Genomic DNA, 56475 nt, shown 5'->3' on the forward strand with positions numbered 1-56475 from the left:
TAGTCAGCGGCGTAATAGGCACTGGCGCGATGGTTGCCCGACGCCCCGATACCGCCAAACGGTGCGCTGCTGGCCGCGCCGGTCAGCTGCTTGTTCCAGTTAACGATCCCGGCCCGGCTTTGCAGCCAGAACTGCTGATAACGCGCTTCGGAGTCCGACAGCAGCCCTGCTGCCAGGCCAAACGCGGTGTTGTTGGCCTCGGCAATCGCTTCGTCGAAACCGCTGTAGCGAATCACTTGCAGCAACGGTCCGAACAGCTCTTCGTCGGATCGTTCACTGACTTCAGTGACGTCGATAATGCCCGGAGTCAGCAACGCGGCATTGCTCTGCGGCTGAGTCATCTCCAGCAGAGCCACAGCCCCAGAGCCCAGCAATACTTCCTGAGCATCCATGAGGGCGCGCGCGGCACCCAACGAAATCACCGAGCCCATGAACGGTGGCGGCTGCTGATCAAAAGCCCCCACTTCGATGCTCTGGCTGACTTCGACCAGGCGCGTCAACAGACTGTCGCCCCACGCCCCTTGCGGCACCAGCAAGCGCCGGGCGCATGTGCAACGCTGCCCGGCCGAGATAAAGGCCGACTGAATGATGGTGTAGACCGCAGCGTCCAGATCGGCCACCTGATCGACCACCAGCGGGTTGTTGCCGCCCATTTCCAGGGCCAGGATTTTGTCCGGGCGACCGGCGAACTGCTGATGCAGCGCGTTACCGGTACGGCTCGAGCCAGTGAAGAACAAGCCGTCGATGCCCGTATGGGCCGCCAGTGCGATACCGGTTTCGCGCGCACCCTGCAGCAGGTTCAACACACCCGCCGGCAAGCCGGCTTCGATCCAGCACTTGACCGTCAGCTCGGCAACCCCGGGGGTCAGTTCGCTGGGTTTGAATACCACGCTGTTACCGGCCAGCAAAGCCGGGACGATATGCCCGTTGGGCAAATGGCCCGGAAAGTTATACGGACCAAACACCGCGACCACGCCGTGGGGCTTGTGGCGCAATACGGCAGTGGCATCGCCCAGCGGGCCGCTCTTCTCGCCCGTGCGCTCGCGATAGCTTTGTACCGAGATTGCCACCTTGTTGATCATGCTGGTGACTTCGGTGGCCGACTCCCACAGGGGTTTGCCGGTTTCTTCGCCGATGCAGCGCGCCAGCTCATCGGCGCGGCCCTTGAGACTGGCAGCGAACGCTTCGAGTACGCCCAGGCGCTCCTCGAAAGAACGTGTGGCCCAGCCCGGAAAAGCCTGACGCGCCGCCTGCACGGCAGCATCGACCTGGGCCGCATTGGCCCCGTTACCCGTCCACAGCACTTGCTGGGTGACCGGATTCAGCGACTCAAAGGCTTCGCCCTGCCCGTTCTGCCAGGCGCCTGCGATATACAACGTGCTCATTATTTCGACTCCCGTGGGGTCACTGGCTGGGCGGACAATGCCACTGCGCGGACTTGATCGCCGGCAGTCAGTTGCAGACGTCTGGCGGTCAATTGATCAACCACCAGCGTGCCTGCAGCAAGACGTGCCGGTGCCGCGGTAATACGGCAGTCTTCGCGCTTGCGGTTGTGGATCAGGTAAGGCGTGGCATCGTCACCCGGGGTGCCGATGGCCAGCACCAGCGCTTCACTGTCGCGCACAGCACGGATCTTGCTGGTTTCGCACTCCACTGCCGGGCCGGCGTCGAAAATATCGACATAGCCCTGGTAGCTGAAGCCTTCGCTTTTGAGCATGTTCAGCGCCGGCTCGGTGTGAACATGCACTTTGCCGATCACGGCGCGAGCGTCTTCAGACAGGAAGCAGGTGTATACCGGGAACTTGGGCATCAACTCGGCGATGAAGGCCTTGTTGCCGACGCCGGTCAGGTAATCGGCCTGACTGAACTCCATTTTGAAGAAGTGCCGGCCCAGGCTTTCCCAGAACGGCGAGCGGCCCGCTTCGTCGGACATACCGCGCATTTCGGCAATGATCTTGTTGCCGAACAGCTCGGGAAACTCGGCGATAAACAGCATCCGCGCCTTGGCCAGCATGCGGCCGTTGAAGCCGGTGCGATAATCGGCGCTGAGGAACAGGGAGCACAATTCAGAGTTGCCGGTCAGATCGTTGGCCAGAAACAGGGTCGGGATTTCCCGATAGATATTCAGCTCCTGGGAGGCGCTGACCGTCAGGCCCACCCGGAAGTTGTACCAGGGCTCGCGCAGGCCTACCGCGCCGGCAATGGCAGAAATGCCGACCACCTTGCCTTCGTCGTTTTCCAGCACAAACAGGTAGTCCGCGTCGCCGCGCCCGGCTTCGCCACGGAAGGTTTTTTCAGCCCAGGTGACACGGTGCAGCAGGCGTTCTTCATTGGCCGGCAAGGTCGTCAGGCCGGTGCCAGTGCTGCGGGCCAACTCAATCAGGGCCGGTAAATCGCTATTGCGTACAGGACGAACGATCATGCTATCTCCTCAAACGGGGCTCGCTGACGAACCCCGCGAAACTCGCTAAACGCGTTAAACCGCCACCACTCGTACGCTGGCGCCTTCGCCAACACCGAGTGCTTCGGCCGCTTCCAGATCCAGCATCACCGGTTTGCCCGGCGCCCAGTCGAGTTCCAGCAGTACCGCGCGGTAATCCTGCAACTGGGCGTTGGCCACCAGATACTGGCGACCGCCGCCTTTGCCTGGCTCCCCGATCTTGACCGGTACCACGCGGCTTTGAGCAATCGAACGGATACCCGAAACCCGTGCATGCAGGGTCGGGCCACCGTCGAAAATATCGATGTAGTGATCGGTTTCGAAGCCTTCGCGCATCAGGATGTCGAAGGTAATCTGCGCCCGCGGATGCACTTGCCCCATGGCCTCCTGGGCGGTGTCGGGCAGCAAGGGCACATAAATCGGGTAGTGCGGCATCAGTTCGGCGAGGAAAGTGCGGCTTTTAAGCCCGCACAGGCGCTCGGCGGCGGCGTAGTTCAGGTCGAAGAAGTTGCGGCCAATGGCGTCCCAGAACGGCGAGTCACCGTTTTCATCGCTGTAACCGACGATCTCGGTAACCACCGAATCGGCAAAGCGCTCCGGATGGTTGGCCACAAACAGCAGTCGCCCGCGGGAGTTGAGCTCGGACCAGGCCGAACCCACCAGTTCAGGCAGTACATAGAAGCTGGTCAGCAGACTGTTGCCAGTGAGGTCATGGCACTGCGACAACACGTGAATCTTGTTGTGAATCTTCAGCTCGCGGGAGGCATGTACAAAGGTCTCGTTACGAAAGCTGTAGAACGGTTCCGAGTAACCGGCCGATGCCACGATTGCCGAACAGCCCACCAGTTTGCCGGTGGCGGTATCTTCGAGAACGAAGAAATAACTCTCCTCGCCGTTGAAGCTGACTTCAGCGGCAAACGAGGTTTCAGAGGCTGCGATCTTGTCGCGCAGGCGCTCGATATCGTCCGGCAATGAAGTGACACCAATCGGGCTGTCCGCAGCCAGACGCTGTACTTCGCCCAGATCAGCCATTTGCGCGGGGCGCATCACCAGCATGGTGTCACTCCTTAATCCTTGAACAACACAGAAGAAAATACCGAACCTGCAACCCCTGCAGCAGCGAGCTTTATGGGATCGCGATGCATGGCTCGCGAGCAAGCTCGCTCCTGCAGGGGTTGCGGTTCAGCATATAAAAGGGTCAACGCCTGAAAAATCAGGCGTTGAAATCACGATCAGGCTGCGTCAGCTTTTGCACGGCACGCTCGAAGCGGTTCAGACCTTCTTCGATATCGGCCTCTTCAACCACCAGACTCGGGGCGAAACGCACCACGTCAGGACCGGCCTGCAAAATCATCAGGTTTTCTTTCTCACAGGCGTTGAAGATGTCTTTGGCCTTGCCTTTCCAGGCATCGCTCAATACACAACCAATCAACAGGCCCATGCCACGTACTTGCGTGAACAGGCCGTATTGCTGGCCAATTTTCTCAAGGCGGGTCTTGAACTGCTCGTGCCTGGTTTTCACACCGTTCAACACTTCAGGGGTGTTGATCACGTCGATCACCGCGTTGCCCACGGCGCACGCCAGCGGGTTGCCGCCATAGGTGGTGCCATGAGTGCCGACAACCAGGTGTTTGGCCAGTGCTTCAGTGGTCAACATGGCTGCGATCGGGAAACCGCCACCCAGGCTCTTGGCACTGGTGAGGATGTCCGGGGTCACGCCGTAATGCATATAGGCAAACAACTCGCCGGTGCGGCCCATGCCGGTTTGCACTTCGTCAAACACCAGCAATGCATTGTGTTGATCGCACAAATCGCGCGCGCCTTGCAGGTAAGCCTGTTCGGCCGGGAGCACACCGCCTTCGCCCTGGATCGGCTCCAGCACTACCGCGCAGGTCTTGTCCGAAATGGCCGCTTTCAAAGCGTCGAGATCGTTGAACGGGACATGGGTGATGCCGGTGATTTTCGGACCGAAGCCGTCGGAGTACTTCGACTGGCCACCCACGTTCACGGTGAACAGTGTGCGTCCGTGAAAGCTGTTGAGGGCGGCGATGATTTCGTACTTCTCAGGGCCAAAACGGTCATGGGCCACACGACGGGCCAGCTTGAACGCGGCCTCGTTGGCTTCTGCGCCCGAGTTGCAGAAGAACACCCGCTCAGCGAAGGTCGAGTCCACCAGCTTTTTGGCCAGGCGCAATGCCGGCTCGTTGGTGAACACGTTGGATACGTGCCACAGGGTGTTCGCCTGTTCAGTCAACGCGCCGACCAGTGCCGGATGTGCATGACCCAGAACGTTAACAGCGATGCCGCCTGCGAAGTCGATCAGTTCTCGACCTGCCTGATCCCAAACCCGGGAACCGGCACCGCGCACAGGAATGAAGGCGGCAGGTGCGTAGTTAGGAACCATGACCTGGTCGAAATCGGCGCGTTGCACCGGGGCTTGCTCAACGGACATCGGAGTCTCCTGAAGAGGAACGCCTGCCTGAACTGGCAAGCGATGGGGGGATTGTAAGGACACGCGGGGGGCAAGCCTTGTCGCCAAGCGACAACTTCTTACAGCGTCCTACCACGATTTTCCAAGGCTTGCGGCAATGCGACATATTCCGTCACAAAGGCGCAGTTTAAACGCTGGGCCGACTTTTCGGCAGCATCAACGCACTTTGATTGCTCATCCTGTTGCGGGGCGCACTCAGGCAAAACCAGGCCGCTGACTCTCAGCCGCGCTCGGCAGGCGCCGATGACAATTCGAACGGGCTGCTGCTGCGACGCTGATTGCGATCTTCACGAGGCGTTGCGCCAAAGAAGTTGCGATAGGCACTGGAAAAATGCGGCCCCGATGAAAAGCCGCACGACAGGCCGATTTGAATAATCGACTTGCTGGTTTGCATCAGCATCTGACGCGCCTTGTTCAGACGCAACTCCAGATAGTACTGGCTCGGAACACGATTCAAGTATTGCTTGAATATCCGCTCCAGTTGCCGGCGAGACACGCAGACATGCTGGGCAATTTCGTCGGTGGTCAGCGGCTCTTCAATGTTGGCTTCCATCAGCAGCACGGCCTGGGTCAGCTTGGGATGGCTCGAACCCAGACGGTTTTGCAGAGGAATACGCTGGCGCTCGCCGCCTTCACGAATGCGCTCCACCACCAGCTCTTCGGAGACCGCGCCCGCCAGCTCGGCACCATGATCCCGGGCCAGCACTGCAAGCAGCAGATCCAGTACCGACAGGCCGCCGCAAGCACTCAGGCGATCGCGGTCCCAGTCAAACAAGTGACTGGTGGCAATCACCTTAGGGAAGCGCTCGGCGAAATCATCCTGCCAGCGCCAGTGCACGGCAGCACGATAACCATCGAGCAAACCTATTTGCGCCAGCGGGTAAACCCCTGCCGACAGCCCGCCAATCACACAGCCCGCGCGCACCAATTGCTTGAGTGCGCTGCTCAGGGCCGGCGCGATGGTCGCCGGGGGTTCGTCAGCCAGCAAAAACAGTTTCTGGCAGCCTTCCAGCTTGCCCGTCCAGGGTTCACCGGGCAACTGCCAGGCGCCCTCTGCCGGCGGTTCGGCCTGTAAAAACAGCAACTCGTAAACGACTTCGGGGTGCACGCGCTGAGCAACACGCAACGCTTCCTCTGCCAGCGCCAGGGTCAAGGCTTTGGTGCTGGGCCAAATAAGGAAACCAATTCGATGGGCGGTCATAGCGTGCTATCCGGAACGAAAACAGAAGGAAAACCAAATGCGCCAACACTCAGCCTGGGCCAACTGCGCGAGACGCGGAGCATGACCTATTTTGGTGCACAGAGGCAGTCTTATAGCTGCAGTTATTTCAAGCTGCCTGACAGGAATTGCTGCAAACGCTCGCATTGCGGGTTTACCAGTACTTCACGCGGATCGCCGCTTTCTTCAACAATGCCTTTGTGCAAAAACACCAACTGGTTGGACACTTCACGGGCAAAGCCCATTTCGTGGGTCACCACAACCATGGTCCGGCCTTCGAGTGCCAGATCCTGCATCACTTTCAGCACATCACCCACCAGCTCCGGGTCGAGGGCTGAAGTCGGCTCGTCGAACAACATGACTTCAGGCTCCATCGCCAGCGCCCGGGCAATCGCCACACGCTGCTGTTCGCCACCGGACATATGCCCCGGGTAGGCGTCCTTGCGATGGGAAACACCCACTTTGTTCAGGTAATGCTCGGCCTTTTCCCGGGCCTCGGCCCTGGACATGCCCAGTACATGCACCGGTGCTTCCATGATGTTTTCCAGCGCAGTCATATGCGACCACAGATTGAAATGCTGGAACACCATCGACAGTCGCGAACGCATGCGCTGCAATTGCTTGGGATCAGCAGCCTTGAGCGCGCCGTCCTTGTTGGCAATCAGCTTGAGTTCTTCGCCATTGAGCAGGATTTTGCCGGCATGGGGCTGCTCAAGCAGGTTGATGCACCGCAAAAAGGTACTTTTGCCAGAGCCACTGGAACCGATGATGCTGATCACATCACCTGCTTTGGCGGCCAGCGAAACGCCTTTGAGCACTTCGTGACTGCCATAGCGTTTATGCAGATCTTGGACTTCAAGTTTGTACATGTTGTCGGTTCTCACAAAAACAGTCAGTCGTTGAGCAAGCGCCCGTGACGCAGAGGCTCACGCCCCGCCACTTTAGCCAGCCAGAAACCGGGTTGGGCATAACGCAGTCGCTCAACGGCAAATAATACGCCGGCCGTACCCGCGCATACCGTACTGACCCGGTCAGATAAAGGATCAATCACTTCAAACAGCGGCTCGCCGGCTTCAACCCAGGCGCCCGCCGGACGTAAAAAGCTCACCACACCGGGGTGCGGTGCGTACAACAGTTCGGTGCCTTCGAACGGCATGCCTTCGCACGCCGGGTGCTGCGCGGCCGGCCAGTCCCCGGTAATCAAACCTTGCTCGGCCAGAAACGCCAGAATGGCTTCGGCATACGCCTGGGCCTCTGGACGTCCGGTATCGGACTGCCCGCCCAGCTCCAGGGTGGTAGCCATGCACGCCAGGGGAATCTGTGCATCGGCGAACTGGCGCTGCAAGCGCAACCACGGCAACGAACAGGCTTCATCGAACGAGCTGCCGCCGGAGTCTTCGGCCAATAATCCAACCCGCATGTTCAGATGCGCGGCCAGGGAGCGCCACTGCGGCCAATGCTGGGGCAAGGCGTACATGTGCAACGCCGCTTCCGCATCGCAATGCAGGTCGAGCACGATGTCCGCATTACAGGCATGGCTCAACAGCACCCGCTGCAGGCCCTGCAACTGGCTCGCAGCAGGTGGCAATTGCTCCAGCACATCAAGCATCGCCTGACGGATCAGGCGGATATTGGCATGGGGATCATCCCCCAGACACCCTTGCAGCGCAGCTGCCACGGGGGCACTCAACTCAACGAAATCGCGGTTGAAGTTCTTGCCGCTGCCGGACTCGAAACGCCCCTGGTGGTTGCCTTGCAGCAACTGTCCCAACCCCAGCGGATTGGCCACAGGCACCAGTTCGATCACGCCGTTCAGGGCGCCCTGCAACTCAAGCTCGGTCAGGCGCTTTTTCAGTTCCCAGGCGCAACGCATGCCCGGCAGCTCATCAGCATGCAGGCTGGCCTGAATGTAGGCCTTGCGCTCGCCGGTACCGAAACGGAACACCGTCAGCTGGCGCTCGGTTCCCAGGCTGCTCCACGGCAGTACATGATCGATACGTTCCATGGTCAGGCCTTGCGCGGGGCCATGTAGCCCAGCCAGCGGCGCTCGGCCAGTTTGAACAGGCGCACCAGAATGAACGTCAGGCACAGGTAAAACACACCGGCGGTGATATAGGCCTCGAACGGCAGGTAGTACTGCGCGTTGACCGTGCGTGCCGCACCTGTGATGTCGATCAGCGTCACGATGGAAGCCAGGCTGGTGGTCTGCAACATCATGATCACTTCGTTGCTGTATTGCGGCAGTGCCCGGCGCATGGCCGACGGCAGCAAAATACGGCGATACATTTTGTAGCGCGACATGCCCATGGCCTTTGCTGCCTCGATCTCGCCATTGGGTGTGGCCTTGAGGCTACCGGCAATGATTTCGGCGGTGTAGGCACTGGTGTTGATGGCAAACGCCAGACAGGCACAGAAGGTCGCACTGGACAGTAGCGGCCACAGGAAGCTGTCACGCACGGCCTCGAACTGAGCCAGACCGTAGTAGATCAAAAACAGCTGGACCAGCATCGGCGTACCGCGAATCACATAGGTGTACAGCCAGGCCGGAAAGTTGACCCAGGACTTCTTGGAGACCCGCATCAAACCCAGCGGCACAGCCACCAGCAAACCGAAAAACAGCGAGATGCCCAGCAGTTTAAGGGTTTCCAGCAGCCCATCCAGGTACAGCGGCATGCTGTCCCAAATGACGTTGTAGTCGAAGATCATAGATCAGCCGCCTTTACGCCTACCGAGTAGCGTTTCTCAAGTTGTCGCAGCGCCAACAGCGAAACACTGGTCAGCACCAGGTACATCGCCGCCACGGCCAGAAAGAAAGTAAAGGGTTCGCGGGTGGCATCCGCCGCCTGCTTGGCCTTGAACATCATGTCTTGCAAGCCGACCACCGAAATCAGGGCCGTCGCCTTGGTCAGTACCAGCCAGTTATTGGTGAACCCCGGAATCGCCAGGCGAATCATCTGCGGTACCAATACCCGGAAAAACACCTGAAAGCTGCTCATGCCATAAGCCATGCCCGCCTCGGCCTGACCTTTGGGGATCGCCATGAAGGCCCCGCGAAAGGTTTCGGACAGGTATGCACCAAAAATAAAGCCCAGGGTGCCGATACCCGCAGCCAGAGGGTTCAAGTCAATGTAATCGTCATGGCCCAGCATCGGCGCAACGTTGTTCAGCAAATTCTGACCGCCATAGAAAATCAGCAGGATCAACACCAGATCGGGTATCCCGCGGATAACCGTTGAATACAGATCGCCCAACCAGGCCAGCCAGCGCACCGGCGACAGGCGCAAGGAAACACCGATCAGACCTAGAACAATGGCCAGGGCCATGGACGACAAGGCGAGCTGAAGCGTCAGCCAAGCGCCATCGAGGATGACAGCCCCGTAGCCTTTCAACATGATTCAGGTCCTCGAAAATTAGGATGAAAAAATGGCGCAAACTTCAGAGATCCTGTTGCTTGCGCCATTTCGGACTTACCGCTGCGACGGTTTACTTGGCTTCTGGGCCGTAAATATCGAAGTCGAAGTATTTGTCCTGGATTTGCTTGTATTTACCGTTGTCACGAAGAGCCGTGATCGCGGTGTCGATCTTGTCTTTGAGCTCTTTGTCGCCCTTGCGTACCGCGATACCCACGCCGTCACCGAAGTATTTGACGTCGGTGAATTGCGGGCCTACGAAGGCATAGCCTTTGCCAGCCGGGGTTTTCAGGAAACCGTCATTGAGCAGGGTGGCGTCGGCCACGGTGCCATCAAGGCGACCGGCTTCGATGTCCAGGTAGATTTCGTTTTGCGAGCTGTAAGGCACGACAGTTGCGCCTTTGGGTGCAAAGACTTCCTTGGCGAAACGGTCGTGAATCGAACCGCGCTGCACGCCGATTTTCTTGCCCTTGAGCTCGTCAAGGCTGTCGCTGACCACAGCACCGTCCTTCATCACCAGACGCGCCGGAGTGAGGTAGTACTTGTTGGTGAAGTCGACAGACTTTTTGCGGTCTTCGGTAATCGACATCGAGGACAGGATGGCGTCGATCTTGCGCACTTTAAGCGCCGGAATCAGGCCGTCGAATTCTTGTTCGACCCACACACACTTGACCTGCATCTGCTCGCACAGAGCATTACCGATGTCATAGTCAAAACCTACGATGCTGCCATCCGGCGCCTTGGAGGCAAACGGAGGATAAGCGGCTTCAATACCGATTTTCAGCGGTTTTTGATCAGCGAAAGCCTGCAGGGACAGCACGGACAGTGCCAGGGCGCCAAGAAGCACGAGTTTCTTCATCTTAGGACTCCATCGGTAAAGGGCAATAAATGCAGAATGAGCGTTAGCCCAAGATGCGGAGGTTAAACCGGGAATGCGGCGCCACGTCCTACTGGCGATGCACTGATATCAGCACAACGACGACGAGCGAGTGATCGGCATTCTAACGACAGGCTTCAAGCCGTTATTTCTCCAATGCGACAACAAATTACAGATGCATCGAGAAATGCGACTCCAGTCATTGACAGCTCTTGGAATTCATGCAAGAGCAAAAGACATAGAACCTATGTGAGTTGCAAATAGCGGGCCTATTATTCGCAAAGCCTTCTATTCCGGCAAGTGTAGCGTTTCATCTTATTTTTCAGGGGAGTCAAAACAGCTCTAAAACGGTGCTTTTGGTGTCGCAAGGCCCCGTTTTTGTGCGCCTGGTTACACCTGCGGTAACACTGCCCGAGGCACCCCCAACTCCGCCAGCCGCCAAATAAAAACCCCGCCGGGCAATGCCGGGCGGGGTTCGGGAGCGCAAAGAAGGTTTATGCCTGCTTCATGCTCTTGTGGGTTTCGATCAAATGCTGCACCACACCCGGGTCGGCCAGGGTGGAAATATCCCCCAGACCGTCATATTCACCGGTGGCGATCTTGCGCAGGATACGGCGCATGATTTTGCCGGATCGGGTTTTCGGCAAGCCTGGCGCCCACTGGATGACATCCGGCGAGGCAATCGGACCTATCTCTTTACGCACCCAGTTTTTCAACTCCAGACGCAGCTCTTCACTTGGCGCTTCACCGCCATTGAGGGTGACGTAGACATAAATGCCCTGCCCCTTGATGTCGTGGGGCACGCCTACAACAGCCGCCTCGGCGACTTTCGGGTGAGCCACCATCGCGCTTTCGATCTCGGCGGTCCCCATGCGATGGCCAGAAACGTTAAGCACATCGTCCACCCGGCCGGTGATCCAGTAGTAACCGTCTTCGTCGCGACGGGCCCCGTCACCCGTGAAGTACATGCCGCGGAAGGTCTTGAAGTAGGTATCGACAAAACGGTCGTGATCGCCATACAGGGTGCGTGCCTGACCCGGCCACGAATCCAGGATCACCAGGTTGCCTTCCGCCGCGCCTTCAATCAGGTTGCCCAGGTTGTCCACCAGCCCCGGCACCACACCGAAGAATGGACGCGCCGCAGAACCCGGCTTCAGCGCATGGGCTCCCGGCAGCGGGCTCATCATGCAAGCACCGGTTTCGGTCTGCCACCAGGTATCAACGATAGGGCAACGCTCTTTACCCACGGTTGTGTAGTACCAGTTCCAGGCTTCCGGGTTGATCGGCTCACCTACCGAACCCAGCAGACGCAGGCTTGAACCGTCAGCATCCTTAACCGCAGCCTGACCTTCGGCCATCATGGCGCGAATGGCCGTTGGCGCGGTGTAGAGGATGTTGACCTTGTGCTTGTCGACAATTTTCGACACCCGGGTGATGTCCGGATAGTTCGGTACGCCTTCGAACAGCACTGTGGTCGCGCCATTGGCCAGGGGGCCGTAGACGATATAGGTGTGACCGGTTACCCAGCCGACGTCAGCCGTGCACCAGTAGACCTCGCCGGGACGATAGTCGAATACGCGTTCATGGGTCAGCGCGGCATACAGCAGATAACCGCCCGTGGTGTGTTGCACCCCTTTGGGCTTGCCGGTGGAGCCGGAGGTATAAAGGATGAACAACGCTTCTTCGGCGCCCATCTCTTTTGGCGCGCAGTGGGTGGAAGCCACGGCCATCAAGTCGTGATACCAGATGTCTCGGTGCTTGTACCAGGCGATATCGCCGCCGGTACGCTTGAACACGATGATTTTCTGCACGCTCGAGGTATCAGGGTTGGTCAGTGCCACATCGACATTGGCCTTGAGCGCCGTACGCTTGCCGCCGCGCACGCCCTCGTCGGCAGTAATCACCACCTTGGACTTGCAGTCGATGATGCGTCCTGCCAGCGCCTCGGGCGAGAAGCCACCGAACACCACCGAGTGAATGGCACCGATCCGGGTACAGGCCAGCATGGCGACCACAGCTTCGGGCACCATCGGCATATAGATAGTTACTACGTCGCCACGGTGAACGTCCTGACCGCGCAACGCGTTGGCGAGCTTGCACACTTCTTCGTGCAGTTCGCGATAGGTGATGTTGCGCTGCTCGGAAGGATCATCGCCCTCCCAGATAATCGCAACCTGATCGCCGCGCTCGGCAAGGTGGCGATCCAGGCAGTTGTAGGAAACGTTAAGCGTGCCGTCGGCGAACCATTTGATATCGACATGGTGGTCGTCGAAAGAGGTCTGCTTGACGGTGGTGAACGGCTTGATCCAGTCGAGACGCTGAGCCTGCTCGCGCCAGAAGCCATCGGGATTGACCACGGACTGCTGGTACATCGCCTTGTAGGTCGCCTCATCGGTCAGCGTATTGGCTGCTACTTCAGGGCGTACGGGATACAGGGAAGCGGCACTCATGTTTCATACCTCGATGTTTGTAGTTGTTGTTTTATGACCCTGTTTTAGCCGGGCCGGGGCATGAGATCCATTCGACGTTGGTAGTAAGAAATACCCGGAAAAACCCTGATTTCTCTGCCGAAGCCTCAAGCACAGTACTTACAGCGCTTTATCCTTTGATTCAGGAATTGCCAAAAACCAAATCCGGGTCTGTTTTCGACGATTGTTGCAGAATCTGTCAACAGTCTTTATCAAAACCCCCTCTTTATGCCTGTAGCGCCCGGGCCTAAAATTGACCTCGCCAACCAAGGCACTGCGATTGATACAAGTTACAGCCCCCACGAAGGCATGTTTAATCGCTCTTAACTCATCAAGTTTTACACGCAGCCCCACAAGGGCTGTGTGATCCCACTCGACCAAAAACAGGTAATTACGAAATGAAAGCGTTGTTAGTTCTGGCCCTCAGCAGTGTGTGTTTAACCGCCCTGGCGGATGAAGCAACTATGCCCGCCGGACACCCGCAACCCGCCGTAGAACAGTACTCCTACTCTTCCGAGCTGGATATCGCCAAGGTCATCTCCATGAGCGAAATCCCCAGTGTTTGCGAAGTGGTGCCGGCCCAGATGGTCTATGAAGACTCGCAAGGCACCCAGCACATCCTTGAATACCGGGTAATGGGCAACGGCTGTTCCAACGGCTGATCCGCAACTTACAAATCCCCCGCTACTTAATTACATCCCTTGTTAACGCGATCCAACGCGGCACTTTATTGCAACTTACAGCGCTATTTATTGCGCATTGAAAAGTTGCCTGCCTGCGCCTCAATCGCCAGGAGTTAAACCCATGAAACGCGCATTAATATTGGCTTTAAGCATGTCTGTACTTGCAGGTAGCGCCTTTGCCGCTGACGGTTATGACCACACCCATTCAGCGACCTTTACTGAAGACGGCTATGACAACACCCGCTCGGCCAGCTTTGCTGAAGACGGTTACGACAGCACCCGCTCGGCCACTTTTGCCGAAGACGGCTACGATCGCACCAACGGCCATCGCCTGAGCTGACAGCGTATCGACTTGATGCCCGGTTTCGACCGGGCGTAGTCTGCCCCGCCACCGCCCCTCGCCCCATCAAAGCCACACCACATTCGTGGTCCCCGGCACATACCAGAAATACTTCCTCGCAAGCAAACCCTCGCCCAGCAACGGCCATGCTTAAGTCCAGGCCGGATTTAGGGCATTTCGTCGCATCGTACGAAAAAAAACTGGCTGAAATACCCTGTACAAAAGCCGTATACTGCCGCCATCCAAAGGGTGTTCCATACCCCTTGAGCGGGCTGTAAACCACGTAGCTCCGGCCTTCTGGGCCAGGGTGAGATGCTGAACAGACAGCATCCCCTCAGCGACAGCCGGGACAGCCCCCGAATATATTCATGTTTTTGCGTGCGTACATCGCTACTGCAGCAACATTTCTTAGATCCAAGTGGCCTATGGCCGTGTGACAACCAAACAATCAGTGTTACCACACGGGCACAGGCCCTCACGCAGGAGACGACACGTCATGCTGAGCTGGGACGAATTCGACAAAGAAGAGGAAGGTGAAGTCGCTGTCAAAGGCGCCAATGCCGGCCACGCAACCGAAGCCAACATGGACCGCCTTGACGCTGCTGGCGGCGTTGCGGCTCAGGAAGCCCGTGCAGTCACTGCTTCTGACTCCGCTGCAATCCAGCGCGCCAAGGCAGCCCTGGACAATCTCGACATCGCGGAAGGCCTGGCCGAGCTCGAAGGCGCCAGCGCCCGCGTTGCCGTCGATGAAAAGATGATGATCAACTGCCGCGCCGACCTTAACCAGCTCGTACCCTTCAAGTACGACTGGGCATGGCAGAAGTATCTGGACGGTTGCGCAAATCACTGGATGCCGCAAGAAGTCAACATGACCGCCGACATCGCCCTCTGGAAAAACCCGGAAGGCCTGACCGACGACGAACGCCGCATCGTGATGCGCAACCTGGGCTTCTTCTCCACCGCCGACTCCCTGGTTGCCAACAACCTGGTACTGGCCGTATACCGCCTGATCACCAACCCGGAATGCCGCCAGTACATCCTGCGCCAGGCGTTCGAAGAGGCGATCCACACCCACGCCTACCAGTACTGCATTGAATCCCTGGCCATGGATGAAGGCGAGATCTTCAACATGTACCACGAGATCCCGTCGGTCGCTAAAAAAGCTACCTGGGGCCTGAAGTACACCCGTTCGATCTCCGATCCGAAGTTCGAAACCGGCACCGTTGAAACCGACAAGGAACTGCTGCGCAACCTGATCGCTTACTACTGCGTTCTGGAAGGCATCTTCTTCTACTGCGGCTTCACCCAGATCCTGTCGATGGGTCGTCGCAACAAGATGACCGGCGTCGCCGAGCAGTTCCAGTACATCCTGCGCGACGAATCCATGCACCTTAACTTCGGCATCGATGTGATCAACCAGATCAAAATCGAAAACCCGCACCTGTGGGACGCTGAAATGAAGGAAGAGGCCTCGCAGATGATCCTGCAGGGTACTCAGCTGGAAATCGAATACGCACGTGACACCATGCCACGCGGTGTATTGGGCATGAACGCGGCCATGATGGAGGACTACCTCAAGTTCATCGCCAACCGCCGCCTGTCGCAAATCGGCCTGAAAGAAGAATACCCGGGCACCACTAACCCGTTCCCATGGATGAGCGAAATCATGGACTTGAAGAAAGAGAAAAACTTCTTCGAGACACGGGTTATCGAGTACCAGACTGGCGGCGCACTGAGCTGGGATTGATTCCGGTTTGGTCATACGCTGTTTAAAAGGGCTGCCGCGAGGCGGCCCTTTTTATTGGGCGCAATATTTGTCGTGCACGTATCGAAATTTTCGACTGTTACCTGTAATGCAAAACGCCTGAAACGGGGGCTTTTCGGGTGAGAGCTCCACCCCAGAACTGATCAGAAAAACGGGTTTGATTGCCTTTAAAAACAACTGTATAAAAACACAGTATATTTTCAAGCACTGACTCAGCCCCGGAGAATCGCCATGCCCAATCCAGCCATGCACAGTACGTTGGAACGCATCATCATCAATCAATTCACCCCGCTGCACTGCACCCAGGCGCGGCAAATGCTCGACTGGAGTTTCGAGCAACTGAGTCAGAAATCCAGGGTTTCAGTCCCCGCCATCCAGCGTTTTGAAGCCGGCGAGCCCATTCGCGATGTCACTCGACTGGCTCTGGCTTATAGCCTGGAAGCAGAAGGCCTGGTGTTCTTCCCGGGGTTCGCGCCAGGTCGCGGCGGCAACATCCGCGGCACAACCCCCGATCCGACAGGTCGTGAAGACTTCGCACTGCTTGAATAAGCTTATTTGCCATTCTTGCCCGGGGTGTCCTGCATGGTTTGTACTTCCAGCCACCATGCACGCCCGGGGTGAGGCTGCAACAGGTTGAACACCTCCCCCATTGATGGCGTTGTGATCAGAATATTGCGTTGCTCCGCCAGCGCCACGATACGGTCAAAAGGCTCATGCCAGGCATGAAAGGCCAGATCGAAGGTGCCGTTGTGGACAGGCAATAACCAGCGACCTTTCAGGTCGATATGGGCCTGCAAGGTCTGCTCGGGCTGCATGTGCACGTCAGGCCAGTCGACGTTATAGGCCCCCGTTTCCATCAGGGTCAGATCAAACGGCCCAAACTGTTCACCGATCAGTTTGAAACCGTCGAAATACCCGGAGTCACCACTGAAGAAAATCCGTACTTCGTCAATGATCATGACCCACGACACCCAGAGCGTCTGGTTGTGATCAAACAACCCGCGACCAGAAAAATGCTGGCACGGAGTAGCTATAAAACGAATGCCTGCCAGCTGTGTTTGCTGCCACCAATCCAGTTGCTGAACTTTACTGGCGGGGACTCCCCACTTGACCAGCAAGTCCCCCACTCCCAGCGGGGCCAGAAAATGCCTGGTTTTGGCGGCCAGCTGCAACACCGTCTTTTGATCAAGATGATCGTAGTGATTGTGTGACAGGATCACTGCTTCCAGGGGCGGAAGCTCATCCAGGCTGATGGGTGGCGCATGAAAACGCTTGGGGCCCGCCCACTGGAACGGCGAGGCGCGCTCGGCATACACCGGGTCGGTCAGCCAGTATTTGCCTTTGAGTTTGAGCAAGAGGGTCGAATGCCCCAACCGGTAGACACTAAAATCCGGCGCCTCCTCCAATTGCCGGCGACTCAATGAGTTGACCGGAACCGCCCCTGCCGGGCGTGTATTCGCAGGTTTATGGAAGAACATCTTCCAGAAAATCCCCAGCGTCTTGCCCAGACTGGAAGGCGGCCGTGCCTGCTGGTTGCGAAATGCTCCTTGATGACGCTCTGCGGGTTTAAGCGCCTCTGAACTGGCTGAGTCGCGTGTCATTCTTTCAAACCTCAGTAATGAATGATTATCAGGCTTGCTTTTCGAGCCGTAGAGGGTCAAACGTAACTCAGCGCATTCGGAGGCTGCATTGAAGACTCCAGAGTCACACCGACCGGCCTGCCGATACCAACGGAACCAGTATTGATGAGAACGGCCCCACACGCTGAGTTGTTATCCGGATGTGGCCAGCGTAAAAATCCACAACGCGCTACTCGCTGAATATCAAAGATCAGCAGTGCTGTCCCATGGCAAAGACGCACTCCACTATCCAGACATCTGCCGGATAACTATGGACAATCAAAAAGGCAAAGGTTTGTCGTTCGCCCGGCGAATTTATTTGCCGCGAAGCATTGGCCTGGCGATTGGCTGCTTCAGCGTGATGGCTGCCATCTACCCCCTCAACTTGCCGACCTGGGTATGGGGGCTGTTGCTGATCAACGGCTTTATCTGGCCACACCTGGCCTTTCAATTGTCTTGCCGTTCTATTTACCCGTATCGGGCCGAACGCCACAACATGCTGATTGACTCTTTGTTCGGAGGCTTCTGGGCCGCCAGCATGCAGTTCAATCCGCTGCCGACAGTGACCATCCTGTCGATGATGATCATGAACAACGTAGCCGTCGGCGGCCCCAAAATGCTGATCCGCGGGCTGCTGGCACAATTGGCCGGAGTCCTGCTGTCATGGCTGTTATTTGGCGCGGCCTTCAACCCGGACACCACGGCAATACAAATCTATGCCTGCTTGCCCATGTTGACGCTCTATCCGTTCGCCGTGGGCATGATCAGTTATCAACTGGCGACCAAACTGGCCGAGCACAAACGTACGCTGCGCGCCCTGAGCCGTACCGATAGCCTGACCGGCCTGCTCAACCACGGCTCATGGAAAGACTTGCTGCAAATCAGCTTCCAACACTGCAAGCAGACACATTCCACTGCCACCCTGGTGTTGATTGATATTGACCACTTCAAGCGCATCAATGACACCCACGGACATATCGTAGGCGACGGCGTGCTGCGCGAGTTGAGCAACGAACTCAAAGATAACCTGCGCGTAGAAGACCTGGCCGGGCGTTATGGCGGTGATGAATTCTGCGTCATTTTGCCTGATCGCTCACTGGCCCAAGCGCAGGAAATCATGGAGCGATTGAGCCAGTTGTTCAGTAATTACCGGCACTGCGATGAACCTGAGTTGCGCGCAAGCTTGAGCATCGGCTTGGCAGCTTTCCGGGCCGAATATCAGGATGCTTCGATGTGGCTGAATGAAGCCGACAAAGCGTTATACATCGCCAAGAATACCGGTCGTAACAAGATCAGCCTCGGAGCCGCAGACACGCTGATGGATATAGTCTTGAGCAAGCCATAAAGCACGCAAAACAAGAGCGAGAGCCCTGTGAATACAGATAAAAACGACACTGCGCACGCCCCTGAAAAAGTTGACCACCTACGTTTTCATCGAGCCCACGCCCACCTGGAACCTACTTTCGGCAGTGACAAGTTCGCCTTGAGAGCCGAAGCCTTTGCCCGCTTTTTTGGCACGCCCACCTTTCTTGGCGCCCAGACATTGATCGTGGTGATATGGGTGTGTTTGAACCTGTTTGGCGTGACGCATTTTGATATCTACCCGTTCATCCTGCTCAATCTGGCTTTCAGCCTGCAATCGGCTTACGCCGCCCCCTTGATTTTGTTGGCGCAAACCCGCCAGGCGGCACGGGACAAGGCCCAGGCAGATGCTGACGCCCAGCACCGTGAAGCACTGGCCGTGGCCAATACCGAGCGACAAGCCGCTGCAGCGCAAACCAATGAGAAAATCATGACGTTGCTGGAGCAAAACACCCGGCTGACCGAAATGACCAAGCAACTGACCGAGCGAATTGAAAGCCTGACCTCGGAAATGCACCAGCATCTGGTGCGCAAGGCGCCTTAACTGACACAGCGGCGCACCGCGGTAATTTCAGGCAAGTCCTGACGTTGCATGTACACACGCAAAGGCTCGGTGATGTTCAGGCGGTCGTCGATATTCTGCTCCAGTAACAACTGGATCAGCTCGCGCTTGAGTGTCATGGTGTCCTGCGCCGCGGGCTGCCAGACGAACTCGCAAGCAGGCGTGATGTTGTCGTCGGCGACATCCATCCCGAAAGAATCTTCACTGAAACGAACAATGTACTGTTGAGTCTTACGATTGAAACCGACAAAACCGTAAAGTAGATCGGCGGCCTGGCAGATTAGCTGCGAAGTGATGCGCATGGTAAACCTCACTGAAGAGCCAGGAAGGCTCTAGGGTCGATGATTTACACGCAAGATTGAACACTCGCCCCTCTGCCGGGGACGCTGATGACACCAAGAGTACTGCACAAATTTTCTAATACCAAGGACCTCAACAATGCCTGTTACTTTTGCCAAAAGCACTCTACTGCTGAGCTTGCTGCTAGGAATCGGTGGCGCACACGCCGCCAGCGCCCCAGACGCATCCGAAGCAGCCCTGGCCAGCGCTCATGGCATCCCGCATCCGGCAGTCATCGCCCATCGAGGGGCATCTTTCGACGCACCGGAGTCTACCGCTGCGTCCTACAAGCTTGCCCGTGACCTGGGTGCCGACTACCTGGAGATGGATCTGCAACGCAGTAAAGACGGAGTGCTGTTTGCGCTACATGACAACAGCTTGTTACGCACCACGGATGTTGCGCAAAAATTCCCCGAGCGCAAAGACAGCCCGGCCAGCGCCTTCACCCTGGCAGAGCTGAAAACCCTGGATGCCGGTAGCTGGTTCAACCAGGCCTATCCTGACCGCGCCCGCCCCGCCTATGTCGGACTGCCAATCCTGACGCTGGACGAAATTATCGATATTGCCCAGGGCAACCCGCAGCACAAGCCAGGCCTGTACATCGAAACAAAAGAGCCCAAGCAGTTTCCGGGTATTGAGCGCGACCTGAAAAACAAGCTGGGCGAACGCGGCTGGCTAAAACCGGTCGTTTCAACTGCTGACAAGGGTGCGCTTCAAACCGGTGAGGGCAAAGGCCGGGTGATGCTGCAAACCTTTGAAAAAAGCAGCCTTGAATTACTGCAAAAAGAAATGCCCGAAACACCAAAAATCTTGCTCCTGTGGGTCGGCGAAGGCGGCATGGCAGCAAACTCCAGCGTCAGCTTTGCCGACTCGGGCGCGAAGGACAAAGCAGCCTATTACGCCAGACTTCAACCCAGGGACAAAGCCGAGTTCATGCAGTGGCTCGACTTTGCCAAGGCCAACGGTGCCATCGGCACAGGCCCGTCTGCGGCCTTGACCGCGGGAGGTGCCCAGAGCTATTTCGACCTGATTCAGCCGTGGATGAACCAGGCGACCCACGACAAAGGCATGCTGGTCCATGTCTACACCCTTGACGAGCCAGTGGACTTCAAGAAGGCCATGGATGTCGGCGTAGACGGCATCTTCACTAACCGCGCCAGCGAACTGCTCAAGTACTACCAGCGCCCCGCGACAAAGAGCGTGAACCAACTACTGGAACAGAACGGCTACTAAGAACTTGAGTAAGTGATTCAGACACAGGGCGAAAATTAAGGATTAATTAAGTTGTCATGGTTAATCTGATCCCACTTAAAGAGTTCACCCTGGAGGGATTAAACATGAAACCACTTAACCTGATGTTCGCCGCTGCCGCCCTGACCCTGACTGCCGGCCTGGCCCAGGCCGATGTACGCCCCGACCATATTCCGGGCCTGCTCAAATCGGGTGAGATCGCTTCATTTGAAAAACTCAATCAAGCGGCACTGGATAAACACCCCGGTTCGACCATTGTCGACACCGAGCTGGATCACTCCTACGGCAAACTGGTTTATGAGGTTGAACTGCGTGACGCCAAAGGCATCAAGTGGGATGTAGACCTCGATGCAAAAACCGCCGAAGTGCTGCAAGACAAACAAGATACTTGAGTCGCATAAATAAAAAGCCGCGCCCCTCGTCATGAGGGGCGCGGCTTTTTTATTACCCCTGCTCTCCTCGGACTTTCACACTCACCCAGTATGAATTTGCACGAGCTCCAGTTGTTCTAGCTAGAATCAGGTTTTTTCTGCGAGAACATTTCCCATGGGGCACAGTACGGCCGCCGATATCGCGACGATTAACCGGATCAGTGCCGTACCGGCGATTCTTCAGGTCATCACTGAAATGACCGGAATGCGCTTTGCCGCCGTTGCGCGTGTCACCCAACAAACCTGGACCGCGTGCGCGGTGCTCGACAACCTGGGTTTTGGCTTGCAGGCCGGCGGGGAACTGGATCTGATCAGTACCTTGTGCTTTGAAAGCATGACCTCACACCTGCCGATCATCATCGATCAGGCCAGCGCAGATCCGATGTACCAACACCATGCCACACCCAAAATGTATCGCTTCGAGAGTTACATTACGATTCCGGTATTTCGCACTGACGGCACGTTCTTCGGCACCCTCTGCGCCCTGGACCCGGAACCCGCAAGGCTCAAAAACAGCGCCATACAATCGACGATGGAGTCATTTTCGCGCCTGCTTTCGCTGCAAATTGAAGCCGAAGAAAACTTGCAGCGCACAGAGATGGCACTGATCAAGGAGCGTGAAAATGCTGAATTGCGCGAGCAGTTCATTGCCGTCATAGGCCACGATTTACGCAACCCGTTATTCTCCATTACCACAGCAGCCGAACGTCTATTGCACAAACACCCCGATCCGAAGACCGAGCATCTGGTGCAACACATTCTGACCTGCGGCTATCGCGCTTCGCAGCTGGTAGAAGATGTACTGGACTTTGCCCGTGGCCGACTCGGTGGCGGAATTCCCTTGACGCTGCGCGAATGCTCCGACCTCGATCAAGTGTTGCGGCATGTCATCTCGGAAGTACAAAGCGTTCATCCCCACCGCCTGATTCAGTTACAAATAGAGCCACTGGACAGCATTCGCTGTGACAGCGGCCGTTTGGCACAACTGCTTTCCAATCTGCTGGCCAACGCCATCACCCATGGTTCTGCCACCGATCCGGTTCACGTCGAAGCCCGGATCCTTGACCGGGTCTTTAGCCTTAGCGTCACCAATCAGGGGCCGCCCATTCCGGCAGAGGTCATGCCGTACCTGTTTCAACCCTACTACCGTCCCGCTAACGACACACCACAGGCCGGGCTGGGGCTGGGCCTGTACATTGCCAGCCAGATCGCCCTGTCCCATGGTGGCCATGTCGAGGTGATTTCCAATGAACAGCAGGGTACGGTCTTTACCTTTGAATTCGAGGCGCAACCTGGCTCGTGACGGGCAGTTTTCGCCGCAACCAGGAGCCACATTGCACGGGGAGTGATTTTTTGGCGCCGACCACTGGCGCGGGCCAGCTGGCCGATATGAACTAAGTTGGAGGACGTGTAGCTCTGTTTTTCCATCTTCGAAAGGACTCGTTCATGTTGACCAGATCCGAACACAAACCTCGCCCCCTCAGTCCCACAGCAAAAATTGCCTGCCTGCTCTACAGCCTGCTCTGTTACCTGTGTTTCCTGCTGGGCTTTCTCTACTTCATAGGCTTTCTGGGCAATGTAGCCGTTCCCAAAAGTATTGATTCAGGCCCGGAAATTCCGTGGCCGCAGGCACTTCTCGTCGATGTGCTGTTGATCAGTCTGTTTGCCGTACAACATAGCGTCATGGCCCGTAAAAGCTTCAAACTCTGGTGGCAAAATTTCGTGCCTGCCCCGATTGAACGCGCTACCTATGTACTGGCTTCCAGTGCTGTTCTGGCATTGATGTGCTGGTGGTGGCAGCCGATCGACACCCTGGTCTGGAAGGTCGATTCACCCTTGGCCACCGGGCTGCTCAGTGGCCTGTTCTGGCTCGGATGGGGCCTGGTATTCCTGGCTTCCGCGTTGATCAGCCATTTTGAGCTATTCGGGATCAAGCAGGCCCTCGATACCTTGCGAAAACCCAGAGCAGTGGACAGTACCTTCAAGACCCCACTGCTCTACAAAATCGTACGCCACCCGCTGTACCTGGGCTTTTTGATTGCATTCTGGGCCACGCCCGCCATGACTGTCGGGCATCTGGTGTTTGCGCTGACCAGTACGGTTTACATCATGATTGGCTCGTACCTGGAAGAAAAAGACCTGGTCGAAATATTTGGTGAGAAATACCGCCACTATCAAAAAACCGTCGGCATGTTACTGCCCTTTCCACATCGCAAGCCTGACCCTCAGGACTGATATGCGGATATTTTCTGTATTTGAACTGCAGATGGGTAGAAACTGACGTGATCTTCAAACGGCCACTGAACCAACGGTTCGGTGGCCCCCATTGCACTTCGACAGAACCCCAGCATGAACACCCGACTCTGTGCCTATGAAGACCTGACACCGCGCCAACTCGAGCAGTTACAGACGCTTGAAGTTCATGCTGAACAAATTGCCTACTCGGGCAACATCGAGTCAGCCTTGTATTCACTGCCGGCCGAACCCCATCCGGGGATCAAAGGTTTCGTACTCTTGGGTGATGAGCGGCCAGTGGCCTTCTTGCTGCTCAGGCGCAAGCCGCTTTTGGCCCATTGGGCTGAAGCTGATTGCGCCACCCTGCATGCATTGCAGGTCGACAAGCGAGTACAAGGCCAGGGCCTGGGCAAAGCCTGCCTGCGACAACTGCCCCTGGCAGTCAGTCTGCTATGGCCCGAGATCCGGCAGTTGATGCTGTCTGTCAGCCCTTTCAATACCAGCGCACTGGCCTTTTACCTGAGCCAGGGCTGGGTTGAATGTGGCGAGGCATATCTGGGTGAGCGACGCCTGGTGCTCGATCTTGCCGAGGCCCACGGCACACATGCACAGGCGAGCTAGGACCGCGGCTTGACCGGCAACCAGATTTCCAACAGACCGGCACCGGTATGCGGATTGAAGTCGGCACTGTAGCGCTCGAACTCTGGAGCATCCGCGGCTTCATAGGATGATTGGGGCAGCCAGTCTTTCCAGATCGACTGAAAGGTCTGACTCAAACCGGCCAGCGAGCCACGATGCTCGAATACGGCGTACTCCTGTTCTTGCAGCTCAATCCAGCGATAGCGCTCAGGCAAGTCATCCAGCTTGCTGATGGCAACCCCGGCGATGTACTCGAAGCCGCCCTGGCCATCCGGGTTACAGCAAACGCCATAGGTTTCCTCGCCAACTTTGCAGGGGATGTTATCGCTTTCCGGCAGAAACTGTTCCCACAGCAGTGGAATCTGCTCAGCACTCTCCTGGGTAAAACGTCCGCCCAAACCGGCAATCAACTGAAAGTGACCTTTGGTAAATCGCGGGGCTGGTAAATCGAACTTCTCTGCCTGTTCCATAAGATCGTGCTCATTGAGTGAGTAGGAAACGGATCGGGTCAGTATAGGAACAAAAAACCCGGGGGTGATGACAGGTCAAAAACTTGTATCTGGACAAAAGGCCATCAGCGCCTTTATTGTCTCGCCCAGACCACCGCAGTGGTCAGCGTCGCTCGGACGGTTCCGGGCGCTTACGTACCAGAGGCACACATGGCAGACCAAGGTTCGCCGCGCCGCTTTGCGCGCATAGATCGACTCCCCCCTTATGTATTCAACATCACTGCCGAGCTGAAAATGGCGGCACGGCGCCGTGGCGAAGACATTATCGACTTCAGCATGGGCAACCCCGACGGCCCGACGCCACCGCATATTGTCGAAAAACTTTGCACCGTCGCACAGCGTGAAGACACCCACGGCTACTCAACTTCCCGCGGAATCCCACGCCTGCGCCGGGCCATTTCTCGCTGGTATGCCGACCGCTATAACGTTGAGATCGACCCCGAACACGAAGCCATTGTTACCATCGGTTCCAAGGAAGGCCTGGCGCACCTGATGCTCGCCACGCTGGATCAGGGCGACACGGTGCTGGTGCCGAACCCCAGCTACCCGATTCACATTTACGGTGCCGTGATTGCCGGCGCCCAGGTGCGCTCGGTTCCCCTGATTCCCGGCGTTGACTTCTTTGCCGAACTGGAAAAAGCCATTCGCGGCTCGATTCCAAAGCCCAAAATGATGATCCTTGGGTTCCCGTCCAACCCCACGGCCCAGTGTGTCGAACTGGACTTCTTCGAGCGCGTGGTGGCCCTGGCCAAGCAATACGATGTGCTGGTGGTTCACGACCTGGCCTATGCAGACATCGTCTACGACGGCTGGAAAGCCCCGTCGATCATGCAGGTACCGGGCGCCAAGGACATTGCGGTTGAGTTCTTCACCCTGTCAAAAAGCTACAACATGGCAGGCTGGCGTATCGGCTTTATGGTGGGCAATGCAGAGCTGGTCAACGCCCTGGCACGGATCAAGAGTTACCACGACTACGGTACTTTTACCCCGCTGCAGGTCGCGGCAATTGCTGCCCTCGAAGGCGACCAGCAATGCGTGAAGGATATTGCAGAGCAGTACCGGCAACGCCGTAACGTGCTGGTCAAAGGCTTGCATGAACTGGGATGGATGGTCGAAAACCCGAAAGCCTCGATGTATGTCTGGGCCAAGATTCCCGAGGCCTATGCACACTTGGGCTCACTGGAGTTTGCCAAGAAGCTGCTGGCGGACGCCAAGGTTTGTGTCTCACCAGGCGTAGGATTTGGTGAGTATGGGGATGATCATGTGCGCTTTGCCCTGATTGAAAACCAGGACCGCATCCGTCAGGCCTTGCGTGGTATTCGCGCGATGTTCCGGGCGGATGGCCTGAGCGCCAACTGAGGTTTCTTATCTGCGCCAGGAGCGGGCTCGCTCCTGGCGCAGCAGAAGGCTTTAAATCACCAGCGACAGCAGCAAGATAAAGATCAGGGCCACGATCGACAGAATGGTTTCCATCGCAGTCCAGGTCTTGAAGGTTTCAGCCACGGTCATGTTGAAGTACTGCTTCACCAGCCAGAAACCCGCATCGTTGACGTGGGACAAAATCAGCGAACCTGCACCTGTTGCCAGTACCAGCAGTTCCCGGTTAACCCCGGGAATCAAATCCACCACCGGCAACACAATCCCCGCCCCGGTAATAGTTGCAACAGTGGCAGAACCGGTTGCAATGCGGATCACCGCAGCCACCAGCCACGCCAGCAAGATCGGCGAGATCTGCGCGTTGACCGCCATGTGACCGATCACATCACCCACACCGCTGGCTACCAGCATCTGCTTGAAACCGCCGCCCGCACCAATGATCAGAATGATCGCTGCGGTGGGCGCCAGACTCGCGTCGAGCAACTTGAGAATGCGCTTGGAGTCGATGCCCTGGCGTGCACCAAAGGTGTACAGCGCCAACAACAAAGCCAGCAACAGGGCGCTGATCGGGTGACCGATCATGTCCATCCAGACACGGAAGAAGTTGCCATCGGGCAACGCCACGTCCGCGAACGTCTTGAGCAACATCAGGAACACCGGCAACAGCACGGTGATCAGAGTAATGCTGAAGCTCGGCAGGCTGCTGGACTCAGGTTCGCTCGCCAGTTGGTCCATCAATTCCTGGGATGGAGTGCCGGGAATGTATTTGGCAATGAAAGTGCCGTAGATCGGACCGGCAATGATTGCCGTCGGCAACGCGACGATCAGGCCGTACAGAATGGTTTTGCCGATATCAGCACCGAACACGCCAATGGCCAGCAATGGCCCAGGGTGCGGCGGCACCAGGCCGTGCACTGCCGACAAACCGGCCAGCAGCGGAATGCCGATTTTTATGATCGATACTCCGGTGCGGCGCGCCACAATAAATACCAGCGGGATCAGCAATACAAAACCGATCTCGAAAAACAATGGAATCCCGACTAAAAACGCGGCAAACATCATCGCCCACTGCACCCGCTCCTTGCCGAAGGCACGGATCAGGGTACGGGCGATTTGGTCGGCACCACCGGAGTCAGCCATCATTTTGCCAAGCATGGTGCCCAGAGCCAGGATGATCCCGACAAAGCCCAGCACGCCGCCAAAACCATCCTGGAACGACTTGATGATCAGGTTGGCAGGCATGCCCGCCGTCAGGCCCAGAAACGCAGAGGCGATGATCAAGGCAATAAAGGGATGCAGCTTGAACCGGGTGATCAATACGATCAGCCCGATAATGGTCACAACTGCATCAAGCAGCAGAAAGGTATTGTGGGACATGCCTAGCATGGGGCGTCTCCTGTCTTGTTGTTATCAACTACGCAAATGCAGCCATGGCTGAGGCGGGTAGCGCTGTCTATCTGTAACAAAATCATGACGTTGCCAACAGTGATTGCTCACGCCACCAGTCACGGGTAGCGCGCGCCAGTTGGTCGATGTCCAGTTGCGCGGCATTCAATGTCAGCACCAGAGGCTCATGGACAGGTGACTCGAGCGCAGCGAACTGACTGTCGATCAGCGTCTTGGGCATGAAGTGCCCCGGACGATGGGCCACTCGATCAGCGGCAACCTCTGGCGTCAGCTCCAGGAACACAAATCCAAGACCGTCGACCGCACTGCGCAGACGCTCGCGATAACGCAATTTCAGGGCCGAACAGGTCAAGACCGGATGCTGGCCTTTGGCTACAGCACGACGCAGTTCATCGCACAGGCTGTCTAGCCAGCCGGCACGGTCGTCATCGGTCAGGGGAATACCTGCACTCATTTTTGCAATGTTGGCCGCAGGGTGAAACGCATCGCCTTCAATCGGGGTCGCGCCGTTGAGCTGGCACAACGCCTGGCTCACGCTGGACTTGCCGCAGCCGGCAACACCCATTATGACCAGGGCAGTGATAGGTTGACTCATGAAACACCTCAGTCCGTAGACAGCGCTGTCTTTGTTGCTGCGTTCAATAGTTGAAAGCAAAGCACAAAGACCAGGCTACCGACGTCTATTTCTCGTTTTTATGGGGAGACGCGGTGGCGCTCTCTACATACAAAGCTGGGGTAACTGCCCTACACGCAATCAGGCAATTGCGGGGATCCTAGGACAGCGCTACCTTAGTGACTTGTTTTTTGTTTGGCAAGCCGCCCGATGACCTCCTTTAAAAACGATAAAAACACCCGAACCACGGGTCGCCCCACCCTTAATGAAGTCGCCCGCCTTGCCGGCGTCAGCCCTATTACCGCCTCGCGGGCCTTGCGCGGGATCAGCAGTGTTGCCACCGAGCTGGCGGAAAAGGTACGCAAAGCGGCCGATGAGCTGAACTATGTGGTCAATCCGGCTGCCCGGGCGCTGGCTTCGGCGCAGAGCCATTCGGTGGTGGTGCTGGTGCCGTCATTGTCCAACCTGCTGTTTATCGACACCCTCGAAGCTATCCATGCCGTACTGCGGCCCAAGGGCTTTGAAGTGCTGATCGGCAACTTTCACTACTCACGGGACGAAGAAGAAAACCTGCTGCGCAACTACATGGCCTATCAGCCACGGGGTCTGTTATTGACAGGTTTTGATCGTTCCGAAAGCTCGCGCCGGATGATCGAAAACAGCAATGTGCCCTGCGTGTACATGATGGAACTGGACGCTGCCGAGGGCCTCAACTGCGTAGGTTTTTCACAGTTGAAGGCCGGTGAGACCGCTGCCCGGCACCTGATTTCACGGGGCCGCCGCCAACTTGCCTATATAGGTGCACAGCTTGATCAGCGCACCCTCCTGCGCGGCGAAGGCTATCGCCTGGCCTTGCAGCAGGCCGGGCTGTACAACCCCGACCTGGAAATCCTGACTCCCCGCCCCTCTTCTGTCGGCCTGGGCGGCGAGATGTTCTTGCAGTTGCTGGCCAACCATCCGCAGGTGGATGCAATATTTTTCGGCAATGACGACCTGGCGCAGGGCGCCCTGCTGGAAGCCGCACGCATCGGCATCAAAATCCCCGGACAAATTGCCATTCTGGGATTCAATGACCTTCCCTCCTCCGAGTTTATGGTGCCGCGCCTCAGCAGCATTCGTACTCCGCGAGAAGCCATTGGCCGTCATGCAGCCGAGCAGATGCTCACGTTGATGGCGGGAAACAGGGTTGCCAACCCGGTGCAGGACATGGGCTTTGACCTGATGGTGCGCGAAAGCACCTAGCCCCGATTAAGCTGGCGCAGCATAAAGCACTAATTTGTAACCATTTATGGCAACAAGGCGCTGAATTCCTCCGCCCGGGGCCTGAACTTCACAAGCAATAACCTTGGCAAGCGAACTACCCTTTCTGACTTACAGAAAAAGGAAGTTCGCCAATGCCTGAAGTCTCCTCTACCTACCCTGGCGCAACGGCCGCCCAAGCGGACGGAATCGATCCTGCCCGTGCGGCCTGGATCAGCGCACGGATTGATCGCCTGCCGGCCGTGGCCAGTGTCTGGAAATTAGTGGCACTGCTTTCAATAGGCGGTTTTTTTGAGCTTTACGACCTGTTCCAGACTGCCTATATAAGCCCGGGCCTGATTCGTGACGGTATTTTCGCGACGGGCGCACAAGGGGTGTTCGGTTTTTCTGATCAGGCTGCATTTGCCTCGGCCACTTTTCTTGGCCTGTTCCTTGGCGCCAGTATGCTCAGCCCTCTGGCCGACCGCTTCGGACGGCGCGCAATTTTCACCTTCGCCTTGATCTGGTACACCCTGGCCACGGTGTTGATGGGCATTCAGAGTTCGGCTGCAGGCATCATCTTCATGCGTTTCCTGGTGGGCATTGGTCTGGGTATCGAACTGGTCACGATTGACGCCTACCTGTCAGAACTGGTGCCCAAGCGCATGCGCAGTTCGGCCTTCGCCTTTGCGTTTTTTATTCAGTTTTTGTCAGTGCCAGCCGTTGCATTGATGTCCTGGTGGCTGGTGCCACAGGCGCCGTTTGGCGTCTCGGGCTGGCGCTGGGTGGTGCTGGCCAGCGCCGTGTTTGCCCTGTTTATCTGGTGGTTACGCTCAAGCCTGCCTGAATCCCCGCGCTGGCTGGCGCAAAAGGGTCGCTTTGAAGAGGCCAACAGGATCCTTGATGATCTGGAAGCCCGCTGCCTGAGTGACCACAAAAAACCATTGGCTACGCCCGAACCTGAACCCGTGAACCTTGAAGGTGAAGGCCGCTTTGCCGATATCTGGAAACCGCCGTATCGCCGACGCGCCATCATGCTGATCGTGTTTCACGTCTTTCAGGCCATCGGCTTCTTTGGCTTCGGCAACTGGTTGCCCGCGCTGATTTCAGGACAGGGGGTCAGCGTCACCCACAGCCTGATGTACGCCTTCATCATTACCCTGGCCTACCCCCTTGGGCCGCTGCTGTTCATGCGCTTTGCCAACCGCTTTGAAAACAAGTGGCAGATTGTTGGCTCAGCGCTTGGAGCAATGATTTTCGGTACCTTGTTCGCGTTTCAGACCAGCGCGCTGGGCCTGGTGTTCTGCGGTGTGATGATCACCTTCTGCAACGCCTGGCTGAGCTTCAGCTATCACTCTTATCAAAGCGAACTGTTCCCGACCAACATCCGGGCGCGTGCGGTCGGCTTCTGCTATTCATTCAGCCGGCTGTCCACTGTGTTCAGCAGTTTGCTGGTGGGTATTTTCCTGGAGCACTTCGGCACACCGGGGGTATTGGCGTTTATCGTCAGCAGCATGCTAATCGTGATGATCACCATCGGCGGGTTTGGTCCGCGTACCCGTAACCTGGCACTGGAGAGCATTGCCCATCGGTAACAACGGTGAGCCGGGGTGCCGGCTCACACAATCGGTCGGGGGGGTTGGCCTTTAATGCAGTTGCAGCGTCGAGTTGAACTGGCTGATGGCATCCACCACATGCTTGGAGCCCTGCTGGATTTCCAGAATCGCCTCCCCGGCCTCATTCGCCAGCGAAACCCCGAGCCCGGTCCGGCTCAGGCTCGACTGCATGCTGCTCACCGCGCTCAGCGACAAATCATGGTTCTTGCGCACCACCTCGACAATTTCCACAGTTGCCGCGCTGGTACGTGCCGCCAGGCTTCTGACCTCATCCGCCACCACAGCAAAACCCCGCCCATGTTCACCGGCCCTGGCCGCCTCAATCGCAGCATTGAGCGCCAGTAAATTGGTTTGATCCGCAATACCACGAATGGTCTGCACGATTTTGCCAATGATGTCGGACTGCTTGTTCACCGCATCGATGCTTTGCGCGGCTTCATTGAGATCTTTGGAGATGGCTTCGATGATTTGTACAGTCTGCTGAACCACCTGAGAACCCTTCTGCGCACAGGCGTCGTTCTGTACCGAAGTACTGTGGGCCGACTCGGCGGCGGTTTGCAGGTTAGTCACTTGGGCGGTGATGTTGCTGGCGAATTTGACGACCTTATACAGTCGGCCCTTGGCATCAAAAATCGGGTTGTAGGACGCTTCCAGGAAAACTGTATGGCCGTATTTATCGACCCGTTCAAAGCGTCTGGAATGGTATTCGCCGCGATTCAGGGAAGCCCAGAAAGCTTTATAGGCGCCAGACTCGCTCTCACTGCTGCGACAGAACATGCTGTGGTGCTGCCCGACAATTTCAGACAGTGAATAATGCATGGTGTCGAGAAAGTTCTGATTGGCGTTGATCACACGGCCATCGGGCGAGAACTCGATCATCGCCATGGCGCGGCTCAATGCATTCACAATGCTTTGATTTTCCCGCTCTTTGTTGATCCGCTCGGTAATCTCGGTTGCCACCTTGAGGACCCGGGTCACCTCATTGTTCGGGCCGGTGATCGGCATGTAGCTGGCCTCAAGCCAGATCTCGCGACCGGCTTTATCAAGCCGCAAGAAAGTGCCGCTCATGGGCACCCCACTGGCCAGGTCCTTCCAGAACTGTGCGTATTGTTCAGTGCGCAGATAGTCCGGTTCACAAAAAAGACGGTGATGTTTACCGCAGATCTCATCGACCGAGTAACCCGTCACGCGACAGAAATTTTCGTTGGCATCCACAATGACGCCATCGGCAGTGAACTCAATGATTGCCATTGAGCGGCTGACGGCCATCAGCTTGGCCTTGCTCTCATCCAGAGAACAGGTGAGGCGCTGATTCTCAAGCAGGTCGGCTTTGTGATGAAAGTTGAACATGGCTCAATTCCTGAAGATGCTTTCTATTGATAATTCAAACGCTTCACGACACAAGAAAACGTGCCTGCTGCCTTTAACATAGAGATGTGCGCACTTCGGGGATGTAAGTTTTATATGTTCAACCCCCAAGAATTGAAGCATAGCCAGCCAGATACAGCGTGCAAGCAAATCGCCATCAGTGTGCGACGAAGTGCTCAATTGCGCAGAATAATCCAAATCGACGTTGCGCCAATCAAAAAACCAAGGAGCCCGGAATACGGGCTCCTGTAAATCACTCAGTGACCAAACAATCCGACTTCGGATTTTTTGGTTTTCTTGTCCGCGCGTTTTTCATCGGCTGTTTTGGCCGGTTTCTTTTTCGCGGCCTTCTTTGAATCCATACCTTTAGCCATGTTAAGCGCTCAACTGTTCAGGGGGTGTGGCACAGGTATAACACCTATCGAGAACCCACTCGGATTTAAAACCCTTTATTCAAAAAACAATGATAAACAAAGCGTTTTAATTGCAAATAAGCGGCAATACCCAAGGTTTATAAAGTTCAAGCACTTATTTGTTTATACTGCCGCTCCCTTTTCAAGCCTGTGGACTTATGACTGCCATTGCTTATTCTTCGCTCGACGCGCCGTTGTGGCCCTTGCTGAACAAGTTTTACCGCTCTCACCAATCGTCGATGAAAGCGAGCAAGGAAGCTCAATTGTGGGTTGCCCGCCAGGACCAGATAGTCGCCGGTTTGTGTCTGCGACCAATGGCCAACGGTTACTGGTTGACCGGCCTGTTTGTCGATCCGGCAGTACGCGGGCAAGGCATAGCCACCACGCTGGTCAACGCGGCAATATCGCAGTGCGAAGGCACGGTCTGGTTGTTTTGCGACCCTGAACTGCAAGGTCTCTATGAAAAGATGGGGTTCAGTCTGGAGGTTGACTTGCCCCATGCCCTGTATGAGCGGCTGGTGCGCTATCAACGCAACAAGGCGATGATAGCGATGGGCCGTTAAACCCGGCGCTCCCCTCCCTGCAGGGGCGAGCTGTTTGAAGAGCATTCAAAGAGCTCGCCCCTGCAAAGCAAGGCAGTTATTCCCGGGTGCCCGGCTCCAGGTCCGGGAACAACACCTCGATAAAACCGAACTTGCTGAAATCCTTGATCCGCGACGGGTACAGGCGACCGATCAGGTGGTCGCATTCATGCTGCACTACTCGTGCATGAAAACCTTCCGCCACACGTACGATCGGTTCACCTTTAGGCGTGAAACCTTCGTAACGGATCTTCTGAAAACGCTCGACTGCCCCGCGCAAACCAGGCACCGACAGGCAGCCTTCCCAGTCTTCTTCAAGCGCCGGACCGAGCGGAGTGATCAACGGATTGATCAGGATGGTTTGTGGTACGGCTTCAGCATCAGGGTAACGTTCGCTGTGCTCGAACCCGAAGATCACCATCTGCAGGTCAACCCCGATTTGCGGGGCCGCCAGCCCCACACCGCCCGCGTGCTCCATGGTCTGCAACATATCGTCCAGCAACTGCCAGAGTTCCGGGGTATCGAACATTTCAGCCGGTACCGGCTGGGCAACGCGCAATAAACGCTCATCGCCCATTTTCAGAATTTCACGAATCATAGTCAGGCTTCATCTGGAGTGGATGGAATGGAATGGTCACGCCCCAGCCCGGAGACGTGTTGCTTGGGATCAGGGTCGTCGGAGCCATCGAAGGTTTTTTCGCCCGGATCCTTGCCCTCTGCCGACATGTGCTCGATCACGGCGTTCATTTCAGCCCCCAGCAGCAGCACCGCGGCAGAAATGTAGAAGTACAGCAACAGCACGATGATCGCACCGATGCTGCCATACATGGCGTTGTAGTCAGCAAAGGTTTTGACATAAAAGGCAAAGCCCAGCGAAGCCACGATCCACACAACCACCGCCAGCACCGAACCCGGGGTGATAAACCGGAATTTTTGCTCCACATCCGGCATGACGTAGTAAATCACCGCCACCGCCACCATCAGCAATAGCACAATCACAGGCCAGCGCAGGATGGTCCACAGTGTCACCACGAACTCTTCGAGCCCGACCTGTCCTGCCAGCCAGCTCATCACCTGCGGCCCGAGCACCATCAGCGCGGCGGCTGCCAGAAGCATTCCGGCAATGCCGATGGTGTAAAAAATCGACAGCGGGAATCGCTTCCAGACTGGCCGCCCCTCGACCACATCGTAGGCGGCATTCATGGCGCTCATCATCAGCCGCACACCGGCCGAAGCGGTCCACAGGGCAATTACGATACCCACCGACAGCAATCCGCCCTTGGACTGCTGCAACTGATCGATGACCGGGTTGACCTGCTCCAGAGCCTGCGGCGGCAGTACCAGTTCAGACTGCAGGCGCAACCAGGAGAAAAAGTCCGGCAGATGCAAGAAGCCGATCAGGGCAATCAAAAACAGAATGAAAGGGAATAACGAAAACAGCATTTGATAGGCCAGTGCCGAGGCGTAAGTCGACATTTCATCGTCGATAAACTCTTTCACCGTGCGAATCAGTACTTTGCCCAACGGCAGGCCATTCAAGACCGGGAATAACATAGCGTCTCCTTTCGCCGCTTAAAAAGTAGGTTGTGCAAGCCAGCCATAAGCTCTGGGTTGGGGTTTTACCTCAAATGTAGTCAAGTTGGCGACTATGGAAACACTTATACAAAAACGGCCATCACATGGATGACCGTTCATGTTCGCCACAGGTACCCGACGCACCTGCGGCAATCCTGGGTTATCAGGCTTTATCGACGGTTTTCTTGACCGCATCTTTCACCTTGCCTACCGCTTGCTGGCCTTCGCCTTTCAGCTCCTGGGCCTTGCCTTCGGCACGCAGCTTGTCATTGTCGGTCGCTTTCCCCACCGCTTGTTTGACATTACCTACTGCTTCGTTCGCTTTGCCTTTGATCTTATCGCCAGTGCTGCTCATGGGATTTCTCCTGATGAAATTTCGGATGTCATTACATCGACAGAATCATTGACCCGATCGTCACCGCAGGAGTTTCATTTATTTTCTGGCCATCATTTCGTCGTTCCGCGCAGGTTGAGCTTTATGTTTGCCGCCTAACCCCCGAGAATGCGCAACGGATTCAGGCTATGGCGCTGAAGATCAGCAATTGTAGGAAGGTTATGAAACTCGATAAAAAGCTGGCCATTGCCCGCAGAAACCAGGAACTTGGCGGCGCTGTGCTTGGCGTCAACAACTGCCATTTCGCCACATTGAACACCAACAAGAACATCTGGTGGTTCGATATTCCCCTGGCGCGTCTGGCCGTCGGTCAGTACGAATGGGTGCATCTGTTGCTGCATACCCCAAGTACCGATGAACTGCTGCACTTGAAGGTCACCACTGCGTTCCTGCGCGAGAAACGCGAAGGCATGGTGGTACGAGCGACGCACAAGCGTACGCCGACCATGAGTCTTGAGCTGAGCGCGGACAAAGACTCCTTCCTGCAGGACGTGCGTCCGACAGGCACAGGCGTCAACTTTTCGCAGTTTCTGCAAAAATAAACAGCGCAAACCCTGCAGGGGCGAGTTCGCTCCTGCACAGCGGTAAACGCGAGCTGAAACAAAAAAGCCCCGCAATGCGGGGCTTTGTTGTTTAAGGGCAGATTACTTTTTAAGGCCCAGTTTCTTCATCTCTTCGTCACGCAACTCACGGCGCAGGATCTTGCCTACGTTGGTGGTCGGCAAACTGTCACGGAACTCGACAACTTTCGGCGCTTTATAAGCGGTCAGGTTCGCGCGCATATGCGCCATGACCTGCTCTTTGCTCAGGGTCATGCCCGGCTTGACCACAATAAAAACCTTGATCAGCTCGCCGGTTTTTTCATCAGGAATACCGATCGCCGCCGACTGCAACACTTCCGGCAATGAGGCCATCACATCTTCCAGCTCGTTCGGGTAAACGTTAAAGCCAGAGACCAGGATCATGTCTTTTTTGCGATCGACAATGCGCATATAGCCATCAGGTTGAATCAGCGCGATGTCACCGGACTTCAACCAGCCTTCGCTGTCCATGATCTCGGCAGTTGCATCAGGACGCTCCCAATAACCTTTCATCACCTGCGGGCCCTTGATGCATAGCTCGCCGATTTCACCCAACGGCAGCTCTTCACCCGCATCATTGATCACTTTGCACAGGGTCGAAGGCATCGGAATGCCGATAGTGCCGATCTGAATGTGCTGGATCGGATTGACCGAAGCCACCGGGCTGGTCTCGGTCATGCCGTAGCCTTCGCAAATGGCACAGCCGGTTACCGTCTTCCAGCGCTCGGCCACGGACAGTTGCAGGGCCATGCCCCCCGACAGCGTCACTTTCAGGGACGAGAAGTCCAGCTTGCGGAACCCGTCGTTGTTGCACAGCGCTATAAACAGGGTGTTAAGCCCTACGAAGCCGGAGAACTTCCACTTCGACAGCTCTTTAACCATCGCCGGCAGGTCACGCGGGTTGCTGATCAATATGTTGTGATTGCCCAACAGCATCATTGCCATGCAATGAAAGGTGAACGCGTAGATATGATAAAGCGGCAATGGCGTGATCAGGATTTCGCAACCTTCGTTAAGGTTGGAACCCATCAGCGCCTTGCACTGCAGCATGTTGGCGATCAGGTTGCGATGGGTCAGCATCGCCCCCTTGGCCACACCGGTGGTGCCGCCCGTGTATTGCAGAACCGCGACGTCATTGGCAAGCGGGCTGGCTTCGTTTACTGGCTGGCCATGCCCCTTGCTCAACACATCGTTGAACTTGATGGCCTTGGGCAAGTGATACGCCGGGACCATTTTTTTCACGTACTTGATGACACTGTTGATCAATACGCGCTTGAAGGGCGACAGCAGGTCAGCCACTTCAGTAACGATCACATGCTTGATCGAAGTCTGGGGCACGACCTTTTCGGCCAGATGCGCCATGTTCGCCAGGCATACCAGCGCCTTGGCGCCGGAGTCATTGAATTGGTGTTCCATTTCCCGCGCGGTATACAGCGGGTTGGTATTAACCACGATCAAGCCGGCGCGGATGGCTCCGAACACAGCGATCGGGTATTGCAGCAAGTTGGGCAACTGCACAGCAATGCGATCGCCGGGTTGCAGGTCGGTGTGCTGCTGCAGGTAGGCGGCAAATGCACCTGATTGCTGGTAAAGCTCACCATAGGTGATGGTTTTACCGAGGTTGCTAAATGCGGGTTTATCCGCAAAACGTTGGCAAGATTGGCGCAGTACCGTCTGAATATTCGGGTATTCATCCGGGTTGATTTCAGCAGCAATCCCAGCTGGGTACTTATCCTTCCAAAAGTCTTCAATCATGGAAGCCCACTCCTCAGCGTCGCGAATTCTTCACCGCATTGATGCGGTTATTATTTGTGTGATTTTTGTAATGGATAAATCTGGCTTTTCACTTACCGAGAAGTCACAAAGCGCGCCGAGAGTAGCAGCTTTGCCAGAGGCCGCCTAGAGCCAAAGATGGCCCGCAGAGTCACAAACCTGACTGTAGGACAATCCAAAGTCATCATTAGTACAATAGCTCTATTGATAGTAAAACCGCTCTAATTCAGGCATTACGGCGCCCCCTCAGAGATCCAGATCAAACCCTGTCTATTGTTATAGACGAATAAAAACGCCCGCCTGCTCAAAGCAAACGGGCGTTTTTCACCAGGCTGATGGAATCAGGCGTTATCACGCAACTCGCGACGCAGGATTTTCCCCACGGGAGTCATGGGCAAGGAGTCACGCAGCACTATCTGCTTGGGTACCTTGTAAGCGGTGAAGTTGTCCTTGCAGTACGCCTTGAGCTCTTCAACGCTGACCCCGCCTTCGCGCGCGACTACAAAGAGTTTGACGGCCTCCCCGGTGCGCTCGTCAGGCACGCCGATTACCGCGCAATTCACCACTTTGGGGTGGGCCATCACGGTATCTTCGATTTCATTGGGGTACACGTTGAAACCCGAAACGATGATCAGGTCCTTTTTGCGATCGACAATCCGGACAAAACCATCGGGATCAATCACCGCAATATCACCCGTCTTGAACCAGCCCTCGGCGTCCAGCACTTCGGCCGTTGCCTGCGGGTTTTGCCAGTACCCCTTCATGACTTGCGGGCCTTTGACGCATAGCTCGCCGCGCTCCCCCAAACCCAGGTCGCTGCCATCATCGCTGACTACTTTCATCGCCGTGCCCGGAACCGGCATGCCCACGGTGCCCAGCCGGGCCAGAGAACCACAGGGGTTGGCACTGGCCACCGGCGACGTTTCAGTCAGGCCGTAGCCCTCAACGATGCGGCATCCGGTGATTTTTTCCCAACGCTCGGCCGTGGCCTTGACCAGCGCAGTACCGCCCGAGTTGGTGACCTTCAGCCCCGAGAAGTCCAGGCTCTTGAAGTCCGGATGGTCCATCAGCGCGACAAACAGGGTGTTAAGCCCCAGAAAAGCGGTGAACCGCCAGTTCTTCAGCTCCTTGATGAAACCTTTGATATCACGCGGATTGGTGATCAGGATGTTGTGGTTACCCGTGACCATCATGCCCATGCAATTAGCGGTAAATGCATAGATATGGTACAGCGGCAACGGCGCCACCATGACCTCCCGACCGTCCCTGAGAATCGGTTGCCCACTCTCGTCATGCTGGGACAGACAAGCACGCACCTGCTGCATATTGGCCACCAGATTGCCGTGACTGAGCATTGCGCCCTTGGGCAGTCCGGTGGTGCCACCGGTGTATTGCAGGACTGCCGTGTCATCCAGCGTCACCGGCACCGGCCGAATCGGCTGGCCTGCGCCCCGGTGCAATACGCTTTTAAAGGCAATGGCCTGGGGCAACTGGTAGGCCGGCACCAGTTTTTTGACCTTGTCGACCACCAGGTTGGTAATCCAGCCTTTGGCAGCGGGCATCATGTCGCCCATTCTGGCTTCGATCAGGTACTCGATCTCGGTATCTGCCAGCACTTCCTGCACGCGCTTGCCGAACATGTTCAAGTACACCAGCGCCCGAATCCCGGCACTTTTGAACTGATGGCGCATTTCGCGAGAGGTGTACAGCGGGTTGGTGTTGACCACGATCAGACCGGCGCGCAACGCACCAAATACCGCGATCGGATATTGCAGCACGTTGGGCATCTGTACAGCGATGCGGTCGCCGGGCTTGAGGTCGGTATGATTTTGAAGATAACCGGCAAACGCTGCGCTGTGGCGCTCCAGTTCGGCATAAGTGATGGTCACACCCAGGTTGCTGAACGCCGGACGATCGGCGAATTTCTTGCACGAGCGTTCAAACACATCAACGACCGATGTGAAGGCCGTCATATCTATATCCAGCGGTACACCGGCAGGACGTTTGTCATTCCAGAAATCAGGTTGCATTATTTTTGTCCTCGGACCTGAATGTGCCTGGCCGCTTCCCTTGGGCGTTGAAAAGCGGAGCTAACTGACGTTAACAGTTATCAAGTTGTAGGCAAATACACCGATATTCGCCATTTACATCTTGAATCTTATTACCGCGGCATCGCCAGTTAAGTGGTTTGCCTGTGAATGCGCTATACACTGCTCCTACTCCGTGTAAAGGAATGGCCATGATTCATCAGACTTTCTGGCTGGACGCGAATGACCGTAGCGGCCTTTTGGTTAATCAGTGGCTGCCTGGCGCTACGCCCAAAGCCATTGTGTTGCTGGTCCACGGCATGGCGGAACACACTGCTCGCTATGCCCGACTGGGCAAGGCGCTAAATGAAGCCGGTTTTGGCCTGTATGCCCACGACCAGCGCGGACACGGTAAAACGGCCGAACGCGGAACACCGGGCTACTTTGCTGACCATGATGGCTGGTGCGCGGTGGTCAGTGATGTCGCCAGCCTCCATCAGCACATCGGCCAGGCCCACCCGGGGCTCCCGATCTTCCTGCTTGGCCACAGCATGGGCAGCTACATCGCCCAGGCGTACTTGCTCCACCACAGCAACAGTCTGCAGGGGGCAATTCTGAGCGCCTCCAATTTCCAGCCTGTCGCGCTTTACCGGGCTGCCAGCCTGATAGCCCGACTGGAACGCTGGCGCCAGGGCCCGAAAGGACGCAGCGCGCTGATCGAGTGGTTGTCCTTTGGCTCGTTCAATAAAGCATTCAAGCCCAATCGCACCCGCTATGACTGGCTCAGTCGCGATCCGGCTGAAGTCGATGCCTACGCCAACGACCCCTTGTGCGGGTTTCGTTGCACCAATCAACTCTGGATTGATCTGCTGGGCGGCTTGCAGCAAATCAGCAAAGCGTCCAACCTCGTGCAAATTGATTCAGCCCTGCCTTTGCTGGTGATGGGTGGCGCCTGTGACCCGGTCAGTGAAGGCAAGCGCCTGGAATCCCTGGCCGGGGCTTTACGCAAAGCCGGCAGTCAGGACTTGCAACTCAAAATCTACCCCCAGGCACGGCATGAGCTCTTCAACGAAATCAACCGTGACGAAGTGACTGCAGATGTTGTCGAATGGCTTGACCAGGCCCTGCTTCGCTCCCGCCCGCCCCACAGCGAATAGCTCGACCATTCTAAAAAATACTTTAAAATCAAAAACTTGAAATTAAACACTCGTCACAGGACATGCGCTAGATGACTCAGGTTACCAACACCCCGTACGAAGCCCTTGAAGTCGGCCAGACTGCCAGTTACAGCAAAACCGTCGAAGAGCGCGACATTCAGCTTTTTGCGGCCATGTCCGGTGACCACAACCCGGTGCACCTGGATCCGGAATTTGCCGCCGCAACCATGTTCAAGGAACGCATTGCCCACGGCATGTTCAGTGGCGCGCTGATCAGTGCAGCCGTGGCCTGTGAGTTGCCTGGCCCGGGCACTATCTATGTCGGCCAGCAAATGACCTTTCAGAAGCCGGTGAAAATTGGCGACACCCTGACCGTGCGTCTGGAAATTCTCGAGAAACTGCCCAAGTTCCGCGTGCGTATAGCGACCCGTGTGTTCAATCAACGCGATGAAATCGTGGTCGATGGCGAAGCCGAAATCATTGCCCCGCGCAAACAACAAACCGTAACCCTGACCCCGTTGCCGGCTATCAGCATTAGCTGATTTGCACGACGTGCAAATGCCCGCAACGCAAAAACCCGGCCTGGATGACAGGCCGGGTTTTTGCTGTATGCGAGTCAGCCCTCAGCTACCAAGGGCTACGCAGGCGTTTACGTTTAAGAGCGGGCACGAGCTTGGTTGCGCAGAGCCTTGACCTGGTCGTGATTGCGTTGTACGCCATGGTACTGACGCTCTACCAGATCACGAATGTGCAGCAGTTGGTGCTTCTCGATTTTTTCCAGCGCTTCCTTATAAGCCTTCAGCGCATGGTCTTCGCCGCGCTCGGCTTCATTGAGCACTGCCTCTTCATCCTTGCCGGTAAACATCGATTTCACATCGACCCAGCGACGATGCAAATCACCCGCCACGCTTGTACTGGTCTCCGGGTCGCCACCCAACTGGCGTACCGCGGCCTGCAGCTCGGCAGCCGCAGCCGCACAATCTGCAGAGCGTTTTGCAAACAGGGCCTTGAGCTCAGGATGCTTGATATCTTCGGCGCAGGTCTTGAACCCTTCCTGACCGTCTTTACTGGTTTCGATCAGATCGTTCAGGACAGAGATGGCTTCTTTATTGAGGTCAGTCATTATTCAATTCCTTACAAGGTTGAGGATCGTGCATTAGTATTTGCAGACCCCGTGCCAGTTGCTGAATTTGAATAAATCCTTATATATCAACAAGTTATAGAAATCATAACTATCTGTATCCGGTTTTTTTGCATGATCTGTCAATTGGCCTGCATGCAAAATGCCTGTATTTATCATTCGTTGCATCACGTACCTGAAGGCTGCTGCATGAACCCCGAAAAACTCGAACTGCTGGTGACCCGCGAAATGCCATTCGGCAAATACAAAGGGCGGATCATTGCCGACCTGCCGGGCCAGTATTTGAACTGGTTTGCCCGAGAAGGCTTTCCACACGGCGAATTGGGCGGTCTTCTGGCCCTGATGCAGGAAATCGATCACAACGGTCTGTCAGACCTGCTCGACCCGTTGCGCGCCAAACACGGAAAACCCAAACCCCGCCACTGATAGAGTTGCCCCATGCCAAGGATTGAAGAGAACGCCCGCAACGAAGATTATTGGCACAGCATCGCCGAGCGCTACGACGTAGCAGCCGGTCCGGTCAATCTGGAAAACGGCTACTTCGGGCGCATGACCCGAGGAGTTGCCCAGGACTACCAGCGCAATATCGACTTTATCAACCGCAAGAACTCGGTGCATGTGCGCCCGCAATTCGATGGTCCGCAGAATATCGAGATCCATCATCAACTGGCAGGCTTGCTCGGCGTTGAAGACGCCAGCATCGCCCTCACCCGCTGCGCTTCGGATGCCCTGCAATCGCTGATTCGCAACTACAACGCCTTGCAGCCCGGCGATCAGTTGCTGATCAGCGACCTGGAGTACCCCAGCGTCGAGTCAGCCATGCGCTGGGTGGCCCGGCAGCGCGGGCTTGAGATCATCGAAATAATCCATGAGCACCCCGCCAGCCATGACAGCCTGGTCGCCAGCTATCGTGAGGTATTGGCGCGTCATCCGCGAATCAAGCTGATGGCGCTGACCCACGTGACACACCTCACAGGACTGGTCATGCCGGTGCAGGCGATAGTCGATGCGGCCAACGCCCACGGCGTGGACGTGGTGCTGGACGGTGCCCATGCGCTTGGCCAGATCGAGTTCGACCTGCAGGCCCTGGGCGTGGCCTTTGCCGGTTACAACCTGCATAAATGGATCGGCGGACCACTGACCCTGGGGGTCATGTATATCGACCCGCGGCGTCTGGCAGACATTAGCCCGGACATGGGCAGTCAACGTTACCCGGAGCCTGATATTCGTAACCGGGCCCCCTATGGCACGGTCAATATTCCGGCATGGCTGACCCTGCCAAAGGTGCTGCAAGAGCACAAAGACCTGGGTGGCGCCCGGGCCAAAGGCGAACGCCTGAACTATCTGCGCGAGCTATGGGTGAGTGAAGCGCGAAAAATGCCGGGCATCGAAGTGCTCACGCCTGATGACCCGCGTCTGCAATGCGCCATTTCTGCCCTGCGATTCACCCACCTGCAGGATCAAACACCGATGGCAGATCGTCTGCTCAAGGATTACAACCTGTTCACCGTGGTGCGCGGCGGTTCAGCCTGCGGTAGCTGTATTCGCATCACCGTGGGCCTCACCACCTCGCTGGATGACATCAACAGGTTGATCAGGGCACTGCGCGAGCTTTCCCGGGGCTAACTGCAGGAGCGAGCTTGCTCGCGATCTTTGAAAGATCGCCAGGCAAGCTCGCTCCTGCAGGTGACTCATCGTTGGGAATTGCGGACAAAAAAAAGGTGCGCCGACCAAGCGCACCAAAAACCGTAGAACACACAACAAATTCGTTACACAGGTGGTCAATCCAGCAAAGCCAGGGCCTCGGCGGTGCATTCCTGGATTCGGGCCCAGTCGCCGTTCTTGATCCACTCGCTGTCGAGCATCCAGCTACCGCCCACACACATCACATTTTTCAATGCCATGTAGTTGCGAATGTTCGCCGGGCTAACACCGCCGGTCGGGCAGAATTTCACTTCACCGAAGGGGCCGCCCAGCGCCTTGATCGCCGCCACACCGCCGCTGACTTCAGCCGGGAACAGCTTGAATCGACGGTAACCCAGACCGTAGCCTTCCATAATTCCGGACGCATTGCTGATACCCGGCAGCAGCGGGATATCGCTGGCCACGCTGGCTTCCAGCAGGTCACGGGTAATGCCCGGGGTGACAATAAATTGCGAACCGGCCTCTTCGGCAGCCGCCAGCATGTGCCGGTCCAGCACGGTGCCCGCCCCCGTTACCAGCTCGGGCCGTTGCTCGCGCAGAACACGAATGGCCTTGAGCCCGAACTGTGAACGCAAGGTCACTTCAAGTGCCGTCAGGCCGCCCGCAGCCAGCGCATCGGCCAGCGGCAGAATGTCTTGCTCACGAGCGATGGTGATCACCGGCAGAATTCGCGCCGAGGCACACAGTTCATCGATCAGGGCGACTTTATCGGCCATCGATACGTTCGCAGTTTTTATTGTCATGGCAGCTGATCCTTGGCTCATGGGCACCAGTAAATCTCTAACGTAGGTTGCAGAAAGGCACGAATCGGCAAGGCGGCAATGTCAGTGCCCGCCAGCGCTTCGTTGAGGGTATTCAATTTGGCCTGCCCTTGAATCGACAGCACCGTGTTCCTGGCGCTCGCCAGCAGGCTGCGGCTCATGCTCAAGCGTTGATGAGGCACGGTCGGTGCCAGCATCGGCCAGCAACGACGCTCGCCATCCGCTTTCAAGGCTTCAAGCAGATTCGGGCTGTCGGGGAACAGCGAGGCGGTGTGCCCGTCGTCGCCCATGCCCAGAATCAGGACATCAATCGGCGGTAGCTCGGCCAATGCGCGGTCAGCTTGCTCTGCCGCAGCGTCAAGATTGGCCGCCACGTTATACAAGCCGACAAAGCGCGCCTTGGCTGCCGGCCCTTGCAGCAGGTTCTTTTTGAGCAGGCCGGCATTGCTGTCGGCGTGCTCCACCGGGACCCAGCGCTCATCGGCAAGACTGACCACCACTTTCGACCAGTCCACCGGTTGCTTGATCAGGCTCTGAAAGAACGCCACCGGGCTACGCCCACCGGATACCACCAGGGTGGCAACGCCTTGCGCGCCAATGGCGGCATTCAATTGCCCGGCCACTTTTTTTGCCAGTTCCTCGGCCAGAATCGCCGGGTTCTTGAAGGTGTGCGCGTTGACCCCTTCAGGCAGTTTCAAATCAGATATCGCCATACCAAGACCTCCCGTCCCGCGTAATCAATGCTATGGAACTCATCGGTCCCCAGGAGCCCGCCGCGTACGGCTTGGGCGCATCACCAGACTTTTTCCAGCCGGCGATCAACTGGTCACACCACTTCCATGCCGCTTCAATTTCGTCTTTGCGCACAAACAGGTTCTGGTTGCCGCGCATCACTTCGAGTAACAGACGCTCGTAGGCATCCGGAATCCGCGCACTGCGGTACGTGTCGGAAAAATTCAATTGCAACGGGCCGCTACGCAGTTGCATGCCCTTGTCCAGGCCCTGCTCTTTGGTCATCACCCGCAAGGAGATACCTTCGTCCGGCTGCAGGCGAATAATCAGCTTGTTGCCGATTTGCAGACGCTGCTCCGGGGCGAAGATGTAGTGCGAGGGTTCCTTGAAGTGGATCACGATCTGCGACAGTTTTTGCGGCATGCGTTTGCCGGTGCGCAGATAAAACGGCACCCCCGCCCAACGCCAGTTACGAATGTCGGCACGCAGGGCAACGAAGGTTTCGGTGTCGCTCTGGGTATTGGAGTTTTCTTCCTCCAGATAGCCCGGGACCGACTGCCCTTCGCTGTAACCGGCGATGTATTGGCCACGTACCACCTGGGTGGTCAGACCTTCGGCGCTGATCGGGGCCAGCGCCTTGAGAACCTTTACTTTTTCATCGCGAATGCTGTCTGCCGACAGGTCCGCAGGCGGATCCATGGCAATCAGGCACAACAGCTGCAACAGATGATTCTGGATCATGTCCCGCAGTTGGCCGGCCTTGTCGAAATAGCCCCAGCGGCCCTCGATGCCGACTTTCTCGGCCACGGTGATTTCAACGTGGGAGATGTAGCGCTGGTTCCACTGGGTTTCGAACAGGCTGTTGGCAAAACGCAGGGCGATCAGGTTTTGTACGGTTTCTTTACCCAGGTAGTGGTCGATGCGGTAAATACGCGTCTCGGGGAAGAACTGCGCGACGGCATCGTTGACCTTACGCGATGAGTCCAGGTCCGAACCAATGGGTTTTTCCAGCACCACACGGGTATTTTCAGCCAGACCGACCCTGGACAGGTTCTCGCAGATGGCCCCATACACCGCCGCCGGCGTCGCGAAATACGCGATCAGGCGCTGGGCCGTTCCGGCTTGTTCAGCCAGAGGCAAATAATCTTCTGTCTTGAGAAAGTCCACATGCAGGTAACTCAAGCGAGCCAGGAAGCGGGTTAGCGCTTCTTCTTCGATTTCCTTGGCACCAACGTACTGACGCAACTGGCTGTCGATGTGTGCCAGATGCGTAAGGGCGTCCCCCGGCTCGCGAGCCAGCGCAAAAATGCGCGTATCGGCATGCAGCAGGCCGGCACGATCCAGTTGATATAAAGCAGGAAACAGCTTGCGCAAGGCCAGATCGCCAAGGGCGCCGAACAAGGCAAAGGTGCACGGTTCAACCGTAATCGAAGGCATGATGTTTGTTCTTTTATCAAGTTAAGCTACAAATACCTTCTTTCAAGGTATCACTCAAGGAAAAATGTAGTAATAAACACAACATTTTCTCAAAATACAGATTCCTGCTAGTGGTCGTAACAGGCCACCAGTAGGATAGGCCACCTTCCAGAGCTGCTTTAGAACCCGGCTCTTTGCATCGCTGAACCAAGGAACATAAATGGACCGCGTGCGAAATTTACTCGAACAGATCAAAAGCCGCCTCGAAGACCTGAACAAGGCCGAGCGCAAAGTGGCAGAAATCATCCTGCAGAATCCGCAACAGGCGACCCGGTTCAGCATTGCGGCGCTCGCCCAGGCGGCTTCCGTCAGTGAACCTACGGTTAACCGGTTTTGCCGTTCGTTCGGGGTTAGCGGTTATCCGGAGCTAAAGCTGCAACTGGCGCAAAGTCTGGCCAGCGGCGCCGCCTATGTCAGCCGCGCAGTTGAGGCCGACGACAATCCCGAAGCTTACACCCAGAAGATTTTCGGCAGTGCAATTGCATCGCTCGACAGCGCCTGCCAGGCACTGGACCCCAACCTTATCAGCCGCGCCGTCGACTTGCTGATCCAGGCCCGCCAGATTCACTTCTTTGGCCTGGGTGCCTCGGCGCCGGTGGCGCTGGATGCACAGCACAAGTTCTTTCGTTTCAACCTGGCCGTCACTGCCCATGCCGACGTGCTGATGCAGCGCATGATTGCGTCAGTGGCGCACACCGGCGAGCTGTTCGTGATTATTTCCTACACCGGACGGACGCGGGAGCTGGTAGAGGTAGCACGCATTGCGCGGGCAAACGGGGCCTCGGTACTGGGACTGACCGCAGAGAATTCGCCACTGGCCAAGGCCAGTACCTTGAGCCTGAACATTCCGCTGCCTGAAGACACCGACATTTACATGCCGATGACCTCGCGCATCATCCAGCTCACCGTACTGGACGTATTGGCCACCGGCATGACCCTGCGCCGCGGCGTGGATTTCCAGCCACACCTGCGAAAAATCAAGGAAAGCCTGAACGCCAGCCGCTATCCGGTGGGTGACGAGTTCAACTGACCACCTGCAGGAGCGAGCTTCAAGGCAACCGCAGCTCGCTCCTACAGAGGTGCGGCACTCACCAAACCGGCCCGGGCCTGCAGACTCAGATGCGCTTGCTCGCCAGGGGCCAGGGTCTGATTGTGGGTACCGCCGCTGGTGGACTCGACACACACAAACCCCATCACTTCGTTCCAGCTCACACCCAGTAACGGCCGCTTGCCCGGATGCCACACCACCGTGTTGCCACTGGCGCCGGTGTCGATGCTCAGCGCCCGCCGCCAGGCGTGGTCATTGAGCTGCATTTCGCCGTCATGCCGGAACACCCGCTGACAACCGCCCGCAACCCGTAACTCGCCCTGCTGCTGGCAAACTTCGCGGTTGAGCTGGTCGTAGCCCTGTACCCCGTCAAGACCGGACAGCGCTATCTGCGCCACATCACCAATCCGCCAGTAAGCGCGCAAAGCCTGACTCAGCTGGCAAGGCTCATCGTCCTGGTGTTCGGTGCTCAGGCGCAGCTCCATGTCTTCGCCCAGTCGCGCATGCAGATCCACCTGCCAGTCGCACAGCTGTAACCGCCAGTGCAGGCTCACGCCCTCTTCGTCTGCATGACTGTCCAGCAACTTCCAGTCGATCAAACGCGCCCAACCATGGGACGGCCACGCATTTTCGCTTGGATGACGGCCATACCACGGCCAGAAAATAGGCACGCCACCACGGATCGCTCCAACTTGCGGCCATTTGGCAGCACACCACAACCAGGGCTTCTGGCCGGTGGGTTTGAAATGCAGAAGTTGCGCACCCTGACGGCTGAACACGGCCTGACAATGGGGGTGGTCAATCACCAGGATGTCACGCTGCTGAAAGCGCTCCCACTGGAAGACCGGCTGTTCGCGTCTGGATTTGAAAAAACGGTGAAGCGGATGCTCATGCATGTGCCGCAGTCCTGAAAATCATGTCGCCCAAACCTTAGTAGAACCTGTGGGAGCTGGCCTGCCTGCAAGGAGGTGCCAGATCCAGAAAAGATATCGACGGGTAAACCGCTATCGCGGTCTCACTAAAGCCCGAAAGCTCCTGCACAAAAAAACGGATAGCCATGGCTATCCGTCAAATGCGCATAAGGACAGGAGCTTATCGCAACAACGTTAGAACACCGACTGAATTTTCAGGCCGGCCACCAACGCGTTATCAACCTGGTCAACACCGCCCGGGTGGGTGATGTATTGCAGGTTAGGACGCACAGTCAGCCAGTTGGTCACGTGGATGCCGTAGTTGAGTTCGTAGTTGTATTCGGTGGAGCGCAGCGGTGAGTACAGCGGGTTGTCATAGTTGGTGACACCAATGGCCTCGTTGGCCAGCTCGGCGTTTTTCTTAACATCACTGTTGACGTGGATACGGGCAAAACCGATACCGATGTCATCTTTTGGACGGGCATCGAACGGACCTTTGTACACAAACATCAGCGACTGATAGTTGTCGACAATGTTGGTGGCCTTGTCGTGGAAAGTTGCGTTGGCTGCAACATTCAGACCACGGGAGGCATCACCGTTGTGGCTGGTGAGTTGCTGCTGGGCCACAAACCAGTAACCGTGCTTGCTGTTGCGCACACGGTAGCTTTGACCGGTGGTCGCAGCATCTGCGCCGTTGATGTCTTCGCGCAGGTCATCCGCAGGTGCCGTGCTCTTGTAGTAGCCCACACGGTATTCGCCCGGCAGGTTGTTGACCTTGGGCGACCAGACCAGTTCGACCGGTAGCACTGTACCCTTGGTCCCGCTGCCGCTGAGTTTGAAACCGTTACCGTGCTCAAGTTGTGACGGGTTCTGGTTGTACGCACCGATCTGCGCATAGAACTCGGGGGTGATGTTGTATTTCACCCGCAGTGCAGCCTGGCTGACCGGCCAGTTGTACCAGATGTTGGTGGCCCAGTTACCCACCTGGGAACCGCAGAACGCCAGGTTCTGGAATTCGCACGGGAAGGTATTGAAGTCTTCGCCTTCACCGAAGTAACCGGCCTTTACGTCCAGTTTGCCGTCCAGGAATTGATGCTGGATATACAACTGGGTCAGACGAACCATGTGGCCGCGGCCGTAGACTTCCTGGGAGGAGCTCAGGGTTCCGGCACGCGGGTCGCCGATACGGTCATTGGAGATGCTCTGACCATTACGGTTAGTGAGCTGGATCTTGGCCTGGGTGTTATCCCAGCCCCACAGTTTTTGCAGGTCCAGCGCCACGCCCAGCCCGAACTGGTCGCTGTAGCGCGCGGTCTTGTCGTGGTTATAGCCGCCATGCAGGTTGGCGCCTACTTCCCCGACGTAATCGGCCTTGATGTCGATACCCTGCTCGATCAGCTTGGTCCGCTCACCGCCCCAATCACCGGTCATCCATTTTGAATCTGCACTGAAAGCGTCGTCGGCCATCGCATTGGCAGAAAGCACCAGCGCGGCGACGGCTGACAGCTGGCAGATCAACCGGGTATTTGCGTGTTGCTTTTTCATCCCTAAATCCTCGTCTTTTATTGTTATTAACTGTTTTTATCCAACTCGGTCCACTTTTAAATTCCCGACCGTTCCAATGCCCGCAACGGCACTACCCCTGTGTAACTGTGGGGGCGGGTCGCTTGCAGCGCAGACGGCCCCGGCTCCTCCATGAACACCCCCACACTTTGAAACTCAGCGCCCCTTGATTCGGGTGACGTTGTCGGCACGATCCTGTACCGGCAACGAAGCAGCAGTGCCCAGGCGCTCACCGGTTTTGGCATCGAACAGCAACACCTTGGCCGGATCGAATTGCAGGGTCAGGGTTTCACCCACTTGCGGCGCCACATCGGGCGCCAGGCGACAGCAGACCTTGGCCTCATTGAGCTGAACAAAGACCAGAGTGTCCGGACCTGTGGGCTCGGTCACCTGGACTTCGGCGCGAATGGTTGGCATGCCGGCAGCATCGGCCGAGGCCAGCACGATTTGCTCCGGGCGCAGCCCCAGAATCACCTCCCGGTCTTCCAGACCGGCGTCATCCATGCTCATCGGCAACTCACAACGCGCCTGGCCACTGTCCAGCAGCGCCAGCAGGCGGCCGTCCTTGCGCTGCAGGCGCAACGGAATGAAGTTCATCGGTGGCGAACCGATAAAGCTGGCAACAAACAGGTTGGCCGGATCGTTGTAGATCTGCTTGGGAGTACCGAACTGCTGAATGATGCCGTCCTTCATGACCGCCACCTTGTCGCCCAGGGTCATGGCCTCGATCTGATCGTGGGTGACGTAGACGGTGGTGGTTTTCAGACGCTGGTGCATCAGTTTCATTTCGGTGCGCATCTCCACCCGCAACTTGGCATCGAGGTTGGACAATGGCTCGTCGAACAGATAGATCTTCGGCCGCCGGGCCAGGGCCCGGCCCATTGCCACACGCTGTTGCTGACCGCCGGACAATTGCCCCGGCTTGCGGTTGAGCAAATGCTCGATCTGCAACAACTTGGCAACCCGGGCCACTTCTTCGTCGATGTCAGCCCGGGGCATCTTGCGGATCTTGAGACCGAACTCGATGTTCTCGCGCACACTCATGGTCGGATACAGCGCATAGGACTGGAACACCATGGCGATGTCGCGATCCTTGGGACTCAAGCCGCTGACGTCCTGATCATCAATCATGATCGCGCCGCCCGTGATGTTCTCCAGGCCGGCGATGCAGTTCATCAGCGTCGACTTGCCACACCCGGAAGGCCCCACCAGGATCAGGAACTCTCCTTCCTTGATCGACAGTTCGATGTTCTTCAGGGTGTCCGGCAAGCCGGCACCGTAGGTCTTGTTTACATTACGAAGTTCAAGCGTTGCCATGATTACCCCTTGACTGCGCCGGCCGTCAGCCCGCGCACGAAATACTTGCCTGCGACCACATAGACCAGCAGGGTCGGCAGCCCGGCGATCATCGCCGCGGCCATATCCACGTTGTATTCCTTGACCCCGGTACTGGTGTTGACCAGGTTGTTCAGCGCCACGGTAATGGGCTGAGAGTCACCACTGGAGAACACCACGCCGAACAGGAAGTCATTCCAGATCTGCGTGAATTGCCAGATCAGGCAGACCATGATGATCGGGGTCGACATCGGCAGAATGATCATGCGGAAAATCGTAAAGAAACCCGCGCCATCCAGACGCGCCGCCTTCACCAGCGCGTCGGGAATGCTGACGTAGTAATTGCGGAAAAACAGTGTAGTAAACGCCAGGCCGTAAACAATGTGCACAAACACCAGGCCGGTGGTGGTGCTGGCCAGACCCATTTTGCCGAGGGTGAACGAGGCTGGCAGCAACACGGTCTGGAACGGCAGGAAGCAGCCGAACAGCAGCAGGCCGAAGAACAACTGCGAACCGCGAAAACGCCACATCGACAACACGTAGCCGTTGAGCGCGCCGATGGCGGTGGAGACCAGTACCGCCGGGACGGTGATCTTGATCGAGTTCCAGAAGTAGCCGTCGACCGTGGCCCAGGCCTTGACCCAGCCAATGCCGGTGACCACGGCGGGCCAGCTCAGCAGGTTGCCGGTGCTGATGTCTTCCGGGGTTTTGAAGCTGGTCAACAACATGACCACCAGGGGGACCAGGTACAGCAGTACAGCGAAGATCAGCACCGCGTAGATCGCGATGCGGCTCAGGCTGATGGCGGATTTGCCGGCAAGACTAGTCATTACGCTTGGCCCTCAGCTCGGAATACAGGTAAGGCACGATGATCGCAAGAATCGCTCCGAGCATCAGAATCGCACTGGCCGAACCGACACCCATCTGACCGCGACTGAAGGTGAAGGAATACATGAACATCGCAGGCAAGTCGGACGAGTAACCCGGACCACCGGCCGTCATTGCCGCCACCAGGTCAAAACTCTTGATCGCAATGTGCGCCAGAATCATCACCGCACTGAAGAACACCGGACGCAGGCTTGGCAGCACCACTTTCCAGTAAATCCGCGGCAAACTCGCGCCATCGATCTGGGCGGCACGAATGATCGATTGATCGACCCCGCGCAGGCCGGCGAGGAACATCGCCATGATAAAACCCGAGGCTTGCCACACTGCCGCAATCACCAGGCAATACACCACGCGGTCGGGATCGATCAGCCAGTCCAGACGAAAGCCTTCCCAGCCCCAGTCCCGCAGCAGCTTGTCCAGGCCCATGCCCGGGTTCAGCAACCACTTCCAGGCGGTACCGGTGACGATCATCGAGAGCGCCATCGGGTACAGGTAAATAGTGCGGATGAAGCCTTCACGCCGGATGCGCTGATCGAGGAACACCGCCAGCGTCACGCCAATCACCAAGGTAATGGCGATGAACATGCCACCGAATACCGCCAGGTTTTTGCTGGCGACCCACCAGCGGTCGTTGTCGAACAGGCGTGCGTATTGCGCCAGGCCTACCCATTTGTAGGTCGGCAGGAAAGTCGAGTTGGTGAACGAAAGAACGAACGTCCACAGGATATAGCCGTAAAAGCCCACCAGGACGATGAACATGCTGGGCGCCAGCACCAGTTTGGGAAGCCAGCGCTGCAGTGCATCGAACGGCGAGGCTTTGCTGAAGGCAGCAACAGAACTCATGGGGAAATCCATAAAAAAGGAAAGAGCAGTTACCCGCTACAAGTTTCAAGCTGCAAGACAAGCAGGACAGTGCTCTGACTTGCAGCTTGCAGCTTGAAACCTGCCGCTACGGGTTACTTGGCAGACTTGACCGCTGCGCCGAGTTTCTTGGCCGTTTCAACCGGGTCGGCTTTCGGGTCGTTGATGTAGTTGGTCACCACATCAAAGAATGCGCCCTGCACCGCCAGCGTGGTTGCCATGTTGTGCGCCATGCTCGGCTGCAGGCCACCGCTTTTGGCATCAGCCAGGAAGTCCTTGGCCGCGGTCTGGGCGCAAGAATCGAAACCGTACTTGGCCATGTCGTTCAGCATGTCGATCCGCACCGGGATCGAGCCTTTGTTGATGCTGAAGACTTTCTGGAAGTCTTCCCCCAGGGTGACCTTGGCGATGTCCTGCTGACCCGCCGCCGTGCCCTTGTCTTTCTGCTTGAACACCGCCAGGGAGTCGATGTTGTAGGTAAAGGCTTTATCGGTACCCGGGAAAGGCACGCACTGATAATCCTTGCCCGCGACTTTCTTGGCCGCCGTCCACTCGCTCTTGGCCCAGTCACCCATGATCTGCATGCCGGCCTTGCCGTTGATGACCTTGCCCGCTTCCAGGTTCCAGTCCTGCCCCTTGCCGTCTGCGTCCATGTAGGTCGCGACTTTCTTCAGTTCGGTCAGCGCCTTGACCATTTCAGGACCGGTCAGGGTGGCGTTATCCAGCTCTACCAGTGCCTTTTTGTAGCCATCGACCCCCATGACCGAGAGCACCACGGCTTCGAAAACAGTGCTGTCCTGCCAAGGCTGGCCACCGTGGGCGAGCGGAATGAAACCGGCAGCCTTGAGCTTGTCGCCCGCGGCATAGAATTCTTCGAGGGTGGCAGGGGCTTTTTCGATACCGGCTTTCTTGAACACTTCAGGGTTGATCCACAGCCAGTTGACCCGGTGGATGTTCACCGGCACGGCCACGTAATTGCCTTCGTATTTCACGGTATCGGAGACTTTCTTGTCGAGCAGGCTGTCCCACTTCTCTTCTTTGGCAACGTCCTTCAGGACTTCAGTGTCGAGCAAGCCCGTGGAGGCCCACTCCTGGATGTCGGGGCCTTTGATCTGAGCCATGCCTGGCGGGTTGCCGGCGACAGCACGGCTTTTCAGTACGGTCATGGCCGTGGCTCCGCCACCGCCGGCGACTGCGCCGTCTTTCCAGGTGAAGCCGTCTTTTTCGACCTGGGCCTTGAGGACATCAACGGCCGCTTTTTCACCGCCCGAGGTCCACCAGTGCACCACTTCGACCGTGCCTTTGGAATCGGCAGGTGCGTCGGCGGCATAGGTTGTCAGGGGAAATGCACAGGCGAGAGAGATGGAAACGGCGAGGCGACTGAGTGAATTCATGAGATGTCCTTTCTTGTTGTTATAGCTGGGCAAGTCTTTTGCTTGCGCTGCCGAAGAGTGTATCCATCACCGCCCAGGCTCGCGTAACGAAGAGACGCGCAAATGTCACGATCCGGTTACATAAAGATCAACCCGATCAGTCGGCATTTCGCGGCAGGTACAAAGTGACCCGCAGCCCGCCGACGCGCAGGTTCTGCAGACTGACTTCGCCCCCATGGCTATGGGCGATGCTGCGGGCAATACCGAGCCCCAGACCATAGCCCTGCTGCTGCCCGGCCAGACGAAAGTGCGGTTCAAATACTTGTTCCAGACGCTGCTCCGGTACGCCCGGGCCCTCATCGTCAACGGTCAGAACGAAGGCGCGCTCATTGTCATCAATGCGCAGGTGAGCATTTTTTCCGTATTTGAGTGCGTTATCTATCAGGTTGCCCATGCAGCGACGCAGGGCCAGGGGCTTGCCCGAGTAAGGCTTGAGGGCTCGCCCCTGTAACGTCACACGGCCATTTCCCTGGGGCAATAAATAAGGCTCTATCAGACAATCGAGTAACAGATTGAGGTCCACCTGCTCGATATTTTCGTGAATATCGGTGTCCTTCACACATTGCAGTGCACCTTTGACCAGCAGCTCGAGCTCATCCAGATCGCGGCCAAACTTGTGCTGCAGTTGCTCGTCTTCAAGCAACTCGACCCGCAGCCGCAGGCGGGTGATGGGGGTACGCAAATCATGGGAGATGGCACTGAACAACTGGCTGCGCTCCGTCAGATAACGGCTGATACGGGCGCGCATGGTGTTAAAGGCCCGGCCGACTTCCACCACTTCGCTGCCGCCACCGATTTCCACCGGCTTGAGCTTGTCCTCCCCCAGCGACATATCCCGCGCCGCCCGGGCCAGACGCTTGAGCGGGCGACTTTGCCAGTGCACCAGCAGTCCGATAAACAACAGCAGGAAGATGCTGCTCAGGGCGATAAACCACAACTGCACGGCCGGCAGGCCTTCCTCCTCAAGGCTGGTATAGGGTTCGGGCAACAAGGAGGCGATGTACAGCCACTCGCCGGGGGCCATCTGAATTTGCGTCACCAGTACCGGCGGATTGACCGGCTCCAGGGTCAAGGCGAAATGCGCCCAGGAACGCGGCAACTCTTCGAGCCTCATGCCGGCATTGAAGATGCGCAAGTCCCGGGGGCTGACAAATTGCACGGTCATGTCGACATCAGCCCCCAGGGAATGGCGCAACACTTGATCCACCGCGCTGAGCACCGCCTTTTTGCGCTGGGTCGGCTGCAGCACCGGCATCTCCAGCGGCTTGTCATTCAAGCTTACGAAGAACCGCGTACCGCCCATGCTGCGCATCTGGTCGAGCACCATGGGCCGGTAGGCCAGGGGTAGTGACCGCAAGTACGTCACCGTGGCATTCATCGAATACGCCAGGCTGCGGGCACTGGTAACCAGGCCTTCGAGCTGGGTGGTACGCAATTGCGAGAGCCAGATGGCACTCGATAGCGTCTGCGCCAGCAAAATGGCAAGCAGGGTGAGTAACAGCATGCGCCCGAGCAATGAACGGGGGATACGGACTTGGGGCCGGAATTTAAAGGCCATGGACGGCGCTGACCTGGGCCGCCAGCTGATAACCGCTGCCGCGAACGGTGCGGATCAGCCGGGGAGGCTTGTCGGTGTCACGCAAGCGTTGACGCAAACGGCTGACAGCCATGTCGACGATGCGGTCGAGCGGCATCAGATCCCTGCCGCGGGTTGCGTTGCCGATGGTATCGCGATCGAGGATCTGTTGCGGATTGTCCAGAAACAGCTTGAGCAAGGCGAAGTCTGCTCCCGACAAGATCACTTCTTCCCCGTCGGTATGAAACAGGCGATGGGTCACAGTGTTCAGGCGCCATTCGTCAA

At 56.9% G+C, this 56475-nt stretch carries 55 protein-coding genes (2 of these 55 running past the window's edge); 21 read left to right on the forward strand and 34 right to left on the reverse strand.

Features of this window, described 5'->3' with window-relative positions:
- The 11 genes from astD to acs form a co-directional block, all read right to left on the reverse strand.
- Positions 1 to 1388, reverse strand: the 5' portion of a protein-coding gene (astD, locus tag EQV90_RS10445) for a succinylglutamate-semialdehyde dehydrogenase (RefSeq protein ID WP_240878078.1). 82 nt of this gene lie to the left of the window's left edge; only the first 1388 of its 1470 coding nucleotides appear in the window; the start codon lies at positions 1386 to 1388; the stop codon falls past the left edge of the window.
- Positions 1385 to 2422: an arginine N-succinyltransferase gene (astA, locus tag EQV90_RS10450; protein WP_003440872.1), complete on the reverse strand. Its 1038-nt coding sequence runs from the start codon at positions 2420 to 2422 to the stop codon at positions 1385 to 1387. The genes astD and astA overlap by 4 nt, the downstream gene beginning before the upstream one ends.
- A gap of 54 nt (positions 2423 to 2476) precedes the next feature.
- Positions 2477 to 3496: an arginine/ornithine succinyltransferase subunit alpha gene (gene aruF, locus EQV90_RS10455; protein WP_010655909.1), complete on the reverse strand. Its 1020-nt coding sequence runs from the start codon at positions 3494 to 3496 to the stop codon at positions 2477 to 2479.
- A gap of 157 nt (positions 3497 to 3653) precedes the next feature.
- Positions 3654 to 4892 (reverse strand): aspartate aminotransferase family protein, encoded by a 1239-nt coding sequence (locus tag EQV90_RS10460; RefSeq protein WP_240878071.1) that lies wholly within the window; start codon positions 4890 to 4892, stop codon positions 3654 to 3656.
- Between the two features lie 259 nt (positions 4893 to 5151).
- A complete protein-coding gene (gene argR, locus EQV90_RS10465; RefSeq protein ID WP_003440864.1) occupies positions 5152 to 6132 on the reverse strand; it encodes a transcriptional regulator ArgR in 981 nt (326 codons plus the stop codon).
- Between the two features lie 122 nt (positions 6133 to 6254).
- Positions 6255 to 7019, reverse strand: a complete 765-nt coding sequence (locus EQV90_RS10470) for an ATP-binding cassette domain-containing protein (RefSeq protein ID WP_003440860.1) — start codon at positions 7017 to 7019, stop codon at positions 6255 to 6257.
- Positions 7020 to 7042: 23 nt separating this feature from the next.
- Positions 7043 to 8155, reverse strand: coding sequence for a succinylglutamate desuccinylase/aspartoacylase family protein (locus EQV90_RS10475; protein ID WP_202210960.1), 1113 nt, complete (start codon positions 8153 to 8155; stop codon positions 7043 to 7045).
- 2 nt (positions 8156 to 8157) lie between these two features.
- Positions 8158 to 8856: an ABC transporter permease gene (locus EQV90_RS10480; RefSeq protein ID WP_203008011.1), complete on the reverse strand. Its 699-nt coding sequence runs from the start codon at positions 8854 to 8856 to the stop codon at positions 8158 to 8160.
- Positions 8853 to 9542 carry an ABC transporter permease gene (locus EQV90_RS10485; RefSeq protein ID WP_003440853.1) on the reverse strand — a complete coding sequence of 230 codons (690 nt, stop codon included), beginning with the start codon at positions 9540 to 9542 and terminating at the stop codon, positions 8853 to 8855. The genes EQV90_RS10480 and EQV90_RS10485 overlap by 4 nt, the downstream gene beginning before the upstream one ends.
- A gap of 91 nt (positions 9543 to 9633) precedes the next feature.
- On the reverse strand, positions 9634 to 10419 hold the full coding sequence (locus EQV90_RS10490) for an ABC transporter substrate-binding protein (RefSeq protein ID WP_003440850.1): 786 nt from the start codon (positions 10417 to 10419) through the stop codon (positions 9634 to 9636).
- Positions 10420 to 10931: 512 nt separating this feature from the next.
- Positions 10932 to 12887 (reverse strand): acetate--CoA ligase, encoded by a 1956-nt coding sequence (acs, locus tag EQV90_RS10495; RefSeq protein WP_010655912.1) that lies wholly within the window; start codon positions 12885 to 12887, stop codon positions 10932 to 10934.
- A 416-nt stretch (positions 12888 to 13303) separates the two neighbouring features.
- Here acs and EQV90_RS10500 point away from each other — a divergent pair, with 416 nt between their 5' ends.
- The 4 genes from EQV90_RS10500 (at position 13304) to EQV90_RS10515 (ending at position 16242) form a co-directional block, all read left to right on the forward strand.
- The gene (locus EQV90_RS10500) at positions 13304 to 13567 is read left to right on the forward strand and encodes a DUF2790 domain-containing protein (protein ID WP_003440846.1); all 264 of its coding nucleotides are present in this window, start codon (positions 13304 to 13306) and stop codon (positions 13565 to 13567) included.
- Between the two features lie 142 nt (positions 13568 to 13709).
- Positions 13710 to 13928 carry a hypothetical protein gene (locus EQV90_RS10505; protein ID WP_003440844.1) on the forward strand — a complete coding sequence of 73 codons (219 nt, stop codon included), beginning with the start codon at positions 13710 to 13712 and terminating at the stop codon, positions 13926 to 13928.
- A 496-nt stretch (positions 13929 to 14424) separates the two neighbouring features.
- Complete coding sequence (locus EQV90_RS10510) at positions 14425 to 15675, forward strand: ribonucleotide-diphosphate reductase subunit beta (RefSeq protein WP_003440841.1); 1251 nt, start codon at positions 14425 to 14427, stop codon at positions 15673 to 15675.
- Positions 15676 to 15924: 249 nt separating this feature from the next.
- On the forward strand, positions 15925 to 16242 hold the full coding sequence (locus tag EQV90_RS10515; RefSeq protein WP_003440839.1) for a helix-turn-helix transcriptional regulator: 318 nt from the start codon (positions 15925 to 15927) through the stop codon (positions 16240 to 16242).
- Positions 16243 to 16244: 2 nt separating this feature from the next.
- On the opposite strand, the gene EQV90_RS10520 is transcribed toward EQV90_RS10515, so the two are convergent.
- Positions 16245 to 17294 (reverse strand): MBL fold metallo-hydrolase, encoded by a 1050-nt coding sequence (locus EQV90_RS10520; protein WP_160628299.1) that lies wholly within the window; start codon positions 17292 to 17294, stop codon positions 16245 to 16247.
- Positions 17295 to 17583: 289 nt separating this feature from the next.
- On the opposite strand from EQV90_RS10520, the gene EQV90_RS10525 reads away from it, so the two are divergent.
- Together EQV90_RS10525 and EQV90_RS10530 are read left to right on the forward strand one after the other, a co-directional pair.
- On the forward strand, positions 17584 to 18657 hold the full coding sequence (locus EQV90_RS10525) for a diguanylate cyclase (RefSeq protein ID WP_240878072.1): 1074 nt from the start codon (positions 17584 to 17586) through the stop codon (positions 18655 to 18657).
- Between the two features lie 27 nt (positions 18658 to 18684).
- The gene (locus tag EQV90_RS10530) at positions 18685 to 19218 is read left to right on the forward strand and encodes a DUF1003 domain-containing protein (protein WP_010655915.1); all 534 of its coding nucleotides are present in this window, start codon (positions 18685 to 18687) and stop codon (positions 19216 to 19218) included.
- On the opposite strand, the gene EQV90_RS10535 is transcribed toward EQV90_RS10530, so the two are convergent.
- Positions 19215 to 19538: a DUF2025 family protein gene (locus tag EQV90_RS10535; RefSeq protein ID WP_003440813.1), complete on the reverse strand. Its 324-nt coding sequence runs from the start codon at positions 19536 to 19538 to the stop codon at positions 19215 to 19217. The two genes, EQV90_RS10530 and EQV90_RS10535, sit on opposite strands and share 4 nt — an antisense overlap.
- Positions 19539 to 19674: 136 nt before the next feature.
- Here EQV90_RS10535 and EQV90_RS10540 point away from each other — a divergent pair, with 136 nt between their 5' ends.
- The 5 genes from EQV90_RS10540 (at position 19675) to EQV90_RS10560 (ending at position 24113) form a co-directional block, all read left to right on the forward strand.
- The gene (locus EQV90_RS10540; protein WP_240878073.1) at positions 19675 to 20808 is read left to right on the forward strand and encodes a glycerophosphodiester phosphodiesterase; all 1134 of its coding nucleotides are present in this window, start codon (positions 19675 to 19677) and stop codon (positions 20806 to 20808) included.
- A gap of 104 nt (positions 20809 to 20912) precedes the next feature.
- A complete protein-coding gene (locus EQV90_RS10545) occupies positions 20913 to 21218 on the forward strand; it encodes a PepSY domain-containing protein (protein ID WP_003440805.1) in 306 nt (101 codons plus the stop codon).
- A gap of 154 nt (positions 21219 to 21372) precedes the next feature.
- Entirely contained in the window at positions 21373 to 22560 is a 1188-nt protein-coding gene (locus EQV90_RS10550) for a GAF domain-containing sensor histidine kinase (RefSeq protein WP_003440802.1), read from the forward strand.
- 143 nt (positions 22561 to 22703) lie between these two features.
- Positions 22704 to 23492, forward strand: coding sequence for a methanethiol S-methyltransferase (mddA, locus tag EQV90_RS10555; protein ID WP_240878074.1), 789 nt, complete (start codon positions 22704 to 22706; stop codon positions 23490 to 23492).
- Between the two features lie 114 nt (positions 23493 to 23606).
- Positions 23607 to 24113 (forward strand): GNAT family N-acetyltransferase, encoded by a 507-nt coding sequence (locus EQV90_RS10560; RefSeq protein ID WP_003440796.1) that lies wholly within the window; start codon positions 23607 to 23609, stop codon positions 24111 to 24113.
- Here the strand turns inward: EQV90_RS10560 and EQV90_RS10565 are convergent.
- Entirely contained in the window at positions 24110 to 24601 is a 492-nt protein-coding gene (locus EQV90_RS10565) for a GyrI-like domain-containing protein (protein ID WP_003440794.1), read from the reverse strand. The genes EQV90_RS10560 and EQV90_RS10565 overlap by 4 nt on opposite strands.
- Before the next feature lie 189 nt (positions 24602 to 24790).
- Here EQV90_RS10565 and alaC point away from each other — a divergent pair, with 189 nt between their 5' ends.
- Positions 24791 to 25999, forward strand: a complete 1209-nt coding sequence (gene alaC, locus EQV90_RS10570; RefSeq protein ID WP_160628308.1) for an alanine transaminase — start codon at positions 24791 to 24793, stop codon at positions 25997 to 25999.
- Positions 26000 to 26050: 51 nt separating this feature from the next.
- On the opposite strand, the gene EQV90_RS10575 is transcribed toward alaC, so the two are convergent.
- Entirely contained in the window at positions 26051 to 27403 is a 1353-nt protein-coding gene (locus tag EQV90_RS10575; RefSeq protein WP_003440786.1) for a GntP family permease, read from the reverse strand.
- 82 nt (positions 27404 to 27485) lie between these two features.
- Complete coding sequence (locus EQV90_RS10580) at positions 27486 to 28019, reverse strand: gluconokinase (RefSeq protein ID WP_003440780.1); 534 nt, start codon at positions 28017 to 28019, stop codon at positions 27486 to 27488.
- Positions 28020 to 28247: 228 nt separating this feature from the next.
- Between EQV90_RS10580 and EQV90_RS10585 the strand changes: the two genes are divergently transcribed.
- Positions 28248 to 29279, forward strand: coding sequence for a LacI family DNA-binding transcriptional regulator (locus EQV90_RS10585; RefSeq protein ID WP_003440777.1), 1032 nt, complete (start codon positions 28248 to 28250; stop codon positions 29277 to 29279).
- Positions 29280 to 29431: 152 nt separating this feature from the next.
- A complete protein-coding gene (locus EQV90_RS10590; protein ID WP_003440773.1) occupies positions 29432 to 30871 on the forward strand; it encodes an MFS transporter in 1440 nt (479 codons plus the stop codon).
- Positions 30872 to 30922: 51 nt separating this feature from the next.
- On the opposite strand, the gene EQV90_RS10595 is transcribed toward EQV90_RS10590, so the two are convergent.
- Positions 30923 to 32242 carry a PAS domain-containing methyl-accepting chemotaxis protein gene (locus EQV90_RS10595; RefSeq protein WP_003440760.1) on the reverse strand — a complete coding sequence of 440 codons (1320 nt, stop codon included), beginning with the start codon at positions 32240 to 32242 and terminating at the stop codon, positions 30923 to 30925.
- A gap of 589 nt (positions 32243 to 32831) precedes the next feature.
- Between EQV90_RS10595 and EQV90_RS10600 the strand changes: the two genes are divergently transcribed.
- On the forward strand, positions 32832 to 33236 hold the full coding sequence (locus EQV90_RS10600) for a GNAT family N-acetyltransferase (RefSeq protein WP_003440755.1): 405 nt from the start codon (positions 32832 to 32834) through the stop codon (positions 33234 to 33236).
- A gap of 76 nt (positions 33237 to 33312) precedes the next feature.
- On the opposite strand, the gene def is transcribed toward EQV90_RS10600, so the two are convergent.
- The 3 genes from def to EQV90_RS10615 all read right to left on the reverse strand — a co-directional run bounded on the left by def (position 33313) and on the right by EQV90_RS10615 (position 35184).
- Positions 33313 to 33852, reverse strand: coding sequence for a peptide deformylase (def, locus tag EQV90_RS10605; protein WP_003440752.1), 540 nt, complete (start codon positions 33850 to 33852; stop codon positions 33313 to 33315).
- Between the two features lie 2 nt (positions 33853 to 33854).
- The gene (locus EQV90_RS10610; RefSeq protein ID WP_003440749.1) at positions 33855 to 34808 is read right to left on the reverse strand and encodes a YihY/virulence factor BrkB family protein; all 954 of its coding nucleotides are present in this window, start codon (positions 34806 to 34808) and stop codon (positions 33855 to 33857) included.
- A gap of 184 nt (positions 34809 to 34992) precedes the next feature.
- Positions 34993 to 35184: a CsbD family protein gene (locus EQV90_RS10615; protein ID WP_003440746.1), complete on the reverse strand. Its 192-nt coding sequence runs from the start codon at positions 35182 to 35184 to the stop codon at positions 34993 to 34995.
- A 200-nt stretch (positions 35185 to 35384) separates the two neighbouring features.
- On the opposite strand from EQV90_RS10615, the gene EQV90_RS10620 reads away from it, so the two are divergent.
- Positions 35385 to 35765, forward strand: a complete 381-nt coding sequence (locus tag EQV90_RS10620; protein WP_003440740.1) for a hypothetical protein — start codon at positions 35385 to 35387, stop codon at positions 35763 to 35765.
- 102 nt (positions 35766 to 35867) lie between these two features.
- Here EQV90_RS10620 and fadD1 read toward each other — a convergent pair whose 3' ends face one another.
- Positions 35868 to 37559, reverse strand: a complete 1692-nt coding sequence (gene fadD1, locus EQV90_RS10625) for a long-chain-fatty-acid--CoA ligase FadD1 (RefSeq protein ID WP_003440738.1) — start codon at positions 37557 to 37559, stop codon at positions 35868 to 35870.
- Positions 37560 to 37918: 359 nt separating this feature from the next.
- Complete coding sequence (gene fadD2 / locus EQV90_RS10630; protein WP_240878075.1) at positions 37919 to 39607, reverse strand: long-chain-fatty-acid--CoA ligase FadD2; 1689 nt, start codon at positions 39605 to 39607, stop codon at positions 37919 to 37921.
- 209 nt (positions 39608 to 39816) lie between these two features.
- Here fadD2 and EQV90_RS10635 point away from each other — a divergent pair, with 209 nt between their 5' ends.
- Together EQV90_RS10635 and EQV90_RS10640 are read left to right on the forward strand one after the other, a co-directional pair.
- The gene (locus EQV90_RS10635) at positions 39817 to 40761 is read left to right on the forward strand and encodes an alpha/beta hydrolase (protein WP_003440734.1); all 945 of its coding nucleotides are present in this window, start codon (positions 39817 to 39819) and stop codon (positions 40759 to 40761) included.
- 71 nt (positions 40762 to 40832) lie between these two features.
- Positions 40833 to 41303, forward strand: a complete 471-nt coding sequence (locus tag EQV90_RS10640) for a MaoC family dehydratase (RefSeq protein ID WP_003440732.1) — start codon at positions 40833 to 40835, stop codon at positions 41301 to 41303.
- A gap of 113 nt (positions 41304 to 41416) precedes the next feature.
- On the opposite strand, the gene EQV90_RS10645 is transcribed toward EQV90_RS10640, so the two are convergent.
- Positions 41417 to 41884: a PA2169 family four-helix-bundle protein gene (locus tag EQV90_RS10645; protein WP_003440729.1), complete on the reverse strand. Its 468-nt coding sequence runs from the start codon at positions 41882 to 41884 to the stop codon at positions 41417 to 41419.
- 207 nt (positions 41885 to 42091) lie between these two features.
- On the opposite strand from EQV90_RS10645, the gene EQV90_RS10650 reads away from it, so the two are divergent.
- On the forward strand, positions 42092 to 42328 hold the full coding sequence (locus EQV90_RS10650) for a DUF3820 family protein (RefSeq protein WP_019693207.1): 237 nt from the start codon (positions 42092 to 42094) through the stop codon (positions 42326 to 42328).
- A 12-nt stretch (positions 42329 to 42340) separates the two neighbouring features.
- A complete protein-coding gene (locus tag EQV90_RS10655) occupies positions 42341 to 43528 on the forward strand; it encodes an aminotransferase class V-fold PLP-dependent enzyme (protein ID WP_003440723.1) in 1188 nt (395 codons plus the stop codon).
- 155 nt (positions 43529 to 43683) lie between these two features.
- Here the strand turns inward: EQV90_RS10655 and EQV90_RS10660 are convergent, their stop codons facing one another.
- From EQV90_RS10660 to zwf, 3 genes are read right to left on the reverse strand one after another with little or no spacing between them, the layout of a single operon-like run.
- Positions 43684 to 44370, reverse strand: a complete 687-nt coding sequence (locus EQV90_RS10660) for a bifunctional 4-hydroxy-2-oxoglutarate aldolase/2-dehydro-3-deoxy-phosphogluconate aldolase (RefSeq protein ID WP_177412956.1) — start codon at positions 44368 to 44370, stop codon at positions 43684 to 43686.
- Positions 44367 to 45080: a 6-phosphogluconolactonase gene (gene pgl / locus EQV90_RS10665; RefSeq protein ID WP_003440717.1), complete on the reverse strand. Its 714-nt coding sequence runs from the start codon at positions 45078 to 45080 to the stop codon at positions 44367 to 44369. The genes EQV90_RS10660 and pgl overlap by 4 nt, the downstream gene beginning before the upstream one ends.
- Entirely contained in the window at positions 45067 to 46536 is a 1470-nt protein-coding gene (gene zwf / locus EQV90_RS10670; protein WP_003440716.1) for a glucose-6-phosphate dehydrogenase, read from the reverse strand. Before zwf ends, pgl begins: the two co-directional genes overlap by 14 nt.
- 208 nt (positions 46537 to 46744) lie before the next feature.
- Here zwf and EQV90_RS10675 point away from each other — a divergent pair, with 208 nt between their 5' ends.
- Positions 46745 to 47605 carry a MurR/RpiR family transcriptional regulator gene (locus EQV90_RS10675; protein WP_177412960.1) on the forward strand — a complete coding sequence of 287 codons (861 nt, stop codon included), beginning with the start codon at positions 46745 to 46747 and terminating at the stop codon, positions 47603 to 47605.
- 41 nt (positions 47606 to 47646) lie between these two features.
- On the opposite strand, the gene EQV90_RS10680 is transcribed toward EQV90_RS10675, so the two are convergent.
- The 8 genes from EQV90_RS10680 to EQV90_RS10715 all read right to left on the reverse strand — a co-directional run.
- Positions 47647 to 48519 carry a D-hexose-6-phosphate mutarotase gene (locus EQV90_RS10680; RefSeq protein WP_010655923.1) on the reverse strand — a complete coding sequence of 291 codons (873 nt, stop codon included), beginning with the start codon at positions 48517 to 48519 and terminating at the stop codon, positions 47647 to 47649.
- Positions 48520 to 48729: 210 nt separating this feature from the next.
- A complete protein-coding gene (locus tag EQV90_RS10685) occupies positions 48730 to 50079 on the reverse strand; it encodes a carbohydrate porin (protein WP_161718032.1) in 1350 nt (449 codons plus the stop codon).
- 174 nt (positions 50080 to 50253) lie between these two features.
- The gene (locus EQV90_RS10690; RefSeq protein WP_003440708.1) at positions 50254 to 51414 is read right to left on the reverse strand and encodes an ABC transporter ATP-binding protein; all 1161 of its coding nucleotides are present in this window, start codon (positions 51412 to 51414) and stop codon (positions 50254 to 50256) included.
- A 2-nt stretch (positions 51415 to 51416) separates the two neighbouring features.
- Entirely contained in the window at positions 51417 to 52262 is an 846-nt protein-coding gene (locus tag EQV90_RS10695; protein ID WP_003440706.1) for a carbohydrate ABC transporter permease, read from the reverse strand.
- Entirely contained in the window at positions 52255 to 53163 is a 909-nt protein-coding gene (locus tag EQV90_RS10700; RefSeq protein ID WP_003440704.1) for a sugar ABC transporter permease, read from the reverse strand. Before EQV90_RS10700 ends, EQV90_RS10695 begins: the two co-directional genes overlap by 8 nt.
- A 113-nt stretch (positions 53164 to 53276) precedes the next feature.
- Entirely contained in the window at positions 53277 to 54575 is a 1299-nt protein-coding gene (locus EQV90_RS10705) for an ABC transporter substrate-binding protein (protein WP_003440702.1), read from the reverse strand.
- 136 nt (positions 54576 to 54711) lie between these two features.
- On the reverse strand, positions 54712 to 56172 hold the full coding sequence (locus EQV90_RS10710; RefSeq protein ID WP_276617517.1) for an ATP-binding protein: 1461 nt from the start codon (positions 56170 to 56172) through the stop codon (positions 54712 to 54714).
- Positions 56162 to 56475, reverse strand: partial view of a response regulator transcription factor gene (locus tag EQV90_RS10715; protein ID WP_003440699.1) — the end only. 424 nt of this gene lie beyond the right edge of the window; the window shows 314 of its 738 coding nt (coding positions 425-738); the start codon falls outside the window, past its right edge; it ends in the stop codon at positions 56162 to 56164. Before EQV90_RS10715 ends, EQV90_RS10710 begins: the two co-directional genes overlap by 11 nt.

It is taken from the genome of Pseudomonas sp. TMW22089, from assembly GCF_022496645.1.
Classification (GTDB): Bacteria; Pseudomonadota; Gammaproteobacteria; order Pseudomonadales; family Pseudomonadaceae; genus Aquipseudomonas; species Aquipseudomonas paraversuta.

What these genes read in the sequence shown, in the direction of transcription:
- EQV90_RS10680 (WP_010655923.1), bottom strand. Translation starts at nt 48,519, where the DNA reads ATGCATGAGCATCCGCTTCACCGTTTTTTCAAATCCAGACGCGAACAG.
- EQV90_RS10485 (WP_003440853.1), bottom strand. Translation starts at nt 9,542, where the DNA reads ATGTTGAAAGGCTACGGGGCTGTCATCCTCGATGGCGCTTGGCTGACG.
- EQV90_RS10490 (WP_003440850.1), bottom strand. Translation starts at nt 10,419, where the DNA reads ATGAAGAAACTCGTGCTTCTTGGCGCCCTGGCACTGTCCGTGCTGTCC.
- EQV90_RS10590 (WP_003440773.1), top strand. Translation starts at nt 29,432, where the DNA reads ATGCCTGAAGTCTCCTCTACCTACCCTGGCGCAACGGCCGCCCAAGCG.
- EQV90_RS10690 (WP_003440708.1), bottom strand. Translation starts at nt 51,414, where the DNA reads ATGGCAACGCTTGAACTTCGTAATGTAAACAAGACCTACGGTGCCGGC.
- EQV90_RS10550 (WP_003440802.1), top strand. Translation starts at nt 21,373, where the DNA reads ATGGGGCACAGTACGGCCGCCGATATCGCGACGATTAACCGGATCAGT.
- aruF (WP_010655909.1), bottom strand. Translation starts at nt 3,496, where the DNA reads ATGCTGGTGATGCGCCCCGCGCAAATGGCTGATCTGGGCGAAGTACAG.
- EQV90_RS10475 (WP_202210960.1), bottom strand. Translation starts at nt 8,155, where the DNA reads ATGGAACGTATCGATCATGTACTGCCGTGGAGCAGCCTGGGAACCGAG.
- def (WP_003440752.1), bottom strand. Translation starts at nt 33,852, where the DNA reads ATGATTCGTGAAATTCTGAAAATGGGCGATGAGCGTTTATTGCGCGTT.
- EQV90_RS10645 (WP_003440729.1), bottom strand. Translation starts at nt 41,884, where the DNA reads ATGACTGACCTCAATAAAGAAGCCATCTCTGTCCTGAACGATCTGATC.
- EQV90_RS10510 (WP_003440841.1), top strand. Translation starts at nt 14,425, where the DNA reads ATGCTGAGCTGGGACGAATTCGACAAAGAAGAGGAAGGTGAAGTCGCT.
- EQV90_RS10460 (WP_240878071.1), bottom strand. Translation starts at nt 4,892, where the DNA reads ATGTCCGTTGAGCAAGCCCCGGTGCAACGCGCCGATTTCGACCAGGTC.
- EQV90_RS10560 (WP_003440796.1), top strand. Translation starts at nt 23,607, where the DNA reads ATGAACACCCGACTCTGTGCCTATGAAGACCTGACACCGCGCCAACTC.
- EQV90_RS10615 (WP_003440746.1), bottom strand. Translation starts at nt 35,184, where the DNA reads ATGAGCAGCACTGGCGATAAGATCAAAGGCAAAGCGAACGAAGCAGTA.
- EQV90_RS10695 (WP_003440706.1), bottom strand. Translation starts at nt 52,262, where the DNA reads ATGACTAGTCTTGCCGGCAAATCCGCCATCAGCCTGAGCCGCATCGCG.
- EQV90_RS10640 (WP_003440732.1), top strand. Translation starts at nt 40,833, where the DNA reads ATGACTCAGGTTACCAACACCCCGTACGAAGCCCTTGAAGTCGGCCAG.
- EQV90_RS10525 (WP_240878072.1), top strand. Translation starts at nt 17,584, where the DNA reads ATGGACAATCAAAAAGGCAAAGGTTTGTCGTTCGCCCGGCGAATTTAT.
- fadD1 (WP_003440738.1), bottom strand. Translation starts at nt 37,559, where the DNA reads ATGATTGAAGACTTTTGGAAGGATAAGTACCCAGCTGGGATTGCTGCT.
- EQV90_RS10585 (WP_003440777.1), top strand. Translation starts at nt 28,248, where the DNA reads ATGACCTCCTTTAAAAACGATAAAAACACCCGAACCACGGGTCGCCCC.
- fadD2 (WP_240878075.1), bottom strand. Translation starts at nt 39,607, where the DNA reads ATGCAACCTGATTTCTGGAATGACAAACGTCCTGCCGGTGTACCGCTG.
- EQV90_RS10595 (WP_003440760.1), bottom strand. Translation starts at nt 32,242, where the DNA reads ATGTTCAACTTTCATCACAAAGCCGACCTGCTTGAGAATCAGCGCCTC.
- EQV90_RS10635 (WP_003440734.1), top strand. Translation starts at nt 39,817, where the DNA reads ATGATTCATCAGACTTTCTGGCTGGACGCGAATGACCGTAGCGGCCTT.
- EQV90_RS10520 (WP_160628299.1), bottom strand. Translation starts at nt 17,294, where the DNA reads ATGACACGCGACTCAGCCAGTTCAGAGGCGCTTAAACCCGCAGAGCGT.
- EQV90_RS10660 (WP_177412956.1), bottom strand. Translation starts at nt 44,370, where the DNA reads ATGAGCCAAGGATCAGCTGCCATGACAATAAAAACTGCGAACGTATCG.
- EQV90_RS10685 (WP_161718032.1), bottom strand. Translation starts at nt 50,079, where the DNA reads ATGAAAAAGCAACACGCAAATACCCGGTTGATCTGCCAGCTGTCAGCC.
- argR (WP_003440864.1), bottom strand. Translation starts at nt 6,132, where the DNA reads ATGACCGCCCATCGAATTGGTTTCCTTATTTGGCCCAGCACCAAAGCC.
- EQV90_RS10535 (WP_003440813.1), bottom strand. Translation starts at nt 19,538, where the DNA reads ATGCGCATCACTTCGCAGCTAATCTGCCAGGCCGCCGATCTACTTTAC.
- EQV90_RS10470 (WP_003440860.1), bottom strand. Translation starts at nt 7,019, where the DNA reads ATGTACAAACTTGAAGTCCAAGATCTGCATAAACGCTATGGCAGTCAC.
- EQV90_RS10515 (WP_003440839.1), top strand. Translation starts at nt 15,925, where the DNA reads ATGCCCAATCCAGCCATGCACAGTACGTTGGAACGCATCATCATCAAT.
- EQV90_RS10580 (WP_003440780.1), bottom strand. Translation starts at nt 28,019, where the DNA reads ATGAGTCAACCTATCACTGCCCTGGTCATAATGGGTGTTGCCGGCTGC.
- EQV90_RS10610 (WP_003440749.1), bottom strand. Translation starts at nt 34,808, where the DNA reads ATGTTATTCCCGGTCTTGAATGGCCTGCCGTTGGGCAAAGTACTGATT.
- EQV90_RS10655 (WP_003440723.1), top strand. Translation starts at nt 42,341, where the DNA reads ATGCCAAGGATTGAAGAGAACGCCCGCAACGAAGATTATTGGCACAGC.
- EQV90_RS10545 (WP_003440805.1), top strand. Translation starts at nt 20,913, where the DNA reads ATGAAACCACTTAACCTGATGTTCGCCGCTGCCGCCCTGACCCTGACT.
- zwf (WP_003440716.1), bottom strand. Translation starts at nt 46,536, where the DNA reads ATGCCTTCGATTACGGTTGAACCGTGCACCTTTGCCTTGTTCGGCGCC.
- EQV90_RS10700 (WP_003440704.1), bottom strand. Translation starts at nt 53,163, where the DNA reads ATGAGTTCTGTTGCTGCCTTCAGCAAAGCCTCGCCGTTCGATGCACTG.
- EQV90_RS10620 (WP_003440740.1), top strand. Translation starts at nt 35,385, where the DNA reads ATGAAACTCGATAAAAAGCTGGCCATTGCCCGCAGAAACCAGGAACTT.
- EQV90_RS10565 (WP_003440794.1), bottom strand. Translation starts at nt 24,601, where the DNA reads ATGGAACAGGCAGAGAAGTTCGATTTACCAGCCCCGCGATTTACCAAA.
- astA (WP_003440872.1), bottom strand. Translation starts at nt 2,422, where the DNA reads ATGATCGTTCGTCCTGTACGCAATAGCGATTTACCGGCCCTGATTGAG.
- EQV90_RS10540 (WP_240878073.1), top strand. Translation starts at nt 19,675, where the DNA reads ATGCCTGTTACTTTTGCCAAAAGCACTCTACTGCTGAGCTTGCTGCTA.
- EQV90_RS10505 (WP_003440844.1), top strand. Translation starts at nt 13,710, where the DNA reads ATGAAACGCGCATTAATATTGGCTTTAAGCATGTCTGTACTTGCAGGT.
- EQV90_RS10600 (WP_003440755.1), top strand. Translation starts at nt 32,832, where the DNA reads ATGACTGCCATTGCTTATTCTTCGCTCGACGCGCCGTTGTGGCCCTTG.
- mddA (WP_240878074.1), top strand. Translation starts at nt 22,704, where the DNA reads ATGTTGACCAGATCCGAACACAAACCTCGCCCCCTCAGTCCCACAGCA.
- EQV90_RS10575 (WP_003440786.1), bottom strand. Translation starts at nt 27,403, where the DNA reads ATGCTAGGCATGTCCCACAATACCTTTCTGCTGCTTGATGCAGTTGTG.
- acs (WP_010655912.1), bottom strand. Translation starts at nt 12,887, where the DNA reads ATGAGTGCCGCTTCCCTGTATCCCGTACGCCCTGAAGTAGCAGCCAAT.
- EQV90_RS10650 (WP_019693207.1), top strand. Translation starts at nt 42,092, where the DNA reads ATGAACCCCGAAAAACTCGAACTGCTGGTGACCCGCGAAATGCCATTC.
- EQV90_RS10710 (WP_276617517.1), bottom strand. Translation starts at nt 56,172, where the DNA reads ATGGCCTTTAAATTCCGGCCCCAAGTCCGTATCCCCCGTTCATTGCTC.
- EQV90_RS10480 (WP_203008011.1), bottom strand. Translation starts at nt 8,856, where the DNA reads ATGATCTTCGACTACAACGTCATTTGGGACAGCATGCCGCTGTACCTG.
- pgl (WP_003440717.1), bottom strand. Translation starts at nt 45,080, where the DNA reads ATGGCGATATCTGATTTGAAACTGCCTGAAGGGGTCAACGCGCACACC.
- EQV90_RS10500 (WP_003440846.1), top strand. Translation starts at nt 13,304, where the DNA reads ATGAAAGCGTTGTTAGTTCTGGCCCTCAGCAGTGTGTGTTTAACCGCC.
- EQV90_RS10705 (WP_003440702.1), bottom strand. Translation starts at nt 54,575, where the DNA reads ATGAATTCACTCAGTCGCCTCGCCGTTTCCATCTCTCTCGCCTGTGCA.
- alaC (WP_160628308.1), top strand. Translation starts at nt 24,791, where the DNA reads ATGGCAGACCAAGGTTCGCCGCGCCGCTTTGCGCGCATAGATCGACTC.